The sequence below is a fragment of the Pelomonas sp. Root1237 genome (assembly GCF_001425055.1).
In the GTDB taxonomy this organism is placed as follows: Bacteria; Pseudomonadota; Gammaproteobacteria; order Burkholderiales; family Burkholderiaceae_C; genus Pelomonas.
The window spans coordinates 230686-286723 of record NZ_LMDK01000018.1 but is presented as its reverse complement, the minus strand read 5'-3'; the positions used below and the strand labels follow the sequence as shown (position 1 = coordinate 286723).

General features: G+C 67.5%; 55 protein-coding genes (2 of these 55 running past the window's edge). 27 read left to right on the top strand and 28 right to left on the bottom strand.

Annotated features, from left to right (window positions below; genetic code table 11):
- Positions 1-304 carry the 3' portion of a bifunctional riboflavin kinase/FAD synthetase gene (locus ASC91_RS21995; protein WP_056201961.1) on the top strand. Its footprint begins 713 nt before the window's first position, so 304 of the gene's 1017 nt are visible here — the last part of the coding sequence; the start codon falls outside the window, past its left edge; its stop codon occupies positions 302-304.
- A 73-nt stretch (positions 305-377) separates the two neighbouring features.
- Entirely contained in the window at positions 378-3200 is a 2823-nt protein-coding gene (ileS, locus tag ASC91_RS21990; protein WP_056202503.1) for an isoleucine--tRNA ligase, read from the top strand.
- Between the two features lie 124 nt (positions 3201-3324).
- Here the strand turns inward: ileS and ASC91_RS21985 are convergent, their stop codons facing one another.
- Positions 3325-3831: a hypothetical protein gene (locus ASC91_RS21985; RefSeq protein ID WP_056201958.1), complete on the bottom strand. Its 507-nt coding sequence runs from the start codon at positions 3829-3831 to the stop codon at positions 3325-3327.
- Positions 3832-3944: 113 nt separating this feature from the next.
- On the opposite strand from ASC91_RS21985, the gene lspA reads away from it, so the two are divergent.
- Together lspA and ASC91_RS21975 are read left to right on the top strand one after the other, a co-directional pair.
- A complete protein-coding gene (gene lspA / locus ASC91_RS21980; RefSeq protein WP_056201954.1) occupies positions 3945-4439 on the top strand; it encodes a signal peptidase II in 495 nt (164 codons plus the stop codon).
- An 83-nt stretch (positions 4440-4522) separates the two neighbouring features.
- The gene (locus ASC91_RS21975) at positions 4523-5992 is read left to right on the top strand and encodes an ATP-binding protein (RefSeq protein WP_056201951.1); all 1470 of its coding nucleotides are present in this window, start codon (positions 4523-4525) and stop codon (positions 5990-5992) included.
- A 4-nt stretch (positions 5993-5996) separates the two neighbouring features.
- Here the strand turns inward: ASC91_RS21975 and ASC91_RS21970 are convergent, their stop codons facing one another.
- The gene (locus ASC91_RS21970) at positions 5997-6986 is read right to left on the bottom strand and encodes a quinone oxidoreductase (protein WP_056201948.1); all 990 of its coding nucleotides are present in this window, start codon (positions 6984-6986) and stop codon (positions 5997-5999) included.
- Between the two features lie 63 nt (positions 6987-7049).
- Here ASC91_RS21970 and ASC91_RS21965 point away from each other — a divergent pair, with 63 nt between their 5' ends.
- From ASC91_RS21965 to ASC91_RS21940, 6 genes are all read left to right on the top strand, one after another.
- Positions 7050-7952 (top strand): DMT family transporter, encoded by a 903-nt coding sequence (locus tag ASC91_RS21965; protein ID WP_056201946.1) that lies wholly within the window; start codon positions 7050-7052, stop codon positions 7950-7952.
- On the top strand, positions 7952-8542 hold the full coding sequence (locus ASC91_RS21960; RefSeq protein ID WP_056201943.1) for a pseudouridine synthase: 591 nt from the start codon (positions 7952-7954) through the stop codon (positions 8540-8542). The genes ASC91_RS21965 and ASC91_RS21960 overlap by 1 nt, the downstream gene beginning before the upstream one ends.
- A gap of 2 nt (positions 8543-8544) precedes the next feature.
- On the top strand, positions 8545-9249 hold the full coding sequence (locus tag ASC91_RS21955) for an SDR family NAD(P)-dependent oxidoreductase (protein ID WP_056201941.1): 705 nt from the start codon (positions 8545-8547) through the stop codon (positions 9247-9249).
- Between the two features lie 57 nt (positions 9250-9306).
- Positions 9307-10155 carry a Tim44 domain-containing protein gene (locus ASC91_RS21950; protein WP_056201938.1) on the top strand — a complete coding sequence of 283 codons (849 nt, stop codon included), beginning with the start codon at positions 9307-9309 and terminating at the stop codon, positions 10153-10155.
- An 82-nt stretch (positions 10156-10237) separates the two neighbouring features.
- On the top strand, positions 10238-12256 hold the full coding sequence (locus tag ASC91_RS21945; RefSeq protein ID WP_082532906.1) for a prolyl oligopeptidase family serine peptidase: 2019 nt from the start codon (positions 10238-10240) through the stop codon (positions 12254-12256).
- An 8-nt stretch (positions 12257-12264) separates the two neighbouring features.
- Positions 12265-13464: an acyltransferase gene (locus ASC91_RS21940; protein WP_056201936.1), complete on the top strand. Its 1200-nt coding sequence runs from the start codon at positions 12265-12267 to the stop codon at positions 13462-13464.
- Here ASC91_RS21940 and ASC91_RS21935 read toward each other — a convergent pair.
- The 9 genes from ASC91_RS21935 to rpsP form a co-directional block, all read right to left on the bottom strand.
- A complete protein-coding gene (locus tag ASC91_RS21935; protein ID WP_235532059.1) occupies positions 13434-13949 on the bottom strand; it encodes a histidine phosphatase family protein in 516 nt (171 codons plus the stop codon). The genes ASC91_RS21940 and ASC91_RS21935 overlap by 31 nt on opposite strands.
- Before the next feature lie 5 nt (positions 13950-13954).
- Entirely contained in the window at positions 13955-14716 is a 762-nt protein-coding gene (gene cobS, locus ASC91_RS21930; protein WP_056201933.1) for an adenosylcobinamide-GDP ribazoletransferase, read from the bottom strand.
- A 4-nt stretch (positions 14717-14720) separates the two neighbouring features.
- Positions 14721-15746 carry a nicotinate-nucleotide--dimethylbenzimidazole phosphoribosyltransferase gene (gene cobT, locus ASC91_RS21925; RefSeq protein WP_056201930.1) on the bottom strand — a complete coding sequence of 342 codons (1026 nt, stop codon included), beginning with the start codon at positions 15744-15746 and terminating at the stop codon, positions 14721-14723.
- A gap of 168 nt (positions 15747-15914) precedes the next feature.
- The gene (locus tag ASC91_RS21920; RefSeq protein WP_056201928.1) at positions 15915-16904 is read right to left on the bottom strand and encodes a CobD/CbiB family protein; all 990 of its coding nucleotides are present in this window, start codon (positions 16902-16904) and stop codon (positions 15915-15917) included.
- A gap of 23 nt (positions 16905-16927) precedes the next feature.
- A complete protein-coding gene (locus tag ASC91_RS21915) occupies positions 16928-17611 on the bottom strand; it encodes a CoA pyrophosphatase (protein WP_056201925.1) in 684 nt (227 codons plus the stop codon).
- Between the two features lie 66 nt (positions 17612-17677).
- Positions 17678-18031, bottom strand: coding sequence for a 50S ribosomal protein L19 (gene rplS / locus ASC91_RS21910; RefSeq protein ID WP_056201923.1), 354 nt, complete (start codon positions 18029-18031; stop codon positions 17678-17680).
- A 133-nt stretch (positions 18032-18164) separates the two neighbouring features.
- Positions 18165-18905, bottom strand: coding sequence for a tRNA (guanosine(37)-N1)-methyltransferase TrmD (gene trmD, locus ASC91_RS21905; RefSeq protein ID WP_056201920.1), 741 nt, complete (start codon positions 18903-18905; stop codon positions 18165-18167).
- Positions 18906-18913: 8 nt separating this feature from the next.
- The gene (gene rimM / locus ASC91_RS21900) at positions 18914-19429 is read right to left on the bottom strand and encodes a ribosome maturation factor RimM (protein ID WP_235532058.1); all 516 of its coding nucleotides are present in this window, start codon (positions 19427-19429) and stop codon (positions 18914-18916) included.
- Between the two features lie 81 nt (positions 19430-19510).
- Positions 19511-19768, bottom strand: coding sequence for a 30S ribosomal protein S16 (gene rpsP, locus ASC91_RS21895; protein ID WP_056201913.1), 258 nt, complete (start codon positions 19766-19768; stop codon positions 19511-19513).
- Positions 19769-19951: 183 nt separating this feature from the next.
- Here rpsP and ASC91_RS21890 point away from each other — a divergent pair, with 183 nt between their 5' ends.
- Both ASC91_RS21890 and ASC91_RS21885 read left to right on the top strand, forming a co-directional pair.
- Positions 19952-20500, top strand: coding sequence for a GNAT family N-acetyltransferase (locus ASC91_RS21890; protein ID WP_235532057.1), 549 nt, complete (start codon positions 19952-19954; stop codon positions 20498-20500).
- Entirely contained in the window at positions 20497-20925 is a 429-nt protein-coding gene (locus ASC91_RS21885; RefSeq protein WP_056201911.1) for a hypothetical protein, read from the top strand. The genes ASC91_RS21890 and ASC91_RS21885 overlap by 4 nt, the downstream gene beginning before the upstream one ends.
- On the opposite strand, the gene ASC91_RS21880 is transcribed toward ASC91_RS21885, so the two are convergent.
- The 10 genes from ASC91_RS21880 to murJ form a co-directional block, all read right to left on the bottom strand.
- Positions 20919-21929 carry an inorganic phosphate transporter gene (locus tag ASC91_RS21880; protein ID WP_056201908.1) on the bottom strand — a complete coding sequence of 337 codons (1011 nt, stop codon included), beginning with the start codon at positions 21927-21929 and terminating at the stop codon, positions 20919-20921. The genes ASC91_RS21885 and ASC91_RS21880 overlap by 7 nt on opposite strands.
- A 90-nt stretch (positions 21930-22019) precedes the next feature.
- Positions 22020-22667 carry a DUF47 domain-containing protein gene (locus tag ASC91_RS21875; RefSeq protein WP_056201905.1) on the bottom strand — a complete coding sequence of 216 codons (648 nt, stop codon included), beginning with the start codon at positions 22665-22667 and terminating at the stop codon, positions 22020-22022.
- 58 nt (positions 22668-22725) lie between these two features.
- Complete coding sequence (locus tag ASC91_RS21870) at positions 22726-23082, bottom strand: DMT family protein (protein ID WP_056201903.1); 357 nt, start codon at positions 23080-23082, stop codon at positions 22726-22728.
- A 15-nt stretch (positions 23083-23097) separates the two neighbouring features.
- Positions 23098-23574 carry a 2-amino-4-hydroxy-6-hydroxymethyldihydropteridine diphosphokinase gene (gene folK, locus ASC91_RS21865; RefSeq protein ID WP_056201900.1) on the bottom strand — a complete coding sequence of 159 codons (477 nt, stop codon included), beginning with the start codon at positions 23572-23574 and terminating at the stop codon, positions 23098-23100.
- The gene (gene pcnB, locus ASC91_RS21860; RefSeq protein WP_056201898.1) at positions 23571-25106 is read right to left on the bottom strand and encodes a polynucleotide adenylyltransferase PcnB; all 1536 of its coding nucleotides are present in this window, start codon (positions 25104-25106) and stop codon (positions 23571-23573) included. The genes folK and pcnB overlap by 4 nt, the downstream gene beginning before the upstream one ends.
- Positions 25103-25771, bottom strand: coding sequence for an HAD family phosphatase (locus tag ASC91_RS21855; protein ID WP_056201894.1), 669 nt, complete (start codon positions 25769-25771; stop codon positions 25103-25105). The genes pcnB and ASC91_RS21855 overlap by 4 nt, the downstream gene beginning before the upstream one ends.
- The gene (gene hda, locus ASC91_RS21850) at positions 25768-26466 is read right to left on the bottom strand and encodes a DnaA regulatory inactivator Hda (protein WP_056201891.1); all 699 of its coding nucleotides are present in this window, start codon (positions 26464-26466) and stop codon (positions 25768-25770) included. Before hda ends, ASC91_RS21855 begins: the two co-directional genes overlap by 4 nt.
- 7 nt (positions 26467-26473) lie before the next feature.
- Complete coding sequence (locus tag ASC91_RS21845) at positions 26474-27535, bottom strand: AI-2E family transporter (RefSeq protein WP_327082893.1); 1062 nt, start codon at positions 27533-27535, stop codon at positions 26474-26476.
- A gap of 26 nt (positions 27536-27561) precedes the next feature.
- A complete protein-coding gene (locus ASC91_RS21840; protein WP_056201888.1) occupies positions 27562-28419 on the bottom strand; it encodes a SirB1 family protein in 858 nt (285 codons plus the stop codon).
- Positions 28419-29981, bottom strand: a complete 1563-nt coding sequence (gene murJ, locus ASC91_RS21835) for a murein biosynthesis integral membrane protein MurJ (RefSeq protein ID WP_056201885.1) — start codon at positions 29979-29981, stop codon at positions 28419-28421. The genes ASC91_RS21840 and murJ overlap by 1 nt, the downstream gene beginning before the upstream one ends.
- Before the next feature lie 120 nt (positions 29982-30101).
- On the opposite strand from murJ, the gene rpsT reads away from it, so the two are divergent.
- On the top strand, positions 30102-30398 hold the full coding sequence (gene rpsT / locus ASC91_RS21830; protein WP_056201882.1) for a 30S ribosomal protein S20: 297 nt from the start codon (positions 30102-30104) through the stop codon (positions 30396-30398).
- A gap of 88 nt (positions 30399-30486) precedes the next feature.
- Here the strand turns inward: rpsT and ASC91_RS21825 are convergent, their stop codons facing one another.
- Together ASC91_RS21825 and ASC91_RS21820 are read right to left on the bottom strand one after the other, a co-directional pair.
- A complete protein-coding gene (locus ASC91_RS21825) occupies positions 30487-31362 on the bottom strand; it encodes an alpha/beta fold hydrolase (RefSeq protein ID WP_056201879.1) in 876 nt (291 codons plus the stop codon).
- 76 nt (positions 31363-31438) lie between these two features.
- Positions 31439-31777: a DUF3579 domain-containing protein gene (locus ASC91_RS21820; protein WP_056202489.1), complete on the bottom strand. Its 339-nt coding sequence runs from the start codon at positions 31775-31777 to the stop codon at positions 31439-31441.
- A 150-nt stretch (positions 31778-31927) separates the two neighbouring features.
- Here ASC91_RS21820 and ASC91_RS21815 point away from each other — a divergent pair, with 150 nt between their 5' ends.
- Both ASC91_RS21815 and argF read left to right on the top strand, forming a co-directional pair.
- Positions 31928-33133: an aspartate aminotransferase family protein gene (locus ASC91_RS21815; RefSeq protein WP_056201876.1), complete on the top strand. Its 1206-nt coding sequence runs from the start codon at positions 31928-31930 to the stop codon at positions 33131-33133.
- Positions 33130-34092 carry an ornithine carbamoyltransferase gene (gene argF / locus ASC91_RS21810; RefSeq protein ID WP_056201873.1) on the top strand — a complete coding sequence of 321 codons (963 nt, stop codon included), beginning with the start codon at positions 33130-33132 and terminating at the stop codon, positions 34090-34092. The genes ASC91_RS21815 and argF overlap by 4 nt, the downstream gene beginning before the upstream one ends.
- Positions 34093-34314: 222 nt before the next feature.
- Here the strand turns inward: argF and ASC91_RS21805 are convergent, their stop codons facing one another.
- Positions 34315-34884 carry a PEP-CTERM sorting domain-containing protein gene (locus ASC91_RS21805; protein WP_056201870.1) on the bottom strand — a complete coding sequence of 190 codons (570 nt, stop codon included), beginning with the start codon at positions 34882-34884 and terminating at the stop codon, positions 34315-34317.
- A gap of 160 nt (positions 34885-35044) precedes the next feature.
- On the opposite strand from ASC91_RS21805, the gene ASC91_RS21800 reads away from it, so the two are divergent.
- The 9 genes from ASC91_RS21800 (at position 35045) to atpE (ending at position 45562) form a co-directional block, all read left to right on the top strand.
- On the top strand, positions 35045-35500 hold the full coding sequence (locus ASC91_RS21800) for a copper chaperone PCu(A)C (protein WP_056201867.1): 456 nt from the start codon (positions 35045-35047) through the stop codon (positions 35498-35500).
- A gap of 103 nt (positions 35501-35603) precedes the next feature.
- On the top strand, positions 35604-37886 hold the full coding sequence (locus ASC91_RS21795; protein WP_056201865.1) for a hypothetical protein: 2283 nt from the start codon (positions 35604-35606) through the stop codon (positions 37884-37886).
- A 180-nt stretch (positions 37887-38066) separates the two neighbouring features.
- Positions 38067-38906, top strand: a complete 840-nt coding sequence (locus tag ASC91_RS21790; protein WP_235532056.1) for a peptidyl-prolyl cis-trans isomerase — start codon at positions 38067-38069, stop codon at positions 38904-38906.
- Complete coding sequence (locus ASC91_RS21785; protein WP_056201859.1) at positions 38903-39862, top strand: HupE/UreJ family protein; 960 nt, start codon at positions 38903-38905, stop codon at positions 39860-39862. Before ASC91_RS21790 ends, ASC91_RS21785 begins: the two co-directional genes overlap by 4 nt.
- Positions 39859-40485, top strand: a complete 627-nt coding sequence (locus ASC91_RS21780; protein ID WP_056201857.1) for a TIGR02466 family protein — start codon at positions 39859-39861, stop codon at positions 40483-40485. The genes ASC91_RS21785 and ASC91_RS21780 overlap by 4 nt, the downstream gene beginning before the upstream one ends.
- Positions 40482-42911, top strand: a complete 2430-nt coding sequence (locus tag ASC91_RS21775) for a fused MFS/spermidine synthase (protein WP_235532055.1) — start codon at positions 40482-40484, stop codon at positions 42909-42911. The genes ASC91_RS21780 and ASC91_RS21775 overlap by 4 nt, the downstream gene beginning before the upstream one ends.
- Before the next feature lie 45 nt (positions 42912-42956).
- On the top strand, positions 42957-43733 hold the full coding sequence (locus ASC91_RS21770) for a metallophosphoesterase (RefSeq protein ID WP_056201854.1): 777 nt from the start codon (positions 42957-42959) through the stop codon (positions 43731-43733).
- Complete coding sequence (locus ASC91_RS21765; protein ID WP_056201851.1) at positions 43733-45193, top strand: bifunctional serine/threonine-protein kinase/universal stress protein; 1461 nt, start codon at positions 43733-43735, stop codon at positions 45191-45193. The genes ASC91_RS21770 and ASC91_RS21765 overlap by 1 nt, the downstream gene beginning before the upstream one ends.
- Before the next feature lie 126 nt (positions 45194-45319).
- Positions 45320-45562, top strand: a complete 243-nt coding sequence (gene atpE, locus ASC91_RS21760) for a F0F1 ATP synthase subunit C (protein ID WP_056201848.1) — start codon at positions 45320-45322, stop codon at positions 45560-45562.
- Between the two features lie 8 nt (positions 45563-45570).
- Here the strand turns inward: atpE and ASC91_RS21755 are convergent, their stop codons facing one another.
- Positions 45571-46242, bottom strand: a complete 672-nt coding sequence (locus ASC91_RS21755; protein WP_056201846.1) for a hypothetical protein — start codon at positions 46240-46242, stop codon at positions 45571-45573.
- A gap of 58 nt (positions 46243-46300) precedes the next feature.
- On the opposite strand from ASC91_RS21755, the gene ASC91_RS21750 reads away from it, so the two are divergent.
- A complete protein-coding gene (locus tag ASC91_RS21750; protein ID WP_056201843.1) occupies positions 46301-46627 on the top strand; it encodes a YkgJ family cysteine cluster protein in 327 nt (108 codons plus the stop codon).
- A gap of 6 nt (positions 46628-46633) precedes the next feature.
- Here the strand turns inward: ASC91_RS21750 and ASC91_RS21745 are convergent, their stop codons facing one another.
- A complete protein-coding gene (locus ASC91_RS21745; protein WP_056201840.1) occupies positions 46634-47851 on the bottom strand; it encodes a tetratricopeptide repeat protein in 1218 nt (405 codons plus the stop codon).
- A gap of 290 nt (positions 47852-48141) precedes the next feature.
- On the opposite strand from ASC91_RS21745, the gene ASC91_RS21740 reads away from it, so the two are divergent.
- Positions 48142-51720, top strand: a complete 3579-nt coding sequence (locus ASC91_RS21740) for an alpha-1,6-glucosidase domain-containing protein (protein ID WP_082532902.1) — start codon at positions 48142-48144, stop codon at positions 51718-51720.
- 11 nt (positions 51721-51731) lie between these two features.
- Entirely contained in the window at positions 51732-52283 is a 552-nt protein-coding gene (locus ASC91_RS21735; protein WP_056201838.1) for a PEP-CTERM sorting domain-containing protein, read from the top strand.
- 42 nt (positions 52284-52325) lie between these two features.
- On the opposite strand, the gene ASC91_RS21730 is transcribed toward ASC91_RS21735, so the two are convergent.
- Both ASC91_RS21730 and ASC91_RS21725 read right to left on the bottom strand, forming a co-directional pair.
- A complete protein-coding gene (locus ASC91_RS21730; RefSeq protein WP_056201836.1) occupies positions 52326-53474 on the bottom strand; it encodes a GGDEF domain-containing protein in 1149 nt (382 codons plus the stop codon).
- Between the two features lie 147 nt (positions 53475-53621).
- A protein-coding gene (locus ASC91_RS21725) for an alpha-1,6-glucosidase domain-containing protein (RefSeq protein WP_157281934.1) crosses the window boundary here: on the bottom strand, positions 53622-56038 show its 3' portion. 292 nt of this gene lie beyond the right edge of the window; 2417 of the gene's 2709 nt are visible here — the last part of the coding sequence; its start codon lies off the right edge, out of view; the stop codon is at positions 53622-53624.

The following is a 56038-nucleotide window of genomic DNA, read 5'->3' as shown; positions in this document are numbered from 1 at the left end:
GGTGCTGGTGCATGGCCTGACGCCCGAGCCGCTGCCGGGCGTCGCCAGCCTGGGCCGGCGGCCCACCGTCGAAGATGCCGGCCGCGTGCTGCTGGAGGTGCATTGCCTGCGGTGGCCCCTCGGCCCCGAGGGGGGCTACGGTAAACTCGCCCGCGTGGAACTGCTGCACAAACTTCGCGACGAAGCCAGGTACGACGGGCTTGAAGCGCTCACGGCTGCCATCGCAGCCGACACGGCGGCGGCGCGCGCCTTCCTGGCCACCCACGCCGCCCAGCGACGCCAGACCACGCGCGACCGAATTTGAAGCGGCTCCCCGCCGCTCTTCGCTCCGCCCTCCCCGCTTCTTGATCGCCAGGCACGCCGCCTGGCCGCATGCCATGACCACCCCGGACTACCGCTCCACGCTCAACCTGCCCGACACGCCCTTCCCGATGCGCGGCGACCTGCCCAAGCGCGAACCGGGCTGGGTCAAGGCCTGGGACGAGCAAGGCCTGTACAAGCGCCTGCGCGACGCCCGCTGCGGCGCGCCGAAGTTCGTGCTGCACGACGGCCCGCCTTATGCCAATGGCCAGATCCACATCGGCCACGCGGCCAACAAGATCCTCAAGGACATGATCGTCAAGGCGCGCCAGCTGGCGGGCTTCGACGCGGCTTACATCCCAGGCTGGGACTGCCACGGCCTGCCGATCGAGAACCAGATCGAGAAGACCTTCGGTCGCGGCTTGCCGCGCGACGAGGTGCAGGCCAAGAGCCGCGCCTACGCCACCGAGCAGATCGACGGCCAGCGCACGGACTTCAAGCGCCTGGGCGTGCTGGGCGAATGGGACAACCCGTACAAGACGATGAACTACGCCAACGAGGCCGGCGAGATCCGCGTGCTGAAGCGGATGTTCGAGCGCGGTTTCGTCTACCGCGGCTTGAAGCCTGTGTACTGGTGCTTCGACTGCGGCTCGTCCCTGGCCGAGTTCGAGATCGAGTACGCGGACAAGCAGTCGCCGGCCGTCGATGTGGCCTTCCTGTCGGCCGAGCCCGAGAAGCTGGCCGCCGCGTTTGGCGTGGCGCCGCTGACGAAGGACGCCTTCACCGTCATCTGGACGACCACGCCCTGGACCATCCCCGCCAACCAGGCGCTCAACCTGAACCCCGAGCTGCCCTACGCGCTGGTCGACACGGCCAAGGGCTACTTCGTCGTCGCAGAGGCGCTGGTGGAGAAGTGCCTGGCGCGCTGGCAGCTCGAAGGCAGCGTCGTCGCCGTGGTGCCAGGCCGCAAGCTGGAGCTGCAGAAGTTCAAGCATCCGCTGGCCCACGTCGACCCCGGCTATGACCGCGAAAGCCCGGTCTACCTGGCCGACTACGCGACTGCCGAAGACGGCACCGGCGTCGTCCACTCCGCACCCGCCTATGGCCTGGACGACTTCCAGTCCTGCGTCGCCCACGGACTGGCCTTCGACGACATCCTCAACCCCGTGCAGGGCAACGGCGCCTACGCCGCCGACCTGCCGCTGTTCGGCGGCCAGCACATCTGGAAGGCCAACCCCGTCATCGCCCAGGCGCTGCAGGACGCCGGCCGCCTGATGGCGCAAAGCAAGCTGACCCACAGCTACCCACACTGCTGGCGGCACAAGACGCCGGTCATCTACCGTGCGGCGGCGCAGTGGTTCGTGCGCATGGATGAGGGCGACGGCTTGTTCACGACGAACAAGGCGCCCGACAGCCTGCGCAAGACCGCGCTGGCCGCTATCGAAGCCACCAGCTTCTACCCCGAGAACGGCCGCGCCCGCCTGCACGACATGATCGCCGGCCGTCCCGACTGGTGCATCTCCCGCCAGCGCAGCTGGGGCGTGCCGCTGCCTATCTTCCTGCACAAGGACACGGGCGAGGCGCATCCGAAGACGCTGGAGTTCATCGAGCGCGCGGCCCAGCTGGTGGAGCAGAACGGCATCGAGGCCTGGTCCAAGCTCGACGCCGTCGAGTGGCTGGGTGCTGAGGCGGCCCAGTACACCAAGGGCAACGACATCCTCGACGTCTGGTTTGACTCCGGCTCCACCTTCGAGCATGTGCTCAAGGGCAGCCACCAGGGAGCGGGCCACGACAGCGGCCCCGAGGCCGACCTTTATCTCGAAGGCCACGACCAGCACCGCGGCTGGTTCCATTCGTCGCTGCTGATCGCCTGCGCCCTCTATGGCCGCGCGCCCTACCGGGGGCTGCTGACGCACGGCTTCGTCGTTGACGGCCAGGGCCGCAAGATGAGCAAGTCCATGGGCAACGTCGTCGCGCCGCAAGCCGTGTCGGACAAGTTCGGCGCCGAGATCCTGCGCCTGTGGACGGCCGCAACCGACTACTCGGGCGACCTCGGCCTGGACGAAAAGATCCTGGCCCGCGTCGTCGACAGCTACCGCCGCATCCGCAACACGCTGCGCTTCCTGCTCGCCAACGTCAGCGACTTCGACCCGGCAACGGACACGGTCGCACCCGGCGATCTGCTGGAAGTCGACCGCTACGCGTTGGCTCGTGCCGCCGAATTGCAGGCCGACATCCTGAGCCACTTCGAGCGCTACGAGTTCCACCCGGTGGTGTCGAAACTCCAGGTCTACTGCTCCGAGGACCTCGGCGCCTTCTACCTGGACGTGCTGAAGGACCGCCTCTACACGACCGCGCCCAAGAGCCTGGCCCGCCGATCCGCACAGACGGCGCTGTGGCAGATCACGCACGCCATGCTGCGCTGGATGGCGCCTTTCCTCAGCTTCACGGCCGAGGAGGCTTGGACGATCTTCGGCAAGGGCGAGAGCATCTTCACGGAGACCTATTGGGACTTCGGCAAGACGGATTTAGCGCTGCTGGCCAAATGGCATCGCATCCACGAGATCCGCGATGAGGTCAACAAGGCCATCGAGGCGGTGCGCACGACGGGTGCTGTCGGCGCCTCGCTGCAGGCCGAACTGGTGCTCAAGGTAAACGAGCAGGACCAGATGCTGTTGGCCAGCCTGGGTGACGACCTGCGCTTCGTCTTCATCACGTCGGCCGTGCGCTTGGCATCAGCAGGCGAACTGGGCGTCGTCGTCACGCCCAGCGCCCATGCCAAGTGTGAGCGCTGCTGGCACTACCGCGCCGACGTCGGCAGCATTGCGGCTCACCCGACGCTCTGCGGGCGCTGCGACAGCAACCTCTACGGCGCGGGCGAGACCCGCACCGTCGCGTAAGCACGCGCTGGTTTTTGACGCGGACCGACGCCGGGCCGTCCCAAGTCGGCCCGCAGGCGATGTGCATGCGGCTCAATGCCGCATGCATCGCCGTCCCCTCGGGGGCTGAGGCCGGACGAGGGGCTCACGGGAACGCAGGCACGTTCGGCTCCATCCCCTCGAAGTGCGCTTCGGGGTGGGTGCGAGCCAGCAGTTCCTCGATCTCGGTGATGCGCGAGCGAGGCACGTCGACGATGAGCAGGTATTGGCCTTGCTCGATGGCCGCCTCGAAGCGTTTCAAGCGCCGGCTCGGCGTGGAGCTGCCGATCATGCTGGACGACCAGGTGCCCAGCATGGCGCCTACGGCCGCCAGGCCGATGACGACCGCCGCCGGAGAGGCCGCGCTGATCGCCAGGGCCGCCGCAACGCCGCCCGCGGCGCCGAGGCCGGAGCCGATCAGCGCGCCGTTCTGGGCCGCCTCGACCAGGTCAGAGGTCTGCAGCACATTGGCCGCGTGAAGACCGTCCATCGCGGCACCTTCGGCGGCGACGAAATGGATGTGGTGTTCGGTGATGCGGGCGAGCAACAGCTCGTCCATCGTGCGCCGCGCGCTGCTCAGGTGGGGCAGCAACCAGTAGATGCGCTTTCGCATGGGATCCTCCAGCGAGCAGGGAGAGTTCCGCTTCTACGCCGCTTCTCCTGCGCCTACAAGCCCCGGCTCGGCGGCAAGTTACATTGGCGGCCCTCGCCTCGCGACCCCATTCCATGCCTTCTCGCTCGTCGTCCTCGTCCTCCGGCCTGACTTCCTGGCTGCTGATTGCCGCCCTCATCATCCTGGCCGACCAGCTCACCAAGGTGCTCATCCTGCGCACCTTCCAGCTCGGTGACGTGCACCCAGTCACCAGCTTCTTCGACGTCGTGCGCGCCCACAACTTCGGCGCCGCTTTCAGCTTCCTGCATGGCGCCTCCGGCTGGCAACGCTGGTTCTTCCTCGGCCTGGGCCTGGCCGCGGCCGGCTTCATCATCTGGATGCTGCGCCGCCACGGCCACCAGAAGCTGTTCGCTTGGGCGTTGACGCTGATTCTGGGTGGCGCGCTAGGCAATGTCATCGACCGCGCCATCCACGGCTACGTCGTCGACTTCATCCAGGTTCACGCTCGAAGCTGGTATTTCCCTGCTTTCAACGTCGCCGACAGCGCCATCACCGTCGGCGCCATCCTGCTGATCCTGGACGAATTGCGCCGAGTGCGCCGCGGTTGAACCTGCGCGGCGCGGCCGCGCAGTAGTTCACGGGCGACAGATGTGACGAGCGGTGACAATCGCGCGCCTCTCAACGCGCCCACATGCTCCTCGACTTCGCCAGCCTGAGCCATTACGACTGGCTCGACGTTCCTCTGTGGGTCTTCGACCCCGAACAACAGCGCAACCTCTGGGCCAATGCCGCAGCCCTGCGCTTCTGGCATGCCGACAGCGCCGAGGAATTCCTGTCGCGCGACTTTTCCGAGCATGGCGATGCCGTGCGCGAGCGCCTGGCCGTCACGGCGGCCGACCATGCGCAGGGCAAGATCGTCCGCGAGCAGTGGACTCTCTATCCCAAGGGCGAGCCGACGACGGTCATGCTGGTGTCGCGCGGCATGCGCACGCCGGAACGCCGTCAGGTCATGCTGTTCGCGGCCGATTCGCTGGGCGGTGGTGCCGATCTCGCCATGCTGCGCGGCGTTGAGGCTGTGCAACACACCTCGGTGCGCATCGCCGTTTTCGGCCTCGGCCAGGGCGAACTGCTGATGCGCAACCCGGCCGCGGCCCTGACGTTCGGTGATACGCCGCCCGGCCCCGACCAGACCGAGTTCACCCGCCTGTTTGCTCACATTGGCGATGCCGCCAGCATCCTGGGCCGCGTGGAGCGCGGCCAGACCTGCCACCAGGACGTCGAGTTGCAGACGCTGGCCGGCCTGCGTTGGCATGCACTGGACGCGCGGCCCATGCGCGACCCGGTCACTGGCGACACGGTCATGCTCTTCAATGCCCACGACATCGCCGATCTCAAGGCCAGCCAGGCGGCCCTGGTCGCCGCACGCGAGGCCGCCGAGACTGCCAGCCAGGCCAAGAGCAGCTTCCTGGCCAATATGAGCCACGAGATCCGCACGCCGATGAATGGCGTGCTCGGCCTGACCGAACTGGTGCTGCAGACCGAACTCAACGAGCGCCAGCGCCGCTTCATCGGCATGGCCCACCAGTCGGCCAAGGGGCTGATGACCATCATCAACGACCTGCTGGACGTGGCCAAGATCGAGGCCGGCCGCATCGTCATCGACGAGCAGCCCTTCAGCCTGCACGACTGCCTCGGCGAATCCCTGCAGCCTCTGCTGCTACAGGCGCATGACAAGGGCATCCAGCTGCACGCCCGCGTACAGCCCGGCGTGCCGTCGTGGCTGGTCGGCGACGCGCTGCGGCTGCGTCAGGTGCTGATCAACCTGATTGGCAACGCATTGAAGTTCACCGAGCGCGGCGAAGTGCGCATCGAAATCGCCCTGGCCGACGCGCGCGACGGTGACGGCCCCGACCGCCTGCGGCTGCGCGTGGCCGTCACCGACACCGGCATCGGCATGACGCGCGACCAGATCGGCCAGATCTTCGACCCCTTCACCCAGGCCGATGGCAGCATCACGCGCCGCTACGGTGGCACGGGCCTGGGGCTGACCATCGTGCAGCGACTCGTCAGTCTGATGAGTGGCGAGATCACCGTCGAGAGCGAGCCCGGCGTCGGCTCCTCCTTCAGCTTCGAGCTGCAACTCGGCCGGGCGCCGGCTTAAAGTTTCAGGGCAGCAGCACGGCGCTGCCCACCAACTGGCGGGCTTCCAGATCGCGGTGGGACTGGGCCGCGTCCGCCAATGCATAGCGCTTGTCGATGCGGATCTTGACCTGGCTGCTGGCCACCATCTCGAACAGCTCGTCGCCCATGGCCTGCGTGGCCTCGCGCGTGGCGATGTGCGTGAACAGCGTCGGCCGTGTCACATAGACGGAGCCCTTGGCCGCCAGCGTGCTCACGCTGAAGGGCGGCACGGGGCCCGAGGCGCCGCCGAAGCTGGCCAGCAGGCCGAAGGGCGCCAGGCTGTTCAACGAGCCCTCCCAGGTGTCGGCGCCGACCGAGTCGTAGACCACCTTCACGCCGCGCCCGCCGGTGATCTCGCGCACCTTGGCGGCGAAGTCCGTATCACGGCGGTAGTTGATGGCATGTGCCGCGCCGTTGTCCAACGCCAGCTGGCATTTCTCGTCGCTGCCTGCGGTGCCGATGAGCTGCAGGCCCAGTGCGCGCGCCCACTGGCAGGCAATCAGCCCGACACCGCCGGCCGCCGCGTGAAAGAGCACAAAGTCGCCCGGCTGCAGGCCACCCTGGGGCAGGGTCTTGCGCAGCAGGTATTGCACCGTCAGACCCTTGAGCATCATGGCCGCGGCGGTCTCGAAATCGATGGCGTCAGGCAGTTTGAGCACGCATTTGGCGGGCATCACACGAGCGGTCGCGTATGCCCCCGGTGGATTGCTGGCATAGGCCGCGCGGTCGCCGGCCTTCAGGTGGGTGACACCCTCGCCCACCGCCTCGACAACGCCCGCGCCTTCCATGCCCAGCCGCGCCGGCAGCGGCAAGGCGTAGGTGCCGTTGCGGTGGTAGACGTCGATGTAGTTCAGCCCGCAGGCCTCGTGGCGGATGCGGATCTCGCCCGGACCTGGGGCGCCGACCTCCACGTCCATCAGCTTCAGTTGCTCGGCCCCGCCCGGAGCTTCGATGACAACGGCTTTTTCACTCATGCGGCGTCTCCTGTTCGCGAGTCCGGTATCGTGCCAGCCCTTTGGCCCACGCGGCGGCGCCTGATGAAACTGACCCCACGCCTTGCTCTGCTGTTGACGCTGCCACCACTGCTGTGGGCCGGCAACGCCGTCATCGGCCGCATGGTGCGCAACGACATCCCGCCGATGGCGCTGAACGCGTTGCGCTGGCTGCTCGCCTTCGTGCTGCTGGCTCCGCTGGCCCGCCGCCTGCTGGCCGACCCGCGGGAGGCCTTGAAGCGCTGGCGTGGTCTGGCCTGGCTGGGCTTTCTTGGCATGGGTTGCTACAACTCGCTGCAATACTTGGCGCTGCACACCTCGTCGCCGCTGAACGTCACGCTGATCACCGCCAGCATGCCGGTCTGGATGCTCGGCGTGGGTGCCGTCTTCTACGGCGTGAAGCCGACTCGCCGCCAGCTGGCCGGCGCAGCCCTGTCGCTGCTCGGCGTGGCCGTCGTCATCGCACGCGGCGACCCCGCCGCCCTGCTGGCCGTGCAATTTGTACCCGGCGACCTGTTGATGCTCCTGGCCCTCTTCACCTGGGCCATCTACTCCTGGATGCTGGCGCGGCCGGTGCGCGGGCTGCGCCCAGGCGAACGGCCGGACTGGAACTGGGCCGAGATGCTGATGGCCCAGCTGATGTTCGGCGTGGTGTTCTCGGGCGTGGCGGCGGGCGTGGAACAGGGCGTTGCACCGGCCGCCATCCACTGGAGCCCGACCCTGGTCGCCGTGCTCGCCTATGTCGCCATCGGTCCGTCGCTGATTGCCTACCGCTGCTGGGGCCTGGGCGTGGCCGAGGCCGGGCCGGCGTTGGCCGGCTTCTTCGTCAATCTCACGCCGGTGTTTGCCGCCGTCATCTCGGCGGCGCTGCTGGGCGTCGCGCCGGCCTGGTATCACGGAGTCGCCTTCGCGCTGATCGCAGCAGGCATCCTCGTCTCTTCACGTTGATGCGGGTGCTGCACGCCGACGACCGCCTGGTCGTCATCGACAAGCCCGCCGGCCTGCTCAGCGTACCGGGCCGCAGCGAGCCCGATTGCGCCAGCGCACGCGTGCAAATGCTCTACCCCGACGCGTTGGTCGTGCATCGCCTCGACCAGGCCACTTCGGGCCTGCTGCTGTTCGCCCGCGGCCTCGACGCCCAACGCGATCTCAGCGCCGACTTCGCCGGGCGCCGCATCGACAAGCTCTACGTCGCCGTCGTCGCCGGCCATCTCGAGGGCGAAGGCCTCATCGACCTGCCGGTCGGCGCCGACTGGCCCAACCGGCCGCGCCAGCAGGTCAACTTCGAACACGGCAAGCCCTCGCAGACGCGTTGGCGCGTGCTCGGCCATGAAGGCGATCACACGCGCGTGGCCCTCGAGCCCCTGACCGGTCGCACCCATCAATTGCGCGTGCATCTCGCCGCCATCGGGCATGCCATGCTGGGCGACACGCTCTATGCCGCGCCCGACATCGCTGCCGCCAGCCCACGCCTGCTGCTGCATGCCAGCGAACTGCGAATCGGCGACCATCACTTCATCTGCCCACCGGAGTTCTGAGCATGCATCTCTACATCGTCACCGGCAGTTCACGCGGCCTGGGCGCGGCACTGGTTCAACAGCTCACGCAAGCCGAGAACACGGTGATCGGCATCGCTCGCAAGACCAACCCGGCGCTGCAAGCGGAGCAATGGGCGCTTGATCTGGCGGACCCGATTGCTGCTGCGGAACACCTGCAGGCCTGGTTGCGCGCCAACAAGCGCTGGGAAAGTGCAACGCTGGTCAACAACGCCGCCCTGCTCAGCGAGCCCGGCCCGCTGGCGGCCTCCGACCTCACCAGCCTGTCGGCTGCGCTGCGCGTCGGCCTGGAGGCGCCGACGCTGCTGAGTCGTGTCTTCCTGGCCGAAACGGTGGGCGTGCCGACGCGACGCATCCTGAACATTTCATCGGGCCTGGGCCGTCGCGCCATGGCCGGCAGCGCGGCCTATTGCGCCATCAAGGCCGGGCTGGACCATCTCAGCCGCGCCCTGGCCCTGGAAGAGCCTGGCGTCGGCGTCGTCTCACTGGCGCCGGGCGTCATCGACACCGACATGCAGGTGCAATTGCGCGGCGCCGACCCCACCCGCTTCCCGGAGCAAACCCGCTTCCAGGGCCTGAAAGATGGCGGCCAACTGCAGACGGCGGCCGACACGGCTGCGGCGATTGTTCGCTTTCTCATGCGGCCAGACTTCGGAAAAACCGTGGTTTCCGATATCAGAGACGCTTGAAAATCCTGATCCGGACCTGCATCTGCCGGCTCGTTTCCAAGCTTCTGGAGAACTCGCTTGAACCGCATCTTTGCTGTGACCCTCGCCACCCTGCTGGCCGTCACGCTGCCCGCCCATGACGCAGAGGCCAAGCGCCTCTCCAGTGGTGGCCTGAAGCGCAGCGTGCCTACCCAGACCGCGCCACAAACGCCGCCGGCCCAGCAGCCTGCGCCCCAGCAGGCCGCTCCCGGCAAACAGGCTGCCGCAACACCCGCGGCCGCTCCCGCTGCGGCGCCCAAACGCTCCTGGCTTGGCCCCATTGCCGGCCTGGCCGCAGGCCTGGGCCTGGCCGCGCTGGCCAGCCACTTCGGTTTTGGCGGCGAACTGGCCAGCATCATGACGATGGTGCTGCTCGGCCTGGTGGCGGTCTTCGTGATTCGCTTTCTGGTGCGCCGCTTCGCCGCGCCGAAGCCGCAGCTCGCCGGCGCCAACAGCGCCAGCCTCCGGGCGGCCGAGCCGGCGTGGAATCCGGCAGCGGCCACGGTTTCCGGCGCTGCCGCCGCCCCCGCAGGCTTCGACGCCGCAGGCTTCGAGAAGCTCGCCAAGCAGGTCTTCATCCGCCTGCAGGCCGCCAACGACGCCGGCGACCAGGCCGACCTGCGCCGCTTCACGACGCCGCAGATGTACGCCAGCATCCAGCACGACCTGCTGGAGCGCGGCGCACAGGCTCAGCGCACCGAAGTGCTGCAGCTCGATGCCAGCGTCGTCGACGTCGCGACGGAGACCGGGGAACAGATCGTCTCCGTGCGCTTCTCGGGCCTGGTGCGCGAGAAGAGCGAACAGGCCGCGGAGAACTTCGACGAGATCTGGCATCTGGTCAAGGCCGGTGACGGCTGGCTGATTGCCGGCATCCAGCAGACCGCATGACCCAAGGCATAGCGGGTTAGACCCGAGTCCGGGCCAGTCGAGAATGGGCGCTTCGAGCGCCCATTTCCTTTTGAGGCCCCACATGATTCGTTTGCGTCTTTCTCTTTGCGCACTCGGCACGGCTGTGCTGGCCGCCTGCGCCTCTTCTCCTGCGCCGGCACCGGTCTCCACGGCCGTCGTTGCGCCCAATGCGAACCTGGTCATCCAGGGCATCCCGCCCGTGCCCCAGAGCCTGGCTGACGCCATCGGCCGCTACAACGACTTCCGCGGCCATGCCTTCGCCGACTGGCACCCGACCCAGCGCGAGATGCTGGTCAGCCACCGCAAGGCCGATGCCAACACGGCGCAGATCTTTCGCGTGACGACGCCGCTGACCGATGGCGAGCAGCTCACCGACGGCATCGACCCGGTCGTGCGCGCGACCTACGAACCGCGCAACGGTCGGTACATCGTCTTCGAGCGCGCCACCGGTGGCAACGAAGTCGCGCAGCTCTATCGCCTGCCGCTGAACCAGGCTGGCGCTCAGCCAGTGCTGCTGACCAACCCCGACGAGCGCCACTCCATCAACACCTGGCTGCGCAGGAGCGGCCGGCTCGTCTACTCCTCGGTGCCCATCGACCGCACCGCCCAGGGCGGCACGCGTACCAAGATCACCACCACGCTGTGGCTGATGGACCCCGACAAGCCCGAAGCGCGGCGCAAGCTGGCCGAGCTGGACGGCGGCGGCTGGTTTGCCGGCCGCCCCTCGCCCGACGAGCGTCTGGTGTCCTTGACGCGCTATCTGTCGGCCAATGAATCGCAGATCTGGATGCTGGACCTCGCTAGCGGCGTTGCCAAGCAGGTCGCACCGGCCGTTGACAGCCAGGAGGCCAAGGCCACCTACTCGCCCGCCGGCTGGGCGCCCGATGGCCGCTCGCTGTGGATTGCCAGCGACCGCGCCGGCGAGTTCCGCGAGCTGATGAAGCTGGATCTCGCCAGCGGCCGCATCGACCGTGTCAGCAGCCACATCCCTTGGGACGTCAGCGGTGTCACGCTGACCGAGGACGGTGCCAGGCTGGCGGCCCAGTTCAATGTGGATGGCCGCGACGAGTTGCATTTCTTCGATGCGGCGACTGCCAAGGAAGTACCGGCCGCCGCCCTGCCGAAACTGCCCGAGGGCAATGTCGGCGCCGCTTCCTACCACCACGGTCGCGGTGAGCTCGCTTTCTCAATCAGCAATGCCCAGGGCCCGAGCCAGATCTACTCGCTGGGCACGGACGGCAAGGTCCAGCAATGGACGCGCGCCACAGCCGCGCCTGGTGTCGACACTGCCGCTTTCAGCGAGCAGAAGATCGTGCGCTGGAAGAGCTTTGACGGCACGATGATCTCGGGCCTGCTCACCGCCCCACCGAAGAAGTTCTCCGGCAAGCGCCCGGTGCTGATTTCCATCCATGGTGGCCCCGAGTCCCAGGCCAGTTTCGGCTTCCTGGGCCGCAACGCCTACTACGTGCAGGAGCTCGGCATGGCACTGATCCAGCCCAATGTGCGAGGCTCCAGCGGCTACGGCAAGAGCTTCCTGGCGATGGACAACGGCTTCAAGCGCGAGGACTCGGTCAAGGACATTGGCGCCCTGCTTGACTGGATCGCCACCCAACCCGACCTCGACGCCTCGCGCGTGCTCGTCACCGGCGGCAGCTACGGCGGCTACATGACGCTGGCCGTGTCGACGAACTACGCCGACCGCATCGCCGGCTCCATCGACGTCGTCGGCATCTCGCACTTCGTGACCTTCCTGAACAACACCGAGAGCTACCGCCGCGACCTGCGCCGGGTTGAATACGGCGATGAGCGCGACCCGGCGATGAAGGCCCACCTGGACAAGATCTCGCCGCTGACCAACGCGGTCCGGATCAAGAAGCCCCTCTTCGTCATCCAGGGCAAGAACGACCCGCGCGTGCCCTACACCGAGGCCGAGCAGATCGTCGCGACCGTGCGCCAGGGTGGCACGCCGGTCTGGTATCTGCGCGCCGAAAACGAAGGCCATGGCTTCCAGAAGAAGGACAACCAGGACTTCCAGTTCTACGCGACCGTGCTGTTCATGCAGCAGACGGTGCTGAAGTAGGCCCGGCTTTGGACCTGCTCGGCCCGGTCAGCCCGCTGCCTGCGGTTGCGGCGCTGCTGCTGGCTTTTGCCACGGCGGCGCTGCTGCAGCGGCGCGTCGGTGCGCCGCCCGCACCAGGCCGCTTCGCGAGCATCGACGGCTTGCGCGGCTATCTGGCCCTGGGCGTCTTCCTGCATCACGGCTGCATCTGGTACTTCTATCAGCACAGCGGTGAGTGGAAGCTGCCACCGTCGCGGCTCTACACCCATCTGGGTCACAGCAGCGTCGCCCTGTTCTTCATGATCACGGGCTTCCTGTTCTTCTCCAAGCTGATCGCCGCCCGCCAGCGGCCGCTGGACTGGCTGCAGCTCGTCGTGTCGCGCGTGCTGCGCCTCGTGCCGCTGTATCTCTTCGTCATGCTGCTGCTGTTCACGACGGTCGCCGTGCTGTCAGGCGGCGAGTTGCATGAGCCGGCCCGCACCGTCACCAAGCAGGCCCTGCGCTGGCTGGGCTTCACGATGTACGGCAACCCACCGATCAACCAGATCGAGGTGACCAAGATCGTTGTCGCCGGCGTGACCTGGTCCCTGCCCTATGAGTGGTTCTTCTACGGCGCCCTGCCGCTGCTCGCGCTGACGGTCGGCGTGCTGCCGCGCTGGCCCTATCTGCTGTTGGGCCTGGTGTCTGTCACCGCCCTGCTGAACTGGCCCGCGCAACCTGTGTACCTGTGGGCGTTTGCCGGCGGCATTGCGGCCGCGGCGGGCTGCCGCTCGGCACGGCTGTGCCGCTGGGCCGCCAGCCGCTTGGCCAGCGTGTTGATCCTGGCATGCCTGGCAGCGGCGGTCACGCTGTTCCCCCTGGGTACGGACTATGGTGCGCTTGCGCTGATGGCGCTGGCCTTCGTGCTGATCGCCTGCGGCAACAGCCTCTTCGGCCTGCTGCTGCACCCGGTCTCGCGCCTGCTGGGTGAGTCGGCCTACAGCATCTATCTGCTGCACGGCTTTTTGCTGTTCAGCCTCTTCCATTTCGTGCTGGGGGCGGATCAGCCGGGAGCCGCCTTGCCTGCGGCCGTGCACTGGGGTTGGGTGCTGGCACTGGCGCCGGTCCTCGTGCTGGTCAGCCATGCCAGCTATCGCTTCATCGAGGCCCCGGCGATGCGGGCCACGCCTGCCGTCACGGCGGCCTTGCGCCGCCGGTTTCAGAAATCGCCGGACCGGCTGGCTGCATAGGCCAACGGCTTGGGCCACCGGGCCGGCGTGGGCGGATCGCCGCGCCACGCCCGGGCATTGATCCAGCCGCCATGGCCCACGGCCAGGGCACATGGGGGCTGCCAGGCGGCCGCGCGCAGCAGCAGCGCATTGAGCGACTCGCCACCGTCGAACTCGAAGCCGCAGAAGTCGCGCGTCCAGCGCTCGAATTCCGCCGCGGAGATGGCGCTCCAGGGCTGGCCGTCCCAGCGGCCGAAGTCCATCTCCGCCAAGGCTGGGTCGACGCACCACAGGAAGCCCCATCGCTTCAGCCAATGCCCCACCGACGCGGCGCGCGCGAGCGGCGACGTGACGACCTCGCGCGGCAGCCCCTGCAGGCGTGCATGCGTGCGAATGCGATGGGCCAGGCGCTTGGCTTTGCGCGGGTCGACGGGAAGGTCGGTGCGGCCACCGATGCAGCGACTCGCAGCACCGATGGGCTTGGGGTGGCGCCAGATCGTGAACACAGGCTTCAGAACGAGGCCGTGAAGGCCAGCAGCACGGCGATCTCGGCCAGTTGCTCGGTCGCGCCCAGCCCATCGCCGGTGTAGCCGCCGAGGCGGCGCTTCAGCCATTGGTGCATCAGTACTGCGGCAACCGCTGCTGCGCCTGCGGTGGCCAGCAAGCGCGGCAGATCAACGCCTCCGGCGGCGAGCGCCAGCAACAGCAAGCCGCACCAGCCCAGCGCGATGGCGAAATTGCGGGGCGCCACGGCCATTGCCAGTGGCTTGGCCTTGGCATGCTCCGCATCGCCGCCGTAGGGCAGGCTGACCATCACGCCCACGGCCGCCGCGCGAGCAAAGGCGTGGCTGGCCAGCAAGGCGGCCACGGCACCCAGCAGCGGCCGCGTCGCCAATACGGCCAACAGCGCGGCGCGTAGCAACAAGCTCAGGCCCAGCGCCAAAGCGCCATAGCTGCCGATGCGCGAGTCCTTCATGATCGCCAGCGCCTTGTCGCGGCTGACCACGCCGCCCAAGGCATCGAAGGTGTCGGCCAGGCCATCCTCGTGAAACCCGCCGGTCAACGCGACGGTGGCCGCCAGTGCCAGCACCGCGGCCACCCAGGCCGGCCACAAATGACCGGCCCCCGCCAGCACCACTGCGCCGACGCCGCCGACCAGCGCGCCCACCAGCGGGAAGTGCCGCACGCAATCGTTCAGCCAGGCCGGCTCGAAGCCCTCCAGCCGCACCGGCAGCCGCGTCAGGAACTGCAATGCAACAAGGAAAAGCCGCACAGGGCTACTCGCGGTTGCTGACGCCGGCGCTGTCGAAGCTGGCCATGTCGGCCAGCAGCGCACAGGCGGCCGTCAGCAGTGGCCAGGCCAGCGCCGCACCACTGCCCTCGCCCAGGCGCAGGTCCAGGTCCAGCAGCGGGCGCACACCCAGTTGTTGCAGCCAGCGCGCATGGGGCCCCTCGGCCGAGCGATGGGCGAACACGCAGGCCGCCAACAAGCCGGGGCGCAGCGCCTCGGCCAGCGCGACGGCAGCCGTCGTGATGAAGCCATCGACGACGATGACTCGGCGCTGCGCGGCGGCGGCCATGACGCTGCCGGCCATGGTGAGGATTTCGAAACCGCCGAGAGCCGCGGCGAGCTGCAACGGGGTCTCGGCGTCAGTGTTGGCCGCGAGCGCCTCTGCAAGCACGCCAAGCTTGCGGCCCAGGCCGGCGTCATCCAGACCGGTGCCGCGCCCCACACATTCGGCCAGCGGCAAACCCGTCAGGCGCTGCATCAAGAGGCTGGCCGACGAAGTGTTGCCGATCCCCATCTCACCCAGCAGCAGCGCATTGCCGGGCAAGCGCTCGACGAGGGCCATGCCATTGCGCAGCGCACGCTCGGCTTGTTCGGCCGTCATCGCCGGCCCGACGCTCGCGTCGGCCGTGCCCGCAGCAATGCGCAGGTCGACGGCCCCGTCGGCCAGCGGCGCATCGACGCCACAGTCGGCGATCGTCAGCGCCAGACCTTGTTGACGCGCCAGCACGGACACGGCCGCACCGCCGGCCAGCATGTTGGCCACCATTTGCGGGGTGACCTCACGCGGGTAGGCCGATACGCCGCGCCGGGACAGGCCATGGTCGGCCGCGTAGACGACAAGCTGCGGCTCGCGCAGCGCGGGCCGCTCCACACCCTGGATCAGCGAGAGCTGCAGGGCCAGGGCCTCGATGCGGCCGAGGGCGCCCAGAGGCTTGGTCTTGTGGTCGATGGCGTGCTGCACGCGCGCAGCAAGTCCGGGCTCGGCCAGCGCCGGCAGGTCAGGGAAGTTCATTTCAATTGCTTTGCTTGATATCGACGGGCCGAGCGCTGGGCCGCTCCCGAGCCGGCCCGCTCAGGCGATGTGCTTGCCGGTCAAACCGGCAAGCATCGCCGTCCCCTTGGGGGACCGGCCGGGCTCGCCCGCGTTCAGCGCGGCGAGACTGGACGAGGGGCACCATGACTAGCCGACGAGGTTGGCCAGGGTCAGCAACGCGAGCAGCAGCATCCACAGCACGACGGAACGCCAGACTAGGCCGACGACGCTTTGCAGATGACCGAGCTGCGGCGGTGCGCCGGCCGTGGAGCCGGCGGCGCCGGTGAACTCGGGTTCGGTACCGGCATCGAAGGTCTTGCTGCGATCCGGCGTGACGCCAGGCGCCGCAGCGCCGCCGAGCTGCAGGCCCACAGCGCCAGCGGCCGACGCGAGGATGATGCCCTCGTTGGAATGCAGCCAGAGGCTGGCGTCGCGGCGCCAGCCATTCACAGCCTCTTCGAAGTTGCCTACGATGGCAAAGCCGGTGGCTGTCAGCCGGGCGGGCAGGTGGTCAATCCAGGTGAAAGCCTGACGCGACAAGGCCAACAGGCGGGTGTTGGTCGGTGCGTCCAGCGTGCGGCTCTTGAAGGCCCAGTAGCGGCCAGCGAACTCGGCCATGCGGTAGACCACCGCGCCTGCCGGCCCCAGGCCGATGGTCGAGCAGACGATGAACCAGAAGAACACGCCAAAGACGTGGCGATGCGCGGCGAGCAGCGAATGCTCGATGACATGTCGGATCAGCTCGGTGCGCGGCAACTCGCTGGCATCCAGGTGGCGCCATTCGGCCAGCAACTGGCGCGCGGTGGCGTCGTCGCCGCGCTCGAGGGCATCACGGATGTCGGTGTAGTAGTGGCTGAACTGCCGGAAGCCCAGCGTCAGATACAGGATGAGGACGTCCAGCCCTAGGGCGAGCAGCACGCTGAAATGGCGCAGCGCCCAGTAGATCAGCGCAACGGCCAGGCCCGGCACCAGAACCGTGATGGCCCAGACGACGGCAGCATGGTGCTCGTCGCCAGCGTCGAAGTTGCGGCCCGTCCAGCGCACCCAGCCGATGACCGACTGGTGCACGCGGTTGCCATGCCTCAGGGGCTTGAGTTGCTCACACAACAGGGCCAGCAGCACCGCGAAGAAATTCATGGGCCGGGATGATAGTGGCGCGCTCAGGCGCCGCTGAGAAGACGGTAGAAGTTGCGCAACATCGCGGCGGTCGCGCCCCAGATGAAGTACTCGCGTTCGGGCCCTTGCCAGGGCATGGACAGAAAGCGCCGCTCGGCGCCCGCGAACTCGAAACGGTGATGGCGGTGGTGGGCCGGATCCATCAGGAAGGCCAGTGGCACCTCGAAGGCTTCGGCGACCTCGAAATCATCCAGCGTCAGCGTGAAGCCGGGTTCGACAAGAGCTACCACCGGCGTCACCTGAAAGGCCGTCACTGTCGAATAGACCGGCAACTGGCCAATGATCTCGATGTGCTGGCGCGACAGGCCGATCTCCTCCTCGGTCTCCCGCAGCGCGGTCGCGACGGGACCATCGTCCTCGGGCTCGACACGGCCGCCGGGGAAGCTGATCTGGCCGGCGTGATCGCGCAGATGGTCGGTACGCCGGGTCAGCAGCAGGTTCAAGCCTGCCTCTCGCTGCACCAGCGGGATGAGCACAGCGGCACCAGACGGCTCGCGATTGGCGAAGAGCCCACCGTCGCCGACGAACTCAGGCGTCCAGGCCGCTACCTCCGCCAGGCGCGCCCGTATGGCCGAAGCCGTCAGCGCCAAGTCTGGCACCGCAGGAAGATGATCGTCGATGCTCGTGACCGGCACGAGTTGGGGCTGGGTGATGGCGGGGCGGGTCATGCGACAAAAAAACAAAAGCCGCCGAGAGCGTACGCCCTGGCGGCTTTGGCGGTAGGAACCGGCTGATTAAGCCAGCTTCTCTTTGATTCGAGCCGACTTGCCCGAACGCTGGCGCAGGTAGTACAGCTTGGCGCGACGGACGTCACCGCGGCGCTTGACTTCGATCGTGGCGATCAGCGGGCTGTAGAGCTGGAAGGTCCGCTCGACGCCTTCGCCGCTGGAGATCTTGCGGACGATGAAGCTGCTGTTCAGGCCGCGATTGCGCTTGGCAATCACGACGCCTTCGTAGGCCTGCACGCGCTTGCGGGTGCCTTCAACGACGTTGACGCTGACGATCACCGTGTCGCCAGGGGCGAAGGGCGGGATGGTCTTGTTCAGGCGAGCAATTTCTTCTTGCTCAAGGGTTTGGATCAGGTTCATCTGTACTCCTGGAGATCTTGGCGGGACGCTATTTATCGGGATGTTTGCAGCTGGCTCCAGCAAAGGAACTCAGCCACTCGACCCGCCAGAGGATCGGACAGCCCGCTAGTGTAGCCTGGACTGCGGGTTTAGCCTAGAGTTTGGCCAGGAAGGATTCATCGGCCTTGCTGAGGCGGCCGGCGGCGCGGGCGGCAGCAATCAGGTCGGGCCGGCGCGCCGCCGTCAGCGCCAGCGACTGCTCGCGGCGCCAGCGCCGGATGTCGGCGTGGTGGCCCGACAGCAGCACGGGCGGCACGCCGCGACCATCGGCCAGGACTTCGGGGCGGCTGTAGTGCGGGCAGTCCAGCAGGCCATCAGAGAAGCTGTCCTGCTCATGGGATTTGGCGTCGCCAAGGACCCCCTCCTGCAGCCGTGCGACGGCGTCCAGGAGAGCGAGCGCCGGCAGTTCGCCGCCCGAAAGCACGAAGTCGCCCAGGCTGAGTTCCAAGGTCACATGACGGTCCAGCACGCGCTGGTCGATGCCCTCGTAGCGGCCGCAAAGCAGGACGGCACCCGGGCTCCCAGCAAGACCTTGCACGCGGGCCTGATCGATTCGCGCGCCGGTCGGGGTGAAGTGGATGACGACGGGCGCCGCCTCGCCACGATCCGCCTTGACGGCGGTGAGTGCCTTTTCAAGCGGCTCGGCCAGCATGACCATGCCAGGGCCGCCGCCATAGGTGCGGTCGTCAACGCGGCGGTAGTTGTCCTCGGCGAAATCGCGCAGCGGCCACAGCCGCACGTCGACCTGACCGCTCTCGAAGGCGCGCCGCGTGACGCCATGCGTCAGATGCGGCGCGAACAGCTCCGGGAAGATCGTCAGGACATCGAAGCGCATGGCTTCGGTCAGAAGTCCAGGCCCCAGTCGACGCGGATACGCCGGTCTTCCAGGCTGACGTCGTCGATGAAACGCCCGACGAAGGGGATCAAGCGCTCCTGGTCCGGCTTGGCGGGCTCTTCCACTCCTGGCGGCAGGATGCGCAGCACGGCATGCGGGCCGGTGTCGATCAGGCCGATCACTCGGCCCAAAGCCTCAGACTCGCGATTGATGACGTCCAGGCCGATCAGGTCAACCCAGTAGTACTCGCCGTCGGGTGTGCGCGGGAAGTCACTGCGGGGAATGTAGATCTCGTGGCCACGCAGCGCTTCGGCGGCATTGCGGTCGTCCACCCCTTCGGCGACGGCGACGATGCCCTCGCCCTGCTCGCGCACCGATTTCACGGCCAACACCAGTTGGCTGGGCTTGGGGCCGGTCGACTTCAGATACCAGCGCTTGGCGCTGAACAACGCGTCCGCGTCGGCCGAGTAGGCCTGCACCTTCAGGCCACCTTTGATGCCCCAGGCATCAAGGATGCGGCCCACCGGCAGCAGATCTTCGGGCCAGGAAGCAAAAGACGGCGCCGAGGCGCCGTCTTGCTGAGGCTTGTTGCCTGCCACGCCTGCTTAGGCGGCGACAGCAGCCGTCTTGGCATCGCCAACCAGGCGGGCCACCGTGGGCGACAGCTGGGCGCCGACACCGATCCAGTAGCTCACGCGGTCCTGCTCGACGCGCAGCTTCTCGGCGGAACCGGAAGCGACGGGGTTGTAGAAGCCGACGCGCTCGATGAAGCGGCCGTCACGGCGCTGGCGGCTGTTGGCGACGACGATGTTGTAGAAGGGGCGCTTCTTGGAGCCGCCGCGGGCCAGACGAATCACAACCATGATGTTTCCTAAAAATTGGGTGACCACCGCACGAGGAGACACTCAAGTAGCGACAAGTCGAATGGCAGGAACCCCTGCCGGGGTAGGCTCTGTAGATACGCCGCAGCCATCTGCGACCAGAGCCGAAAACCCAGCATTATAAACTCGATCAAGCTCCTCTTGCGCAGTCCCCAAAACCGACAAATGTCACAGCCCGCCCCCATCACCCTGCCCCTGACGATCCGCCCCAGCACTGACGCCGACTTGGCCGCCATCCAGGCCATTTACGCCCACGCCGTGCTGGAAGGCACCGGCACCTTCGAAACCGAGGTGCCCGGAGTCGACGAGATGGGCCGCCGCCGCGCCGAGGTGCTGAGCCGCAATCTACCCTGGCTGGTGGCCGAGCGCGGCGGCGAAGTGCTGGGCTATGCCTATGCCAACTACTTCCGCCCCCGCCTGGCGTATCGTTTCTGTGTCGAAGACTCGATCTACCTGTCGCCCGCCGCACAGGGCCAGGGCATGGGCCGGCTGCTGCTGGCCGAACTGATGGCCCGCTGCGAAGCGGCCGGTGCGCGCCAGATGCTGGCCGTCATCGGCGACGCGGCCAATGCCGGCTCCGTCGGCGTGCACAAGGCGCTGGGCTTCGAACACACCGGTGTGCTGAAAAGCGCAGGCTGGAAGTTCGGCCGCTGGCTGGACGTCGTGTTGATGCAGCACACCTTGGGCCTGGGTGACAGCGCCGCCGCCGAATGAGCGGCGTCACCAAACACAAGGCCGTTGCGACCTGGCTGGCCTTGCTGGTCGGTGTCTTCGGCCTGCACCGCTTCTATCTGTATGGGCTCAAGGACCGCTGGGCTTGGCTGTTCCCCGTGCCGACGCTGCTCGGTCTGCTCGGCGTACAGCGCATGGACACCCTCGGCCAGGACGATCGCCTGGCGTGGCTGCTGATTCCGCTGCTGGGCGCCAGCCTCGTCGCCGCCCTGCTCGGCGGCATCGTCTACGGGCTGATGCCGGATGAGCGCTGGAACGCCCGCTTCAATGCCGGCCGGCCGGCCAGCACGGGCGGCTGGGCCGCCGTCATCGGCGTCGTGCTCTGCCTGCTGTTCGGCGGCACGGCGCTGATGGCGACCATCGCCTTCAGCGCCCAGCGCTATTTCGAATCGCAGGCCGGTCAGTAGAGAATGAAACTGACCCAGTAGCAGATGCCGGCCATCAGCGCCGCGGCCGGGATCGTGAAGATCCAGGCCCAGACGATGCTGCCGGCCACGCCCCAGCGCACGGCCGACGGACGCTGCACCGAGCCCACGCCGACGATGGCGCCGGTGATGGTGTGCGTCGTCGACACCGGGATGCCCAGAGCCGTCGCCAGGAACAGCGTGATGGCCCCGCCCGTCTCGGCGCAGAAGCCGCCCACCGGTTTGAGCTTGGTGATGCGCTGCCCCATCGTCTGCACGATGCGCCAGCCGCCAAACATCGTGCCCATGCCGATGGCGATGTAGCAGGCGACGATGACCCAGCTGGGCGGCGCCTTGTCGCCGACGCTGACCATGCCGGCGGCGATCAGCAGCATCCAGATCAGGCCGATGGTCTTCTGCGCGTCGTTGCCACCGTGGCCCAGGCTGTACAGGCCAGCCGACACGAGCTGCAGCCGCCGGAACCAGCGGTCGATGCGTATCGGTGACTTGTGCCGGCAAACCCAGGCCACGATGACCATCATCAGTGAACCCAGTAGATAGCCCAGCAAAGGCGACACGATGATGAAGGCGACGGTCTTCCAGATGCCACCAGCGACAAGGGCCGACGGCCCCGCCTTGGCGACGACGGCGCCGGCAATGCCACCGATCAGCGCATGCGAGGAACTGGACGGGATGCCCCACCACCAGGTGATGAAGTTCCAGGCGATGGCGCCGATCAGCGCTCCAAAGACGACGTGGTGATCCACCACGCCCGGCTCGACGATGCCCTTGCCCACGGTGGCCGCCACCTTGAGCTGGAAGATGGCGATCGCGACGACGTTGAAGAAGGCGGCGAACAGCACGGCCTGCTGCGGCTTCAGCACGCCAGTGGATACCACCGTGGCGATGGAGTTGGCCGCGTCGTGGAAGCCGTTCATGAAGTCGAACAGCAGGGCCAGCACGACCAGCAGGGCCACCACCCAAAAGGCGATCTCAGCGGATGCCATGTCAGCGGCGCGCGGCCGTCCGAAGGCGCTGACACGCCCCCTCGGGGGGCAACGAACGAAGTGAGTGTGGGGGTCGATTCATCTCGGCGGTCAGGAGTTCTCGAGGACGATGCCCTCGATCAGATTGGCGACGTCTTCGCAGCGATCGGAAATGGATTCGAGCTGCTCGTAGATCGCCTTGAGCTTGATCAGCTCGCGCACGTCCTCCTGCTCGCGAAACAGACGAGACATCGCCGAGCGCATGACACGGTCGGCATCGGACTCCAGGCGGTCGATCTCCTCGCAGGTCTTGAGGGCTGCTTCGGTCGTGGCAGGTTTGCTGAGGTGCGGCAGCAGCGTCACGGCATGCTGCACGCGCTCGCAACAGCGCACCGACAGCGTGCACAACTGCAGAACCTGCTCGGGCACGGCGCGCACATCGTAGAGCGACAGCGTCTCGGATGAATCCTGCAGCAGATCGACGATGTCGTCCATCGCGTTGATCAGGCCGTGGATCTGCTCGCGATCAATGGGCGTGATGAACGTGCGGTGCAGCAGCCGGTTCACCTCGGCGGTGACGCGGTCGGCGGCATGCTCGGCCTTGTCGACCTCGTCGGCGTACTGCGCGCGCAGCGCTGGGTCGGCATAGTTTTCAATCATTTTCTGGAAGGCGCGCGCACCTTCCAGGATGAAGCCACCGTGCTCATTGAACAGCTCAAAAAAATTGCCCTCACGGGGCAGCAGCTTGCCAAACAGCATGGGCGTCCTTGATCTCTCGAAGGGTCGGAGTTTACCGGGCGCCGTCACCGAACCGTCATCAAGCCGACCTGAAGATGAAGTAGACAGCGCCCATCAGACACAAACCCGCCCAGAGGAAATCCAGCTTCAGCGGTTCACCCATGTAGTACAGGCTGAAGGGCACGAAGACGGCAAGCGTGATGACTTCTTGCGTGATCTTCAGCTGGGCCAAGCTGAAGCCGGCGCCATGGCCGATGCGGTTGGCCGGCACCTGAAGCAAGTACTCAAACAGCGCGATACCCCAGCTGATGAGGGCGGCTATCCACCAAGGCTTGGTCGCCAGGCCCTTGAGATGGCCATACCAGGCGAAAGTCATGAAGACGTTGGACAGCAGCAGCAAGCCGACGGTCTGCCAGCCGGCGAGGGTCGAGAACATCTTCGTATCTCCAGGTCAGAGGGACAGCGGGCCGAGCCGCTCGACGCGCTGGGTCTGCCAGCCCTTCCCAGCCGCCAAATGCACCAGCTCCGGCGCTATCTCCAGCAGCGGGCGCAACACGAAGGCGCGTTCGCCAAGGCGCGGGTGGGGCAGCGTCAGCCGTGGCGTGTCGAGGGTCAGCTCGCCATAGAGCAACAAGTCGAGATCCAGCGTGCGCGGCGCATTGCGGTAGGGCCGCTCCCGGCCGTGCGCCAGTTCGATGGCCTGCAGCGCGTCCAATAGTTCAATGGGTAGAAGCGTCGTGTCCAGTGCCACGACGGCGTTCAGGAAGTCCGGACCGCCAGCATCCACCGGCGCGCTGCGCCAGACGCTGGACAGCGCCGCGACATGGCTGCCCGGCAGCGCCGCAAGGCGCAACGCTGCCTGCGTCAACGTGGCAGAAGGGTCGGCGCCCAGGTTGGCGCCCAGTCCGACGTAGGCGCGCGAGCTCACTCGGCGGCAGTTGCGGGCGCTGCGGCGCCCTCCCCGCCACCCGGCTTGCGGCGGCGACGGCGGCGTTTCTTGGCCGGCGCGTCATCGGCCGCCGGCTCGGTTTCTTCACCGGCCGGCGCCTCGGGACGCGGTGCACGCACAACGCGGGGCTGCTTCTGCTGGGTCGCACGGGCGTCGGCCAGCAGGGCCTGACGGTCGTCATCGCTGCCCAGCGCAAAGTCCTCCCACCAGTCGGCCAGGGCCGGGTCGATCTCGCCGACGTCGGCGCGCAGGCGCAGGAAGTCGAAGCCGGCACGGTAGCGCGGCTGCTCGATGAGGCTGAACACACCCGAGCCGGTACGGCGCTCGAAGCGGGTCTGCATCATCCAGATTTCGCGCATGTCGGCCGCCAGCTTGCCGCGGCCGGAGATGTCGCCGATGCGGGCATCGAAGACGGCGTCGATCGCCTGGGCCAGTGCCGGCACGGGCGGTTCGCCGCCGTTGCGGATCTTGGTCCAGCGGTCCAGCACTTCATGCCAGAGCATGCAGGCGAGCATGAAGCTGGGGCTGACGCCGCGGCCTTCCTGCACGCGCCGGTCGGTGTCCTCGAAGGCCTGCCGCACAAAGTTGCCGCGAATGCCCTCGTGCAGGTCACCGGTTTCGGTCAGCATGGCGTCCAGCATTGCGAACACGCCGCGGCCCAGACCCAGCTTCTTCAACTGCGCGATGCTGGCCAGGGAATGGCCGGTCTGCAACAGCTTGATCATCTCGTCGAAGAGGCGCGAGGCCGGCACATTGGCCAGCAGCGCCGACGAGGCTTTCACCGGCGCCAGCGTCTTGGGCTCGAGCGTGAAGCCCAGCTTGGCGGCGAAGCGCACGGCGCGGATGATGCGGACCGGGTCCTCGCGGTAGCGGGTTTCGGGATCGCCGATCATGCGCAGCAGCTTGGCCTTGGCGTCGGCGAGGCCACCGTGGTAGTCCACCACCAGTTGGCGCTGCGGGTCGTAATACATCGCGTTGACCGTGTAGTCGCGACGGGCAGCATCCTCGATCTGCGGGCCCCAGACGTTGTCGCGCAGCACGCGGCCGCTTGCGTCCACGGCGTGATGCTTGCCATCCAGCTCGGCTTTGCCCGTCTTCTCGTTGCCGGCGATGGCTTCTGATTCCGTCGGCAGCGCGCGGAAGGTCGAGACCTCGATCACTTCGTGCTCACGACCGCGGCCGTAGACAACGTGAACGATGCGAAAGCGCCGGCCGATGATGAAAGCACGGCGAAACAGCCCCTTGACCTGTTCGGGCGTCGCATTGGTCGCGACGTCGAAGTCCTTGGGCCGCATGTTCAGCAGCAGGTCGCGCACGGCGCCGCCGACGATATAGGCCTCGAAACCCGCATCGGTCAACGTCTTGACGACCTTGACGGCGCGCTCGTCGAGCAGATCCGGGTTGATGCCGTGAACCTCGGCCGTCACCTCCACCCGTTTGCCCAGCGGGCTGGTCTTCTTGGGGGCTGCGGCGGGTTTGCCAAGCAGTTTGTCGATGAACTTTTTGATCATGCGAAGAGGTGCAACTGGGGCCAGCCCCGTTCGGCGGCGATCGCAGCGAGGGTCGGGCTGGGATTGGTCGCCACAGGGTGGCTGACGCGTTCAAGCAGGGGCAGATCGTTGGTCGAGTCGCTGAAGAAGTTCACACGCTCGAAATCGCGCCATTGTGCCCCCAGGCCCTGCAACCAGCCCTCGACGCGCGCGATCTTGCCCTCGCGGAAGCTCGGGATGCCGCGAATGGCTCCGGTGTAGCGCTGCTCGGCGTCGCGTTCCAGCTCGACGGCGATCAGGTGCGCGATGCCAAAGGCCGCTGCAATCGGCGCTGTGACGAATTCATTGGTCGCCGTGACCAGGGCGATGAGGTCGCCCGCTGCACGGTGCTTCTCGACCAGCGCAACGGCCTCGGGCCGCAGCGCCGGGCGCATGACCTCGGCCATGAAGCGCTCCCGCATGGCCAGCGCCTCGGCCAGCGGGCGGGAGCGCCAGGCGGACGTTGCGAAGTCGATATACGCCGGCAGGTCCAACGTTCCCGCGTTGTACTGGGCAAAGAACTCGTCGTTCTTCGCACCCCAGACCACGCCGTCCACCCAGCCCACCTCCACCATGAAACCACCGAAGGCATGGTCGGAATCCATGGGGATCAGCGTCCCATCCAGGTCAAACAGCGTGAGATTCATAAATTAGGGTCAGAGTCGAATTTTTCTTCAACGGCCTCGTCGGCCAGCATGGCCTTCAGCAGCGGCAGTGTCAGCGCGCGCTTGGCTGACATCGCGAATTCATCCAGCCGCTCGAGCAGGGCCATCAGCCCCTTGAGATTGCGCTCGAAGCGGGTCAGCAGATAGGACAGCACCTCGTCGCCGAGCAGCAGGCCGCGGCGATCGGCCTCGCGGCGCAGCACGGCACGCATTTCGGCCTCGCGCAGCGGTTCAAGCGCAAAGCTCGGGCCCCAGCCCAGGCGCGTACGCAGGTCTTCGCGCACGGCCAGGTCGACGGCTGGCGCATCGGCCGTTGCAACGACGGTATAGCCCTGCCCCGCCGTCGCTACAAAAAGGGCAAAAGCGGCATGCTGCTGGCCGGCGTCAAAGCGCTGGCAATCGTCCAGCAGCAACAGGCTCTCGTGGGCCGGCAGCTCCCAGGGCAAGGCCGTCTCGGCGTCGTACCAGGCGACGCGCTGGCCGGCCGCCTGCCAGCGCTCGGCCAATGCCTGCAGCAGATGGCTCTTGCCCGAGCCGGTCGGGCCCCAGAGCAGCGCGGGTGGATCGCCCGGCTGCAGGCCCAGCAGGTAGGCCAGAGCCTCGGCATTGGCGCCGGGCAGGAAGTTGTCGAAGCTGTGCGCGGGCGGCGCCAGCAGCGCAAGCGGGATCTGCCTCATTGAACGGCTAACGGAACAGCGAACTCTCGAGATAGGCGCGATGCAGGCGCTTGACCGCGACTGCCGCCACAGCCGACAGCGGCAGCGCAATCAGCACGCCGACAAAGCCGAGCAGATGACCGAAGGCCAGCAGCGCGAAGATGACCATCAGCGGGCTCATGCCGATGCGCTCGCCGACGAAGCGCGGCGTCAGCACGAAGCTTTCCAGCAGTTGGCCGATGCCAAAGACGATGGCGACGGCGAGAACGCCATAAAGATTTGCGAATTGCAGCAAGCCTGCCAGCAGCGCCAGCACCAGGCCCAGGCCAAAGCCCAGATAGGGAATGAAAACCGCCAAGCCGGTGAAGACGCCGATGGGCAAGGCCAGATCGAAGCGCGCCAGCGCCAGGCCGACGCTGTAGAAGATGGCCAGAGCCCCCATGACGAGCAATTGACCGCGCAGGTACTGGCCCAGCGTCTCATGGCATTCGTCGAGGAAGCTGCCAACCGAATCGCGCGCCGCTGGCGGCACGAGAGCGCGCATGCGCTCGACCAGGCCCGGCCAGTCGTCCAGCAGATAGAAAAGCACGACGGGCAGCAGCACCGCATTGCCGATGAAGGCGAGCAGGAAGCTGCCGCCGATGCGGGCCGAGCTCAGCGCCGTCGCCAGCCACTCTTCGAAATTGGCATCCAGGTACTTCAGCACGAAGGCCTTGATGCTGGCCGGGTCGAGCTGCATGTAGATGCCGTGCTCCGCCAGCCAGGGTGAAAGCTTGTCATTGGCCAGTTTCGCCAATGCAGGAATCTGCTCGCGCAGCGCCGGCAGCTCTTTGCTGAGGATGGGAAGCACCAGCAGCACCAAAGCCAGCAGGGCCATCGCAAACAGCAGCTCGACCATCAGCACCGCCAGCGACCGCGGCACGCGCCGGTTCACCAGGGCCTGCACCGCGGGCGCCAACGCGTACGCCAGCACCAGGGCCGCGATGAAGGGCGCCAGCACGGGCGACAGCAGCCACAGCAGAAGAATGACGCCCAGGGCGACACCGCCCCAGGCCAGGGCGGTGCGTTGGTGCTTGCTGAGCTTCATCATGGTGGTGGGCGGGCGGGCGCGGATTGTCACTGAAGCGGCGGCCGGGCCTGGTCAAGCAGCATCGCCAGGCGGGTTCGCAATCCCGCGGCGTCGGGTGCATCGCCCCGCTCGGCAAGATAGAAGGCCAGATCGTCGGCGGCAGCAGCAAACGCGCCCAGCGTCGCCAGCACCAGGCCGCGATCGCGGCGCTCCACCGGGTCGCCCGGCAGCAGGATGACGAGGCGCTGTTGCACGGCCAGCAGCCGCGGCCAGTCCTCGGCGGCGCGGTGAACTTCCTTCAGATTGCGCAGCATGCGTGCCAGGATCTGGCGCTTGGATGCAGCGCGCAGGAAGAACTCCAGCGGCAACTCCAGGTCGGCGGGCAGCTCGCTGCCATGGCGGTAGACGGCCAGGCGCTCGTCCAGCCGCGTGGCTGACAGCGATTCGCCCGTGAAGGGGTCGATAACGACCTCGCCAAGCCCGACGCGGCATTTGACGAGGAAATGCCCCGGGAAAGCGACGCCCGCAGCGCGCAGGCCCGCCTGCTCGGCAAGCTCCAACAGCAGCACGGCCAGCGTGATGGGAATGCCACGCCGCGTCTCCAGCACGCGATGCACGAAGCTGTTCTCGGCCGCGTAGTAATTGTTCAGATTGCCGGCAAAGCCGAGTTCGCCGTGGAAGAAACGTGTCAGCTGGTGCAGCCGCTCGGCCGGCACAGTCTCCGACGTGATGCGCTCACGCAGGCGGCGCGCCAGCGCATCCACCTTGGACAGCGCAGCCTGGACATCAAGCTGGGGATATTCGTCCTGGGCCAGGCTGATGGCGGCCTCGAGCAGATTGAGGCTCTCATCCTCCGCCACCAGCGTGGCGAAGTAGTCCAGCGGAGTCGGCGCTGCGTACTTCATCAGCTCGGGCGCCCGAGCGCACGGGGCCGCATGCCAACCAGCAGCAGCACCGCGAAATAGACGAGGGCGCTGCCCGCCAGGCTGGCCGCCATGACGAGACCGCGCCGGATCTCGTGCGCGCCCAGGCCGAGCCAGTCCAGCCTGCTGGCCAACTGCCATTGCAACAGGCCCATGGCTGCACAAGCCAGCACCACACGCAGGCCGAAGGCCAGCCAGCCAGGCTCGGGGCGGTAGCTACCCAGCTTCTTCAGCCCCCAGAACAGCCAGCCCGCATTGACCAGCGCGCCCAGGCCGATGGACAGGGCCAGGCCCGCGACACCGATCCAGGGCACGAAGACAAGGTTGAATCCTTGCGTCAGCACCAGCACGGCGACGGCGATCTTGGCCGGCGTGCCGGTGTCCTGGCGGGCGAAGAAGCCGGGCGCCAGCACCTTCACCGCGATCAGGCCCAGCAGGCCAACACCCCAGCCCATGACCGACTGCGCTGTGTGGGCCACGTCGGTCGCCGTGAAGGCGCCGCGGTGGTAGAGCACGGCCGTCAACGGTTCGGCGAAGACCAGCAGGGCGACGGCGCAGGGCAACGCGAACAGCATCACCATGCGCAGGCCCCAGTCGAGCAGGCGGCTGTAGCGCTCGCTCTCGCCCGAAGCCTGGGCAGCGGACAACTGCGGGGTCAGGACCGCGCTGAGCGCCACGCCGAGCAGGCCGATGGGGAATTCCATCAGGCGGTCGGCATAGTTCAGCCAGGAGGTCGCGCCCTCGCCGAGGCGGCTGGAGATCTGCGTGTTGATCATCAGCGACAGCTGGGACACACCGACACCCAGCAGCGCCGGCCCCATGCCCAGCATGACGCGGCTGACACCCGGATTGGCACGTGCCTCCCGGAAGCCTTGCCAGCTGAACCGCATGCGCGGCGTCACGCCGATGGCCCGCAGCGCCGGCCACTGCGCCAGCAATTGCAGCACGCCGCCGAGCATGACACCGAAGGCCATCGCATAGATACCCGGATAGCCCGCGCGCTCAAGCGGCCCGACCAAGGCCCAGCCGACGGCGACGACGCTGAGGTTGAGCAGCACCGGCGTTGCCGCCGGCACGACAAAGCGTCGCCAGGTGTTCAGGATGCCCGCCGACAGGGCCACCAGCGACATGCAGCCGATATAGGGGAACATGAAGCGCGTCATGACGACGGATGCGTCGAACGCCGGCTCCGGCAGCCCGCCGCCGAGCAGCCAGACCAAGAGGGGCGCTGCGACCACACCAATCACCGAGGTCGCCATCAGCGCCCATAACAGCACGGTCGCGACGGCGTCGATGAGGCGCTTCGTTGCCGCTTCGCCCTCGGTGGCCCGCGTCGCCGCCAGCAGCGGCACGAAGGCCTGCGAAAATGCGCCCTCAGCAAACAGACGTCGCAGCAGGTTCGGGATCCGGAACGCGACGAGAAACGCATCGGTCATTCCGGTGGCGCCGAAAAGGCCCGCCACCATGGTTTCGCGGACAAGGCCGGTGATGCGCGAGGTCAGGGTCAGCAGGGAAATGGTCGACGCAGCGCGCAGCAGATTCATGGCGGCGGATTATCTGTGTCGTGAATGGCGCCTTCTTCGATACTCGTCCCAGGCACTTGGCTTTAACCCTGATTTCGGGCTATACTCGTCGTCTTTGCACCAACTGGGTATAGATACAGCATGGCTACCAGCTCCAAAGCCAAGAAGAAGACGGTTCGCCTGGCGTCGGGTCTCAAGCGCGTCCGCCAGGACGCCAAGCTCAACGCCGCGAATACTGCGCTTCGCTCCAAATACCGTACGGTCGTCAAGAACGTGCAAAAGGCTGTGACCGCGGGCGACAAGTCCAAGGCCGCTGACCTGTTCAAGGCTGCCCAAGCCGTCATCGACTCTGTCGCCGACAAGGGCATCTTCCACAAGAACAAGGCTGCTCGTCACAAGAGCCGCCTGTCCGCCAAGATCAAGGCGCTCGCCGCCTAAGAAGCAATCCAGCTCTGGTGCAAGCAAAGAGGCCCGCGCAAGCGGGCCTCTTTGCATCTGCGGCCCGCACCTGCGGGCCGCTTGCATTTCAATGCCACTCGCCTGGCACGACGCCCTGGATGCTGCGGTCGCGCAGCCACTCGGCGACGGCCCGGGCCACCCACTGCGGGTCATCCAGCGGCAGATCGTGGCCGGCCTTGGTGTGCAGGCGCAGCGGCGCTCCCCAGGCACGGCTGATGGCCTGCGAGCAACGCCAGTCGACGAGCCCATCCGCTTTGCTGCACAACAGCAGCATGGGCGCAGCCGGGCGAGTGCGGCTGGCGCGATAGCGCATGCTGGCGAGCAACTGGCGGGCCGTGTTGCGAACACCGAGCGGGTGCTGGCGCTGCAACTCCACCCAGCGGTCGATGATGGCCGGAGTCGGCGTCAACCGCGTCGTCAGGCTGAGCACCCTCTCCTCCCGCATGCGGGCGCTGAAGCGGCTGAGGGACAGCAGCAACAGGCCAAGATAGTTCAGCGGATGCGGCTTGCGAAACAACTCGCTGAAAGGCCGCAGGCTGGGGTTGATCAGCACGCCGGCCTCAACCTCGCTGGGATAGCGGCTCGCCCATTCGCTCAGCACCGCGCCGCCCAGCGACATGCCGACCAGCGACACCGGCCCATTGACGCCGAGGCGTTGCAACTGTTCACGGCAAGCATCAACGATGGCCAACACCTGGGTAGGACTGGCCTGGCGGCGCAGCGCACCCGTACCGGGCAGATCCAGCAGCAGCAGCCGGGACGCCGGTTGCAACGCACGCAATTCGCGCAGCAGATGTTCGGGGAAAACCCCCCAATGCCCGCTGGCGCGTGACAGGCCGCGCAACAGCACCCAGACCGGCGTCAGCGTGCGCTCCGCCGCCACGGCCGGCGCGGTGGGGAGCGGATCTGCGGCGATGGTGGCGGCGCTGTCGTTTATCGGCATGTTTCCAAACATTGCCGGCGAGGATAACGGCGCCCCGCCCAGGTGCGTCCTGGGACTCTTGCTAGGAGAGACGAAATCAAGCGCCCGATTTACCGCCTGGGCCGTCGGGCAGCAGGCAGGCGTCGGCAACTTGCAGGTTGTTGTCGCGCGCGAAGTTCATGACGAAGTCCCAGGCCATGGGTTCGAGGCGCTTGAGCTCTTCGTTGACGACAACGCACTTCACGCCGTTGATGACGGTGGGGACACACAGCGGCGAATAGCCGATGTAGGCACCAATGCCGCCGCGCGCGCCGCCGGGTCGAAAGCAGGACATTGCGCCCGCCAGCCGCTCGGCCCAGTCGCTCGGTCGGAAGGTTTTTCCATCCAGAGTGACACCTTGGATGAAGACTTCGCGCGGCGGGGGGGCAACGGTCATGGACAGAGGGGCTTCGCGGTACAGCGGGGCGCCGCTGCCAAAGACCGGTATTGTGCCTCGACGCCAAGCCATCTGCTGCGGCGCAGCAATTGCTGCGGCATCAACCTTAGAATCAAAAGTTCCTTTTTTCTCGACTCATCAGGAGACCCGATGAACGCTGTCCCTCCCTCGTCCGAGCCCCATGTCATGCCGACCTATGGCCGCCTGCCCGTTGCGCTTTCGCACGGCCAGGGCTGCTGGGTCTGGGACACGGAAGGCCGACGACTGCTGGATGGACTGGGCGGTATCGCGGTCAACACGCTGGGCCACAACCACCCGCGCCTGGTGCCGGCGTTGCAAGATCAGCTCTCCAAGCTGATCCACACCAGCAACTACTACCGCGTGCCGCTGCAGGAGCAACTGGCCGCCAAGCTCTGCGAGGTTTCGGGCCTGGCCAATGTCTTCTTCTGCAATAGCGGACTCGAGGCCAACGAGGCGGCGTTGAAGATCGCCCGCAAGTTCGGCCATGACCGCGGCAATACCTCGCCCGAGGTGCTGGTCTTCGAGGGCGCCTTCCACGGCCGCTCGATCGCGACGCTGTCGGCCACGGCCAATCCCAAGATCCAGGCCGGCTTCGGGCCGCTGGTGCCGGGCTTCGTGCGCGTGCCGCTCAACGACATTGCCGCCCTCGAGGCCGCCCTGGCCACTCACCCCAACATCACGGCCATCTTCCTGGAGACCATCCAGGGCGAAGGCGGCATCAACCCGGCCCGCGTCGAGTTCCTGCAGGCACTGCGCCGCGTCTGCGACGAGCGCGACCTGCTGCTGATGCTGGACGAGGTGCAATGCGGCATCGGCCGCACCGGCAAGTGGTTCGCCCACCAGTGGGCCGGCATCAAGCCGGACGTCATGCCGCTGGCCAAGGGCCTGGGCTCGGGCGTGCCCATCGGCGCCGTCGTCTGCGGGCCGCGCGCCGCCGGCGTGCTGAAGGCCGGCAACCACGGCACGACCTTTGGCGGCAACCCGCTGGCCATGCGCGCCGGCGTCGAGACGTTGAAGATCATGGAAGAGGACGGCCTGCTGGCCAATGCCGAAGCCGTGGGCGCCACGCTGCGCGGCGCCCTCGCCGAGGGCCTGGCTGGCGAGTCGGGCCTGGTCGAGATCCGCGGCCAGGGCCTGATGCTGGGCATCGAGTTGGATCGCCCGGCCGGCCCGCTGCTGGGTCAAGCCCTGGATGCCGGCCTGCTGATCAGCGTGACGGCCGACCGCGTGGTGCGCCTGCTGCCACCGCTGATCCTGACGCACGACGAAGCGCGCGAAATCGCTGCCCGCCTCGTGCCGCTGATCAAAGCGCTGCTTGCGCAGCCCAAGCCATGAAGCCGGGGGATGCACTGATGCGTCACTATCTGCAGTTCAAAGACCTGCGCGCCGAGGAATACGCCCACCTGTTCGACCGCGCCGGCATCATCAAGCGCCGCTTCAAGAACTACGAAAAATACCAGCCGCTGCAGGACCGCACGCTGGCCATGATCTTCGAGAAGGCCAGCACGCGCACGCGCGTCAGCTTCGAGGCGGGCATGTACCAGATGGGCGGCTCCGTTGTGCACCTGACGACGGGCGACAGCCAGCTCGGCCGAGCCGAGCCGGTGGAGGACTCGGCGCGCGTCATCAGCCGCATGGTCGACATCGTCATGATCCGCACCTTCGAGCAGAGCAAGCTCGAGGCGTTTGCGGCGCATTCGCGCGTGCCGGTCATCAACGGCCTGACCAACGAGTACCACCCCTGCCAGATCCTGGCCGACCTGTTCACCTTCATCGAGAACCGCGGCATGGACCGGCGCGGCGCCATCGACATGGACTGCCTGAAGGGCCGTGTCGTCGCCTGGGTGGGGGACGGCAACAACATGGCCAACACCTGGCTGCAGGCGGCCGAGATCCTTGGCTTCAAGGTCCATGTCAGCACACCGAGCGGCTATGGTGTGGACCCGGCAGTGGCCGGTATCAAGGACGCGAGCTGCTACCGCGTGTTCAACGACCCGCGCGAGGCCTGCGACGGCGCCGACCTGGTGACGACCGACGTCTGGACCAGCATGGGCTACGAAGCCGAGAACGAGGCTCGCAAGGCTGCGTTCGCGGATTGGTGCGTGGACACGCAGATGATGGCTCGCGCCAAGCCGGACGCCCTTTTCATGCACTGCCTGCCGGCCCATCGCGGCGAGGAAGTGGCGGCGGACGTCATCGATGGGCCGCAATCCGTCGTATGGGACGAGGCGGAGAATCGCATGCACGTGCAAAAGGCACTCATGGAGTACCTTTTGCTCGGCCGGATCGGCTGACGGCCGAGACGGTGGCCCGCCAGGGCCAGCATGCGATTCGGGGTGCACTCACTTTGCGCAGCAAAGTGAAGCCGCGGTCGCGGCGGGTGCACACCAAAACAGAATGCACGTGCAGAAGGCACTCATGGAGTACCTGCTGCTCGGACGCATTGGCTGACACGCCTCATCTCGAAAGCAAAAAGCCGGCTGCGAACAGCCGGCTTTTTCTTTGGCGCTCGCTGATCAGGCGCGACGGCGGCGGGCCAGCACCAGGGCGCCACCGGCGAGCAGCAGTGCGATGCTGCTCGGCTCGGGGACGGCGGAGATGTTGTCCAGCGCGGCAACGCCGTTCGTGCCAGTCAGGTCGAAGGACAGTGCCGTGCCGCTGTAGCTCAGGATCTTCTGGGACCAGGTCGAGTAGTCACCGGTCGCGGTCAGCGTGATGGTGCCCAGAAGCGAGCCTGAACCGTTCAGGCCCGAATAGGCGCTGATGGTGGCCGTGTCGGTGCCGGCGTAGTAGAAGCTCAGCCCACCGGCAACGCCAGCGGCGACATTCATGTAGGCAGCCGTATTGACGACCCCATCGAGCTGCACGAAGGCCACGCCGAGCGGCGACGGTGCATTGCCGAAGTAGCTGAAGTTGGCGTCGTTGGACAGCCCCAGCACATTGGTGAAGGTCACGCCGTCGGCCGCGTAGGTGTTGGCCACCTCGTCGCCATAGGACCAGTTCTTTTCAAAGTCCACGGACAGCGGAGCGGCCGCGAAAGCCGGCGAGGCCAGGCCAAGGGCCAGGGCGAGAGTGGCGAGCTTCATTGAAAACTCCAGAGCTTGAAGGTTGAGGCGGCAAATGGAAGAACGCCGCTGCGTTTGAATCGGGCCGGAGTGTGGTGGTCAAAGACGACAGGCGCGTGACGCCCGAGAGTCATCGCCTTCGTCACAGCGCCGTCACCTGCGCCTGCGATGGTTGCCGCCCATGCCCGCCTCTCCCCTGCCCCGCCGCCGCCTGCTGCTCGCCGCCAGCGCTGCCTACCTGGGCTTGGCCCGCCCGGCACGGGCCTGCGAGTTCTTCAGCAGCCATCTGCGCATCTGGCACCCCTGGACTCGCACCGCCCGCGTCGACGCCGACACGGCTGTGCTGTGCATGCGCTTCGATGAGGTGCAGCGCGCGGATCGCTTGATCGGCGTCGAAACGCCGGTGGCTGCTGGAGCACGCCTGGCCGGGCCCGGCGCACCCGCCAAGGCGCAAGACTTGTCCCTGCCGATCCAACCAGGCCAGACGCTGGAGCTGACCGAGGACGGCCTGCACATCGAGCTGCTCGATCTGCAGCAGCCGCTGCAGATCGGCCGCAGCTATCCCCTGCGGCTCATCTTCGAGTCTGCCGAGCCCGTCAACGCCACGCTCAACGTCGACTTCGCCGGCTTGCCCTGAACGCGTCTCAGCAGCGTCGCGATGCCGTCACGCCAGGGTCACGGCCGCTTCCTAGCATCCGCCCCGTTCCACGCCTCCCCTATTCCCTTTCGGAGCCGCTTCCATGCCCCACTATTTCACCAAGAGCCAGATCGCCTTGGCCGCCGTGGCTGCCCTCAGCAGCATCGTCGTCATCGTGCCGACCGTCGCCACCGCCGCAGGCAAGACGCCGGGCAAATACGTCTCCGGTGACTTCCACAACCACACCACCTGCTCGGACGGCTCGATCTCGATGCAGAAGCTGGTGAAGAAGGTCACCGACAAGTCCGAGACGCCATGGGGCCTGGACTGGTTCGTGCAGGCCGGCCACGGCGGCAATGGCAACCGCAATTGCACATTGGTCGAGGACGCTTCGCTGTCCACGCCGGCCTTCCCCTATGTCGCCGGCCAGGGCCCGACGACGACCTGGGCCAACAGCATCGGCGCGGCCAACCTCAAGGGCAACGGCGGCGGCGTCGGCGGCACGGGCAACATGTGGCGCTGGCAGTCGCTGCAGGAGTACCAGTACCCCGTCATCGAGTACCTCGCGGCCCAGAAGAACCTGCCGCTGTTCCTCGGCCTGGAGTCCGTCGTCGCCGGCCATGAGCACAGCTCGATGTCGGTGATCACTGGCCAGATGCCGGCCTCCGTCGACTCCGTCACGCTGCCCACCGCCCCCGGCTATTCGCCGCTCGGCAACGCCAACGCGCTGGCCCAGTGGTCCTACTGCTTCGACCGCAACGACACCGATACCAGTCGCGGCAACGTGACCGGCTCGAGCACGGGCAACAACTGGACTTGCGCCAACCCGAACAGCGCCGATTCCACCTCCGCCACCCTGGGCTGGAGCGCCACCGGCCAGAAGCTCATTCCCGCCACCGGCACCGGCGTCGGCACGCGCGGCCACCTCAAGACCGTCGAAGCCATGAAGTGGATGGCGAACTTCCACGGCAATGCCAGCTACTACGTGCCCGCCCACCTGGAGCGCGCCGGCCCGTTCAACCCGAACGGCAACAACGGCTACAACATCGAGCACCTGCGCAACTTCAACAACGCCGCGCCCAACGTCGCCTTCGGCTTCGAGTCGCAGCCGGGCCACGGCGCGTCTGACAACCGCGGTGAGTACCAGGTCAAGCGCAACAATATCGGCGGCGTGCTGACCGACTCCGTCGGCGGCACCACCTACGGCGGCACCGGCGTCTATGCAGGCCAGGTCGGCGGCGTCTGGGACGCCCTGCTCGGCGAAGGCCGCGGCTTCTGGTTCTTCGCCAGCTCCGACTGGCACAACCGCGGCCAATTCGGCCCGGATGACCGCCGCTCGTCGCAGGACTTCTACCCCGGCGAATACCAGCGCACACACGTGCTGGTCCGCAACGGTGCCGACAAGCTGCGCCCGCAGACCATCGTCGACGGACTGCGCACCGGCAACGCCTGGGCGGCCTCCGGCCAGCTGATCGACCGCCTGGCGTTCGTGGCCTGCGCTTCGTACCCGGGCATCGCCGCCCGGACGAACGCCTCCGTCGAGGCGATTGCCGTCGCCGCGGCGACCAACGCCACCGACATCGACAAGACCGGCTGCGCCACCATGGGCGAGAAGCTCGCGGTCCGCCCTGGTGCCGAGATCGTCGTGGCCGTCGTGCTGCGCGACCCGGACGGTGCGAACTTCGCCCCCTACTCGTTCCCGAACCCATCGCTGCTGCAGGTCGGCATCAACCAGCCGATCAACAAGCCGGTGCTGGACCACGTCGACGTCGTCCGTGGCCTCGTGACCGGCTACAGGACGCCCGGCTCGGCCGACTACGCCGGCGAATGGCCGCGTAACACCGACTGGCTGCGCGCCGACGGCAGCACCGCAGGCCTGTCGGCCGTGCCGGCCGCCGCCAAGAACACGTCGGCCGCCATCCTGAAGACCTTCAGCGGCAACGGCGGCTCGGCCTGGACTCAAGTGTCGTCAGGCGTGGACAACAGCGTCTTCCTGAAGATGAGCTTGCGCATCCCGGCGGTCCAGGCCTCGCAGTACGTGCGCCTGCGCGGCACCAACATGCCGGCTGCCGTGCCCTACGAGACGGACGCCAACGGCAACCCGCTGGCCGACCTGTTCACCAACGCCAACGACACGACGATGCTTCGCATCCCCTGTACGACGGTAGCCACCAACCTGCCGGCCGCTGGCGCAACCTGGACGCAGGCCAACGGCACCATCAACGGCTGCCCGGCTCACCTGGCCACGGCCACCGGCGCGGGCAACCCGATCGTGGGCCAGAAGGCGGTGTCCTACGACGTCGCGGCCTGGGCCGACCTCTGGTTCTACAGCAACCCGATCTACGTCGAAGTGGCCAATTCGGTCGCCGTCGCAGGCGTCAAGTAAAGGAGCCGGGAGCCCTGCTCCCGACAACACTTGCCAGGGCGCCGCAGCGATGCGGCGCCCTTTTTTTCGTCGCGCGTGCGCGTCCCCAGCGGCCACGCTTGTCGTCAATTTGTCTTGCAGCGTCGATAGCATCCGCCGCCTGTGCCCCGCCCCCAGAGACCGATGTCCGCCCAGCTTTCCTTGACCCCCACCGCCAAGGCGCCGCCCCGCCTATCCGGCCTGCCGAACTGGACCCGCGAACCGCTGTTGCACTTCCTGCTGCTGGGCGCTGCCCTGTTCGGCGCCGACCGCCTGCTCAACCGCGACACCGCGGGGTCCAACGAGATCGTCATCAGCGCCGAAGTCGATCGCGAGGCCCGCGAGCTGTTCAAAGCCAAGCGCGGCCATGAGCCCAACGCCGAAGAGACCGCCGCGCTGCGCAAGGTCTGGCTCGACAACGAGGTGCTCTACCGCGAAGGCCTGGCGCTGCAGCTCGACAAAGGCGACACCGCGATCCGAGAACGCGTCATCTTCAAGGCGCTCAGCGTGGTCGACGGCGGCACCCAGCTGCCGCCGGTCAAGGAGCCGGTGCTGCGCGACTGGTTCGAGAAACACCGCGCCCGCTACGACGAGCCGGCTCGGTTCGACTTCCAGGAGGCCGTGCTGGGCGGCGAGGCGAACGAGGCGACCGTGCGCGCTTTCGTCGACCTGCTGAACAACGGCGTGCCGGGCGACACCAAGGCCGGGTTGCGCGTCTTCAAGGGGAGGCCGCACAGCAACCTTTTACAGAGCTATGGCGAGGACTTCGCGAAGGCACTGGAAGGAGCCACCGCGGGCCAATGGCTGGCGCTCCAGTCGCGCGAGGGCTGGCACGCCGTGCGGCTGGACGCCAGCAGCGGCGCCAGACCGGCCAGCTTCGAGGCGCTGCGCGGCGTGGTGCTGCAGGACTGGACGGACGCGACCCTGGCCGCCCAACGCAGCGCCGCAGTGGCAGCCCTCGCCAGGAAATACACCGTCAAGGTGGAGGCGACTGCCCCATGAAGCGCGGGTGGATCTGGCTGCGTGCCATGCTGTGGCTCGCCGTTGCGGCCGCCGCCCTGCCCGCCTCGGCACACGAGATGAGCATGGCCGAGTTGCAGTTGCGCGAAACGCAGCGCGGCGAATTCGTCTGGCAGTGGTCGGCGGGCGAAAAGCGCCCGGTGGGACAGGATCTGACGCCCGTATGGCCCCAAGGCTGCGCGGCCCAGGCCAATGCGCTGCGCTGCGGCGAGCAAGGCCTGGCCGGCACGATGTCGGTCAAGGGCGTCGGCGAACGCTACTCCGCGGCCGTCGTCAAGGTCGTCTGGATGAACGGCGACACCCGCGTCTACACGCTGACCAAGGCCCAGCCCACGGTGCAGCTCTACGGTGCCGCCAACGACCCGCGCGGCATGGGCGAGATCGCCAGCGCCTACACGCTGCTGGGCGTCGAGCACATCCTCGGCGGCATCGACCACCTGCTCTTCGTCATTGGCCTGCTGTTCCTCGTCGGCTTTCGCCGCCGCCTGGTCTGGACTATCACCGCCTTCACGGCCGCCCACAGCCTGACGCTGGCGAGCAGCGCCCTGGGGCTGCTGACGCTGCGCTCGGCACCGGTGGAGGCCAGCATCGCGCTATCCATCGTTCTGGTGGCTGGCGAGGCGCTGCACAAGCGCGACACCCTGGCGGGGCGCTGGCCAGCCCTGGTCGCCTTCCTGTTCGGCCTCGTGCACGGCCTGGGCTTTGCCGGCGCGCTGAAGGAAATCGGCCTGCCCGAGAACCATCTGCTGGTCGCGCTGCTGACCTTCAACGTCGGCGTCGAACTGGGCCAGCTGATGACTGTCGGCTTCTGCTGGTGCCTGTGGCGCCTCAGCGCCCGCTGGCCGGCCACGCAGCGGCTGCGCACGGTGCTGCTCTACATGATCGGCAGCGCCGCGGCTTACTGGTCGTGGCTGCGCATCGCGGCAGTTCTGGCATGACAGACGAAGTCATCGGCCTTTTCCCGGTGCCGCTGCTGCGCGCGCCGGGCGTGCTGCCCGTGCCCCTCGTCAATGCGCTGATCGACCACTTCAGCACTCGCGCGCTGCAGGCCAACAATAGCTCGGGAGCCCTGTCGCACACCCAGATGCTGCAGCCCGGCGATAGCCCGTTGCTTGTGCAGGCCGCGGCGCTGATCACACCCAAGATCGCCGAGTTCGGCCGCCACCTCTTCGGCGAGACCCTGGGCTGGGCCATCAAGGAGATGTGGGTCAACGTGCTGGACGCCGGCGGGCGCCAGGCCATGCACAACCACGCCAACAGTTTTGCCTCCGGTGTGGTCTACCTGACCGCGACCGACGACTCGGCCCGCACCGTCTTCATGAAGTCGCCCGGCGGCCATGACTTCGCGCTGAAGAACGACCACGCCGGCGTGACGACGGGCCCCTACAACGCCGAGAAATGGGTCGGCCCCGCGCCCAGCCCGGGCGACATGGTGCTGTTCCCCAGCTATCTGATGCACGCCGTGCCGCCCAATGCTGGCGGGCGGCGCATCAGCCTGGCCTTCAACGCCATCCCGACACGGTTGGAGAGCTGGGGCTACACGCTGAGCTTCAACTCTTGAAGCATCTGGCTTTACTGCTGATGGCCGCGTCCGGCTTTGCCGGGCTGGGCTACCAGATCGTCTGGACGCAGCAGCTCGGCCTCGTGCTGGGCCATGAATCGGCCGCCGTGCTCGCTGTCGTCGCCGCTTTCTTTGGCGGGCTGTCGCTGGGGTCATTGCTGCTGGGCCGCCGCATCGAGGCCAGCGCGAGGCCGCTGCGTTGGTACGCCGCCTGCGAGGCGCTGATCGGCATCTGGGGTGCCGTGCTGATGGCTGCCATGCCCATGGCCAGCAATGCAGCGCTCGCGCTGATCGGCCCCGACGCCGCGCCGCTGTGGCAATGGAGCGTTGCCTTTGCAGCAAGCTTTCTCCTGCTGCTGCCGGCCACCGCCGCGATGGGCGCCACGCTGCCGGCCATGGCGCGCATCGGTACTGCCGGCGTCGCGCCGCTGTACGCCGCGAACACACTGGGCGCCGTCGCCGGCGTGCTGGCCACCGCCTTCTGGTTGATCCCGGATTGGGGGCTGACCCGCAGCGCCGGCCTGTGCGTGGCGCTCAACCTGGGCTGCGCCCTGCTGGCCCGCGTCGCTCTGCAAGCCCGCCCGGCGCCATCCTTGTCCAGGCCAACGTCACGTCGACCGTTGGCGATGCTTGCGCTGACTGGCCTGCTGGGCATCGCCTACGAAGTGCTGGCCGTGCGCGTGCTCAGCCAGGTGGCCGAGGACACCGTCTACACCTTCGCGCTGCTGCTGGCCGTCTATCTCGCTGGCAGCGCGCTGGGCGCCGCAGCCCATGCACGCTGGCCAGCGCTGCGCAACGCGCCGCGCCTGCTGCAGGCCCTGGCCGTGAGCATCCTCCTCGGCATGGCCACGCTGTGGAGCGCCGACGCGATCAAGTCATGGTTGCAGCCTGAGACGCTGGCCGCAGCACTGGCCACCGAGGCTGTGCTCGCCGTCGCCGTGTTCGCGCTGCCGACGCTGCTGATGGGCGCGCTGTTCTGCCAGCTCAGCGCCGACGCGTCCGCGGCCGGCATCGCGTTCAGCCGCGCACTCGGCGTCAACACGCTGGGCGCCACGCTGGCCGCGCCGCTGTTCGGCGTGCTCATCGCGCCCGCCCTCGGCCCCAAACTCGCCTTGATCCTCGTCGCAGTGGGCTATCTGCTGCTCCTGCCTGCGTGGCGCAGCTTCGGCTGGTCGCTGCCTGCCGCCGCCACCGCAGCGCTTGCCGTACTGGCGCCGCCGCTGGCCTTCGTCGACCAGCCCGAAGGCGGCCGCATCCTCAGCTACCGCGAGGGCGCGATGGCCGCCGTCAGCGTCGTCGAGGACGCCACGGGCGTGGCGCGGCTGCGCATCAACAACCGCCAGCAGGAAGGCAGCAGCGCGACGCTGCATGTCGATGGCCGCCAGGCATTGCTGCCGCTGCTGCTGCATCCGGCGCCGCAGCGCGCCCTCTTCCTCGGCCTGGGCTCGGGCATCACGGCCGGCGTGGCCGCGCGGCTGCCTGGCGTGCAGGTGGAGGCCGTCGAACTGCTGCCCGAAGTCATCGAAGCCTCCGCGCTGTTCCGCCCCGCGCTGGGCGAAGGCCCCAGCCCGCGCCTGCGTGCCGCCGATGCGCGCCGCTTCGTACGCACCACCGCGCACCACTACGACGTCATCGTCTCCGACAACTTCCATCCCGCCCGCAGCGGCTCGGGTGCTCTCTACACGGTCGAACATTTCCGCGCCGTGCGCGAGCGGCTTGCGCCGCAAGGCCTGTTCTGCCAATGGCTGCCGCTGCACCAGCTCGACCTGGAAACGCTGCGCAGCATCACGGCGGCCTTCCTGCAAGCTTTCCCCGACGGCGCCGCCGTCCTCGCCAGCAACAGCCTGGACACGCCCACGCTGGGCCTTGTCGGGCGAACCGGCGGTACCCGCTTTGCGCCGAGGGTTGCGCCGGCGCTGGCGGGTCATTTCGGCCTTGGCGACAGCTTCGCCGTGCTCGGCAGCTTCATCGCCGATGCCCCAGCGCTGCGCCGCCTCGCCGCGGACGCGCCGCTGAACACCGACGACCGCCCCTGGGTGGCCTACCGCGCACCCCGCGTCACCTATGCGCCCGACTCCGCACCGCGCGACCGCCTGCTGGCGCTGCTTGGCGAGGTGAGTGTCGACATGGGCACGCTGCTCGCCCAGCCGGATGCCGCAGCGGCCGCGCGCCTCTCGGCCTACACCCAGGCCCGCCGCGACTACCTGGACCTGGGCCGCCGCACCACACCCAGCGCAGACCCGGCCGTCATGCTGGCCCGCGTCGGCCCGCCGCTGCTGGCCGTACTGCGCCGAAGCCCCGACTTCCAGCCCGCTGCCGAACCGCTGCGCCGAATCGCGCAAGCGCTGGCCCCGCGCGACCCGGCAACCGCGCAACGCCTGCTCGCATCCCTGGCCGATATCCGCCCCGATCTCGCTTCCCCCTGACCCGGTGTTGGGCCGGCGTCAGCCCTTCGTGGCAAGCTGCGGCCCATGCGTTGGGCTTTCATCACAGACATTCATGCCAATAAACAGGCCCTGCAAGCCGTCCTGGCGGACGCGCGGGCCCAGGGCGCCACGCGCTATGCGCTGCTGGGCGACTTCGTCGGCTACGGCGCCGACCCGGCCTGGGTGGTCGATCAGGTCATGGCCCTGGTCACCGATGGCGCCATCGCCGTGCAGGGCAACCACGATGAAGCCGTGGTCCATGGCGGCACCCCGGGCATGCACCCCGATGCCCGCGCGGTCATCGACTGGACGCGCGCCCAGCTGAGCGAAGACCAGTTGCGCTTTCTCGCGCGGCTGCCGTTGCAGGCTCACGGCGAGCCGGGCCATTGCCTGTTCGTGCATGCCAATGCCTTCGATCCCAATGGCTGGGAATACGTGCAAGGCCGCGCCGAGGCCGTGAAGAGCCTGCACGCCAGCGCGGCGCGCATCCAGGTCTGCGGCCATATGCACGAGCCCATGCTCTTCCACCTCTCCGGCACCGGCAAGGCGGGCGACTTCCGGCCGGTGGCCGGCGTGCCCATGCCGCTGCCGGCGCACCGCCAGTGGCTGGTCATTCCCGGCTCCTGCGGCCAGCCGCGTGACGGCAACCCGGCGGCCTGCTACGCGTTGCTCGACCCCGGCAAGTCCGATCTGGACGATGCCCGCATCACCTTCCAGCGTGTGGCCTACGACGTTGACGCGGCCGTCGCGGCCCTGCGCGCAACCGACCTGCCGCCGCTGATAGCTGAGCGTCTCGCCGGCCGCCTCACCCGCGGAGAGTGATGAGCACGACAGCCCCTGCCTCACCCGCCCCGCCAGCTCCGCTAGAAGCGGGCCAGGTGCTGGACGATTTCCGGCTGGAGGCTCGCCTGCACCAGGGCGGCATGGCCAACCTGTGGCGGGTCAGCCGCGTGGAAGGCAGTGACAGCGGGGCCGATGACGGCATCGAACTGCTGATGAAGGTGCCGCGCATCAAGGGCGGCGAGGATCCGGCCACCATCGTCGGCTTCGAAGTCGAGCAGATGCTGATGCCACAGCTCAGCGGCCCGCATGTGCCACGGTTCGTCGCCCGCGGCGACTGGACACGCCAGGCCTTCATCGTCATGGAGCACATTCCTGGCGACACGCTGCGCCCGCGGCTGGACGATGCGCCGCTGCCGCCCGAGGAAGTGGCCGACATCGGCGCCCGCGTCGCCACGGCCCTGGCCGCGCTGCACCGCCAGCATGTCGTGCACCTGGACATCAAGCCGAGCAACATCATGTTCCGCGCCGACGGCACGGCCGTGCTGGTCGACTTCGGCCTGAGCCGGCACGAGCAGCTGCCCGATCTGCTCGAAGAGGAGTTCACGCTGCCCATGGGCACGGGGCCCTATATGAGCCCGGAGCAGGTGCAGTTCGTGCGCAACGACCCGCGCAGCGACCTGTTCGCCCTGGGCGTCATGCTCTATCACCTGGCCACCGGCGAGCGCCCCTTCGGCCAGCCGGACTCGGTGCGCGGCCTGCGCCGGCGCCTCTTCGTCGAGCCCGTACCGCCGCGCGCCATCCGCCCCGAATTGCCGCCCTGGCTGCAGGAAGTCATCCTGCATTGCCTGGAGGTCAAGCCCGAGCGCCGCTACCAGAGCGCCGCCCAGCTCGCGCTGGACCTGCGCGAACCCGCCGGCGTGGCGTTGACCGCGCGCGCCGAGAAGCTGCAAGTCAGCGGCAGCATGAGCCGGCTCAGGCGCTGGTTCCTCGCGCTGGGCGCCGAACCCGCGCCCGCGGCGCCGGCCGGCCAGCAACTGGCGCGCAGCCCCATCGTCATGGCGGCGGTGGACGTGGACAACGCCACGCCCGAGCTGCTGGCCCAGCTCTGCGAGACGGTGCGCCGCATCGTGCAGACCGAGGCCGGCGCACGGTTGGCCTGCGTGTCCGTGATGCGCGTGAACCGCATCGGCATTGATGAGCTGACCGACCAGCATGGCCAGAGCCTGCATGTGAAGCAGCTCATCGCGCTCAAGCACTGGGCGCGGCCCATCAGCAAGGCGCTCAGCCTCGAAGACGGGCGGCTGACCTTCCACGTGCTGGAGGCGCCCGACGCAGCCGGCGCCATCATCGACTTCGCCCACCGCAACGGCGTGGACCACATCGTCATGGGCGCACGCGGCGCGTCGGCGCTGCGGCGCTACCTGGGCAGCGTGTCGGGCCAGGTCGTGGCCGAGTCGGACTGCACGGTCACCGTCGTGCGCGAGCCGGCAGGCGGCTGACAAAAAGGAAGAAGGAAGCCTCCAGTTGACCTGAACCGGCGACTGAACTCAATGACTTCCGAGGTCATCGACGCGCCGCAGTGACGCGGCCAGACTCCTTCTCGCCAACACAAAGGAGTAATCAAGATGCCTGCCTTCGATGTCCTGCCCCTCGCCGTCGCGCTGCTGATCGGCATTCCCGCCTTCGGTTCCTGCCTGGGCATCGGCCTGGCCAGCATGAAGCTGCTGGAGGGCATCGCTCGCCAGCCCGAGATCGCGCCCGAGCTGCAGACCAAGTTCTTCCTGGCGGTCGGCGTGACCGATGGCGCCTTCATCATCGCCACCGGCATCGGCCTGTGGTTCGCGACCGCAAACCCCTTTGCCCACTGAGCCTCGGTTCAGCCGCCGAAATAAGGATCGCCCGCGGGCCGCTTCTTGCGCGCCGGAGCAATCTGCGTGGTGATCGTCACCGCGCTGCCGGTGGCGGCGATCTTCACGTCCGTCGGCGAACCTTCGACGAGCTGGTCGGGGTGCCAGATGCGCACCCGGGCCGGGCCTTCCGGCAGCCCCTGCAGCACAGCCTTGCCGTCCTCGCCGCCGAGCTTGGCCCAGGGCGTGTCGGCCACGTAGATGTGGCCGCGCATGGAGCCGTGGATGTGGCAACCCAGCAGATAGGCGCCGGGCTGGCTCAGCACCTTGCTGTCAGAGGCCGGTGGCTTGTTGCCAACGCGGCCGGCGAGTCGGAACTGGGTGTTCTGGCCCGGGTCGACGTAGACACCGCCGGCGCCCATCAGCCCGAGGATGACGTGATGGTCCCAGGTGTCCAGGTTGCTGAAGCTGACCTTGGCGCCCAGGCCGACGACGCTGACCGTGGGCACGAAGCGCAGCTTCTCCTGCACGACGGTCGCCTCCATCACCGTGGTGGGCCGCAGGCCCTGCACCGCACTGTCGACCAGCACGACGGCGTCTGCCAGCGGCTTGCCGTTGCGATCCATCACGGTGACGGTCAGATCCGCGGCCTGGGCTGCGCCGGCGGCCAGCAGCAGGAGGGTGCCAAGGAATGCGCGCATGGTGGGCTGGGATGAGGTGGGAGCGATCCAGTGTCTCACCGCTGCCTACACTGGCTGGATGAGTGACAACCCCTGTTTGAGCTGCGGCGCCTGCTGCGCGAGCTTTCGGGTCGACTTCGACCGCAGCGAGCTGGAGAGCGAAGGCGGCCGCGTGCCCGATGGCCTGGCGGTGGAGCTCACCGGGCGCCTGGTGCGCATGCGCGGCACCGACCATGCCCAGCCGCGCTGCGCGGCACTCAGCGGCAAGGTGGGTGTGAAGGCCAGCTGCGGCATCCACGAGTGGCGCCCCTCGCCCTGCCGCGAGTTCGGCGAGCGCGCGCCCATGGGCATTGGCGACGAGGCTTGTGCCCGGGCCCGAGCCCGGCACGGGCTCGCTGCGATCTGATGGCGACTAGGATCCCGCCGGCCCTCGGAGCGGTATGCGCTGCTGGCGCTGCTGCTCGCGGATCTCGTTCAGCCAGGCCAGCTTGGCGCCATACATCTCACGGTCCTTGACCGTCGCGCTGTTCTCCAGCGCCTTGGCGATCTCGCCGCGCGCACCCGACACATCGCCCATGCCGTAGTTGGCCAGGCCCAGCCAGAAATGGAACTCGGGCACATAGGCTGCTCTCGCCAACTCCTTGCGGAACAGCTGGCGGGCGGCCGCGTACTCGCCCGCCCGCATGGCCGCCAAGCCTTCGTCGAAGAACTTGTAGGGCGCAATGGGCTGGATCTGGGCGAGCTGGTTGGAATAGACCAGAGCCTCCTCCCGGCGACCGGTGTCGCTGAGCACGAGAACAAGGTTGGACATCGCCTGGGTGTTGAGCGGCTCGCGATCCAGCACCAGGCGCAGCGTCGCCTCGGCGCGGTCCATCAGGCCCTTGCGGCGGTAGAGCACGGCCAGGGTGTTGTAGGCCGACAGCCAGCGCGCATCGGTGCGGATAGCCTCGCGCGCCCACCAGTAGGCGTCATCAACCTTGCCCACCGTCAGCGCCTCAGCAGCACGGTTGTTCAGGAACATCGCCAGGATGGTGGACTCGTCGACGACCCGGCCGCGATGGCCACGCACCTGGTCGGGCGGCAGGAAGTCGATGGTCAGCAGCTCCGGGTCACCGAAGACGGTTGTGCGGCCGACGGCCAGCGGCCGGGCCAGGCTGATGTTGACGTGGCCGGCAACGAAGAAGATGCCGTTGGAACGGGTCCAGCTCTCTTCCAGGAAGACGCTGTTGAAGCGCACCGGCATGTTCAGGTGGCGGGCGAAGGCCGCCGTCATCAGCACCAGCGACATGCAGTTGCCACGCTTGGCCTCGAAGGCCTCGGCCGCCGTGCGGGTGTTCTCGGCGTCGTAGTCCAGCTGCAGCCGGCCCTTGGTGTAGAGGGCGTCGATGAGGCCATCGCGCAGACCCTTGTTGCGGATCTCGCTGGCCATCTCCGTCTCGGCGAAGCGCTTCATCGCCGGGCTCAGAGCCAGCGCCTCCTGCGCATCGATGTGGACGCTGGGCGGCTTGAACGCGGAATCGACGAAAACGTCGGTGGTCGGCGGTGGCCTGGTTTCGACGGCGCAGCCACTCAGGCCGACCGCCGTGGCGATCACGGCCAGGGCGGCGCTCAAGGTACGGATCTTGTTCATGGCAGTCCCCTGCTCTCGCTGCAGTCTCCTGGTTGAAGCTTAGTCCTGCGCTGCCCGCATGTCGTGAGTCATCCTCACGATTTCCTCAGTCGTCACATCTTTCGTTTCCTTCCAGACGCAAGGCATCATGATTGAAATAAAACTACACATAGATCAAATAGATCCATGAGCCTTCTGGGCGAATCTCTCTATACGTAGTGGAAATTCATGAACTTCCCCTCGGGATTTCACCAGCTTCCATATGTAGTTTTGCTTCAATAGCATCCGCGCACTTCCAAGGAGTGCACGACATGAAGGCATGGGCAGGCTGGGCGCTGCAGGCGCGACAGGCGATCACGGGCTTGGCAATCGGCGCGCTGGCGCTGCTGGGGGCCTGTGGCGGCGGGAGCGTCGAACCACAGGCCACCATGAGCAGCGTCAGCAGCGCGGCAGCCGAAGACAGCAGCGGCGTTGAGCTGCTGGCCGGCGTGCCAGTCGCCCAGCAGGCGCCACGCGCCAAGATTGCCGCCGTGGCTACGCCCGGTGCACCCGCCACCTCGCTGCGCGTGCACTACCGCCGCTCGGGCGGCGACTACGCCGGCTGGCAGATCCACACCTGGAACGCCGCCCAAAGCCCGAACTGGAACGGCGGCTGGAACGCGGCCGGCAGCGACGACTTCGGCGTCTATTACGACGTGCCCCTGGCCGCGGGCAGCGGCACCGTCGGCTTCCTGCTGCACAACGGCGACAACAAGGACAACGGCGGCGCCGACCAGAGCTATGCGCTCCAGGCCGGCGCCAACGAGATCTGGCGCTTGGCAGGCGACAGCACCAGCTACGCCAGCAACCCGCTGCTGCTGCCCGCGCCCGACATCAAGACCCTGCGCGTGCACTACAAGCGCTTCGACAGCGGCTACAGCGCCTGGGGCCTGCATCTGTGGAACGGCAGCGGCCTGAACGCTCCGGCACTGCCCTCAGGCGTCAACATCGAGAACTGGGGCCAGCCCGTGCCGCTGAACGCCATGCCCGGCTACGCGGCTGGCGACGGCGAAGTCGTGTTCGACATCCCCGTGCTGAACCCGCAGGGCGACGTGAACCGCAAGGCCCTGGAATTCATCATCCATGGCATGCCGCCCAACGAGAACGACAAGGATGGCCGCAACGACAACATCCATGTCGAGTACGCCGCGCTGAACATCCAGAACCAGGTCGGCCAGATCTGGCTGGTGGAGCGCGACGCCACCGTCTACTTCGCGCCGCCGGACCTGCGCCAGGTCTCCAGCACCGATGCCCGCGCCGTGTGGCTGAACAAGACGCTGGTGAAGTGGCCGCGCATCGCCACCAGCAGCCCGGTTCGCCTCTATTACTCGGCCACTGGCCAGATCAGCGTCGGCCTCGAAGCGCCGGTGCAAGGCGCTGACGGCTACATCACGCTGGACGCCTTCACCGGCACCGTGCCCGCCGCTGACGCGCTGCGCTTCAAGTACGTGGCCAGCGGCACCGTCTTCAACGTGCGTGCAGCCGACGTGGTTCGCCTGCCCAGCCTGCACCAGCAGCAACTCGTGCTCGTGCAGGAAGACGCCAACGGCAAGGTGCAGAACGCCACCACCGCCCAGATCGCCGGCGCGCTGGACGACCTCTATGCCGCCGCCAACAACGTGCCCGACCTCGGCGCCGTCGCCAGCAATGGCAGCACCAGCTTCAAGCTGTGGGCACCCACCGCGCAGAACGTATCGCTGGTGCTGACGACGGCCCTGGGCAACTCGGGCCTGACCCGCACCACTACCGAGCCGATGGCGCGCGACGCTGCCACCGGCGTCTGGAGCCTCAGCAAGCAAGGCCATCTGCAAGGCGCCACCTACCGCTACCAGGTGCAGGTCTTCGTCAAGGGCACGGGCCTGGTGAAGAACCTCGTCACAGACCCCTATTCCCTCGGCCTGACCCTGGGCAGCCAGCAGAGCGTTGTCATGGACCTGCAGGCCCAGGCCACCAAGCCCAATGGCTGGGACCAGAGCGCGCCGCCCACCACCGTGGCCGCGCCGTCGGACCTGAGCATCTACGAGCTGCATGTCCGCGACTTCTCGATCAACGACGCCACCGTGCCCGCTACCAAGCGTGGCAAATACCTGGCCTTCACCGAAAGCCAGTCCAATGGCATGAAGCACCTGACGGCACTGGCCGCAGCCGGCCTGACCGACGTGCACCTGCTGCCGGTCTTCGACATCGCCAGCGTCAACGAAAAGAGCTGCGTGACGCCCGTCCCAAGCGGCGCGCCCGACAGCGACTCGCAGCAGGCCACGGTCGCGGCTACTGCCGGCACCGACTGCTTCAACTGGGGCTATGACCCACTGCAGTTCAGCACGCCCGAAGGCAGCTACTCCAGCAATGCCAACGACCCGCTGACCCGCGTCGTCGAGTTCCGCCGCATGGTGCAGGCACTGAACGCCGCCGGCCTGCGCGTGGGCATGGACGTGGTGTTCAACCACACCACCTCGTCGGGCCAGAACGCCAGCTCGGTGCTCGACAAGGTCGTGCCCGGCTACTACTACCGCCTCAGCGCGACCGGCGGCATCGAGCGCTCGACCTGCTGCGAGAACACCGCGGCCGAGAACCTGATGATGGCCAAGCTGATGATCGACTCGGCCGTCACCTGGACGCGCGACTACCGCATCAGCTCGCTGCGCTTCGACATCATGGGCCACCACCCACGCTCGGTCATCGAGGCGCTGAAGGCCCGCGTCAAGCTCGCCACCGGCCGCGAGGTGCAGATCGTCGGCGAGGGCTGGAACTTCGGTGAAGTGGCCAACGGCGCGCGCTTCGTGCAGGCCGAGATGCTGTCGCTCAACGGCTCGGGCATCGGCAGCTTCAACCCGCTGATCCGCGACGCGGTGCGCGGCGGCGGCTGCTGCGACTCCGGCAACGCGCTGGTCAGCGAGCAGGGCTACGTCAACGGCTACTTCTACGACTCCAACGCCAGTGCTTCGGGCCAGAACCGCGGCACGCTGATGTGGCAGGCCGACCGCCTCAAGGCCTCGCTGGCCGGCTCCATCCGCAGCTTCCAGATGCAGACGAGCTGGGACGCCAACCTGCGCCTGGACCAGATCGACGTCGGCGGCATTCCGGCCGGCTGGGTGCTGGAGCCCGGCGAAGTCGTCAACTACGTGGAGAACCACGACAACCTGACGCTGTTCGACAACAACGCCTTCCGCCTGCCCACCGGCACCAGCAAGGAGGACCGCGCCCGCGTGCAGATCCTGGCCAGCGCCATCAATGCCTTCAGCCAGGGCGTGGCCTATTTCCACGCCGGCGTGGACACGCTGCGCAGCAAGAGCCTGGACCGCAACAGCTACGACAGCGGCGACTGGTTCAACCGCCTGGACTGGAGCTATGCCGACAACAACTTCGGCGTCGGCCTGCCGCCCTCGCGCGACAACGGCGACAACTGGAACCTCGCCCGCCCGCTGCTGACCAACCCGTTGCTCAAGCCCCACCCCAACGACATCGCCTGGACGCGCGACGCCTTCCGCGACCTGCTGCGCATCCGCAAGAGCAGCACGCTGCTGCGCCTGCGCACGGCCGAGGACATCAAGGCGCGGTTGAGCTTCCTGAACACCGGCTCCAACCAGGAGGCCACCGTGCTGGTCGGCCGCCTGAACGGCGTGGGCTACCCGGGCGCCAACTTTGATGAACTCGTCTACCTGATCAACGTCGACAAGACCGCCAAGCAACTCACGCTGCCCACGCTCGCCGGCCACGCGCTGGAACTGCACCCGGCGCACACCGCCGACCAGCACGCTCGCGCAGCCACGTTCGACCGCACCACCGGCGCCTTCAACGTGCCGGCCCGCACGGCCGTCGTCTTCGTCGCTCGCCCCGCGGCATCCAACTGAGAACCCAAGGCATGAACAAGCAACTCCAACGCCTGGCCACTGCGGCGACCCTGGCTTTCGCCGGACTCACCGCCCAGGCCGCGCCCGTCGTCGTCGACGTGAGCGGCGCGCAGAGCATCAACCTGCTGGGCGAAGCGGGCAACACTGTCTGGCTCATCGACATCGGCGCCAACGCGGTACTGAACTCGCTGGCCTGGACGCTGGACCTGAACGCTTTCGCGCCCAGCGTGTTGTCGGAGATGCAGCTCAGCTTCGGCAACTCCAGCGGTCTGGACTTGTTCACCTTCGCGCCGGGCGCCCTGGACAGCACCAGCGGCAGCGGCAGCTACGCCGGCTCGCTTGACCTGACGCTCCTGGGCGTCAGCGCTGGCGCCGACGGCCAGCTGCGCATCGAGTTCAGCGAGGGCTTCAAGGACTTCGCGCTGAACGTCGCCGAGGGCCAGTGGGTCAGCGGCAATCTCAGCTTCGACGTCAGCACCGTGCCCGAGCCGGCTACTGCGGCGCTGGTGCTCCTGGGCCTCGGCCTGATCGGCGCGCATGGGCACCGCACCCGGCGCGGCTGAGTCGCGCACCATTCAAATCAAAGGCCCTGGCTGCCGCGCGTTTCAGCGTTTCGCATATTCGACGCGGTTACGGCCGGAATTCTTGGCACGGTAAAGCGCCTGGTCTGCGCGCGAGATCGATTCCGATATGTCTTCCACCGGCCGATACTCGGTCAGCCCCATCGACACCGTGACCTTGAAGTCATCTCCAAATCCGGGGAATCTGATGGCTTCGATCAGCCGACGGATTCTCTCTGCGCAGGCCTTTGCGCCATCTGCACCCGCCTGCCCCAGGATCATCATGAACTCCTCTCCGCCAAAGCGCGCTGAAAAATCGCAGCCACGCAAAGTCTTTTGCAGTGCGTTGGCCACCTCCTTGAGCACCTCATCTCCTTTGAGATGCCCAAAGCTGTCGTTGACCAGTTTGAAATGATCAATATCGACAACCACGATTGAGAATAGCTGGCCGGTGCGGTCGGCGCGATTCTTCTCGACGGACAGCACATCCATCAAATGGCGCCGATTGAACAGGCCCGTCAATTCGTCATGAATCGACATATCGTGCACCATCTTCAATGCCTTTTCCAGTTCGGCATTGAGCTGGTGCGCAGCGTCCCGGCTTTGTTCAGCAGCGCTTTTCGCCGCCTTCACCTCGGATCTTTGACGGGCATACTGGTCGGAAAGATTGCAGATAAAAAGGGCGGCGGGGAGAAAACAGAGTGCGTAGAAAATCTCGACACCCAGTGATCCAGGCTGCTTCAGATGAACGATTGCAACATATGAGCCGGCCATCTGCAGCAATGTCGCGCTGGCAGTAACGATGAGGGACTGGATCAGGTTTGCGTTCGACAAGAGAAACGACAGCGCCATCAGGGCGCAAAACAGCGCAGCGCCGCGTACTTCCCTGAGAACGAGAAACCAGGCCGAATACATGACGAGCCAGACGGCAAACTGGCCGAAGAAGACGAAGTTGGCGAATTTCTTGGTAGCTACATTCTTCAGCCTGATCCACAGCAGGAATATCGCCGTAACACCTAGCGATATCGACGCAAGGAGCAAGACCTCAGGAAGCCTGACCGAAGAAATTCCTGCAAGGTAGGCCCCCAGAGTCGCAATCTGTGTGATGGCATACGCGACAAAAACAAGCGTCGTATATTTGAGAAGGATCTTCTTTCTGCGGACGTTCTTGTCGAAATCTTGCGCAGCTTGCATGGTTGACGTCGCCTGACCTCTGTTGACCCATTCCTTGAATCCTCAACCGGCAAGCCCGCGCACCAGCGTGTCGTCGCGTCTCACCGGAAGCCGTTGGCGGAATATCGTTGCTTGTTCGCGCCGCTGCAAATCCCGCCAACGGCGCCCTCAATCCAGCACGAACACGGCCGCACTGCGGGCCGGCACATCGAAGACACCGCGAACCGCCTTGGCCTCGCGCGCCACGCGCCGATCCGCCGCCTGTGAATGGCGCTGCGCCGGGTGCAGGCGCCAGACGGCAGAGGCCTCCTCGGGGAGGTTCAGCGTCTGCGCCGTCGGCGCGACGTTGATCAGCGTCATCACGGCTTTGAAGCCAGCGCCCGGCAGGCCCTTTCCGTCGATTCGCGTCGCCACCAGCACCGGGTTCTGGCTTGGGCCGCTGCCGGGGAAGCTCAACCGCTTCTTGATCTCGGCGGCGCTGCTCAACCGCAGCAGCGGCGTGCTGGCGCGGATCTGCAGCAGGTCGCGAAAGACGTCGCGGGCCCAGGCGATCTCGGCCGGGCCGGGGGAAATGGCCCCATCGGTCAGCCGCTCGCGGGCCAGCGCCCAGTCGCGGCCGTCCTTGCCGAAGTTGTCCTGCCTGGGCGGCAGGCCGGTGCCGAAGTGGTTGCTCTTGTAGCTCCAGTCCAGCCGGTTGAACCAGTCGCCGCTGTCGTAGCTGTTGCGGTCCATGCTCTTGCTGCGCAGGATGTCCTGGCCGGCATGGAAGTAGGCAATGCCCTGGCTGAAAGCCACCACCGCAGCGCCCAGCATCTGCACGCGGGCGCGGTCCGCGCGGCTGGTCGCCAGCGGCAGCTTCAACGTGTTGACGTCGAACAGCGTCTGGTTGTCGTGGTTCTCTACGTAGTTGACGACCTCGCCCGGCTCGGACGCGAAGCCGGCCGGCTGGTCGCCGCCGTAGAGGATGGCATCGAGGCGCTTGGTCTCGCCACGCCAGGTCGTCAGCTCATAGCCGCGCAGCGAGCCGGCCAGGCCGACACGGATCATGTCGGCGGCGGCCAGCAGCTCTTCCGGCTTCGCGTTCGACAAGGCATTGGGCGCGTACACCAGGCCATTGAGCCAGCCCTGGTTGCGCACGCTGTCGTCGCCGCCCTCGCCTGCGCTGCCACCTCGTGCGGCATCCCGGCCGCGGTCGCTGAACGAGCCGATGCCGCTGCCGTTCAGGCTCAGCTGCGAGGCCTGCACAAAGCGTGCGCCGTTGCCCACCTCGCCGAAGTTCCAGCCCTCGCCCAGCAGTTGCACCGGCCGGCCGGCTTCGGCATTGACACGCTTTTGCAGCCTCTCCATCGCCTCGCGCGGCTGGTGGCCCATCAGGTCGAAGCGCATCGAGTCGATCTTGTAATCGCGCACCCACAGCGCCGCCGAGTCGATCATCAGCTTGGCCATCATGCGGTGCTCGGTGGCCGTGTTGTCGCAGCAGGTCGAGCGCTCGATCTCGCCCTTGGCGTTGAGCCGCTGGTAGTAGCCGGGCACGAGGCGGTCCAGCACCGACTTGCGGGCCTGGCCGGCGGCCGACATGTGGTTGTAGACCATGTCCATGCCGACCCGCAGCCCCGCCCCGTGCAGGGCCATGACCATCCGCCGGAACTCGACGACTCGTTTCAGCGGATCGGTCGCATAGCTCCCCTCGGGCGCATTGAAGTGCCAGGGGTCGTAGCCCCAGTTGAAGCAGTCGCCGGCCGCCACGGCCATGACGGCGGCCTGCTGGGCCTCGCCGTCGGCGGGCGCGTCGGGCACCGTCGGCGTCATACAGCCGCGCTCCGGCACGCTGGCGAGGTCGAAGACCGGCAGCAGGTGCACGTCGGTCAGGCCGGCCTTGGAAAGCGCCTTGAGGTGCTTCATGCCGTTGGACTCACCTTGCGTGAAAGCCAGGTATTTGCCGCGCCATTCGGGCCGCACAGTCGTGTCGCTGACCGAGAAGTCGCGCACATGCAGTTCGTAGATGACCTGGTCGGTGGCGAGCCTCACGCGTGTCGGGCGCGGCGAGGCGTCCCAGCCACGCGGCTTGAGCGCGGGGGCAGCAAGGTCGGCGACGACGCTGAGCCGCGAGTCGGCCGTCAGCGCAACCGAATAGGGGTCGGTGACGAGGTTGCGTACGCGACCGTGCGTGGGCGTGACGACGTCGACGAGGTAACGATAAGACTGGCCGCTCAGGTCGCCGGGCAGCTCGGCGCGCCAGACACCGATGGCGGCATCGAGACGCATCGCATCGACCGCCACCGCGGGCGACTCGGGTCCGGCATGGCGACACAGCAGCACGCGCTGGGCCGTCGGGGCCCAGACGGCAAAGCGCGTCTGCGCCTTGGCGGGATGGGCGCCAAAATCCGTCACGCGCTCGGCCGCGGCATAGAGGTCGTCCAGGGCGCCGGGCAATTGCAGGCCCGTCGCGCCGATGACCCGGCCGTCGGCAGCTTCGTGCACCAGCATCAACTGCTCACGCAGCAGGGCCGCGGCATCCGCGCCGCCCGCAATGGCGAAGCGCGGCCCCTCACCGATGAAACGGAATCGCGCCGGCAGCGCCGCCG

Coding starts and splice junctions, on each gene's coding strand:
- ASC91_RS21875 (WP_056201905.1), bottom strand. CDS start 22,667: ATGCTGTTTGGCAAGCTGCTGCCCCGTGAGGGCAATTTTTTTGAGCTG.
- ASC91_RS21955 (WP_056201941.1), top strand. CDS start 8,545: ATGCATCTCTACATCGTCACCGGCAGTTCACGCGGCCTGGGCGCGGCA.
- ASC91_RS21845 (WP_327082893.1), bottom strand. CDS start 27,535: ATGATGAAGCTCAGCAAGCACCAACGCACCGCCCTGGCCTGGGGCGGT.
- ASC91_RS21985 (WP_056201958.1), bottom strand. CDS start 3,831: ATGCGAAAGCGCATCTACTGGTTGCTGCCCCACCTGAGCAGCGCGCGG.
- trmD (WP_056201920.1), bottom strand. CDS start 18,905: ATGCGCTTCGATGTCCTGACGATCTTCCCGGAGCTGTTCGCGCCGCAT.
- pcnB (WP_056201898.1), bottom strand. CDS start 25,106: ATGATCAAAAAGTTCATCGACAAACTGCTTGGCAAACCCGCCGCAGCC.
- ASC91_RS21855 (WP_056201894.1), bottom strand. CDS start 25,771: ATGAATCTCACGCTGTTTGACCTGGATGGGACGCTGATCCCCATGGAT.
- ASC91_RS21820 (WP_056202489.1), bottom strand. CDS start 31,777: ATGACCGTTGCCCCCCCGCCGCGCGAAGTCTTCATCCAAGGTGTCACT.
- ASC91_RS21730 (WP_056201836.1), bottom strand. CDS start 53,474: ATGCAAGCTGCGCAAGATTTCGACAAGAACGTCCGCAGAAAGAAGATC.
- ASC91_RS21915 (WP_056201925.1), bottom strand. CDS start 17,611: ATGACCCGCCCCGCCATCACCCAGCCCCAACTCGTGCCGGTCACGAGC.
- ASC91_RS21800 (WP_056201867.1), top strand. CDS start 35,045: ATGCCCGCCTCTCCCCTGCCCCGCCGCCGCCTGCTGCTCGCCGCCAGC.
- ASC91_RS21745 (WP_056201840.1), bottom strand. CDS start 47,851: ATGAACAAGATCCGTACCTTGAGCGCCGCCCTGGCCGTGATCGCCACG.
- ASC91_RS21870 (WP_056201903.1), bottom strand. CDS start 23,082: ATGTTCTCGACCCTCGCCGGCTGGCAGACCGTCGGCTTGCTGCTGCTG.
- rpsT (WP_056201882.1), top strand. CDS start 30,102: ATGGCTACCAGCTCCAAAGCCAAGAAGAAGACGGTTCGCCTGGCGTCG.
- ASC91_RS21945 (WP_082532906.1), top strand. CDS start 10,238: ATGATTCGTTTGCGTCTTTCTCTTTGCGCACTCGGCACGGCTGTGCTG.
- ASC91_RS21885 (WP_056201911.1), top strand. CDS start 20,497: ATGAGCGGCGTCACCAAACACAAGGCCGTTGCGACCTGGCTGGCCTTG.
- cobT (WP_056201930.1), bottom strand. CDS start 15,746: ATGAACTTCCCTGACCTGCCGGCGCTGGCCGAGCCCGGACTTGCTGCG.
- ileS (WP_056202503.1), top strand. CDS start 378: ATGACCACCCCGGACTACCGCTCCACGCTCAACCTGCCCGACACGCCC.
- hda (WP_056201891.1), bottom strand. CDS start 26,466: ATGAGGCAGATCCCGCTTGCGCTGCTGGCGCCGCCCGCGCACAGCTTC.
- rplS (WP_056201923.1), bottom strand. CDS start 18,031: ATGAACCTGATCCAAACCCTTGAGCAAGAAGAAATTGCTCGCCTGAAC.
- ASC91_RS21770 (WP_056201854.1), top strand. CDS start 42,957: ATGCGTTGGGCTTTCATCACAGACATTCATGCCAATAAACAGGCCCTG.
- ASC91_RS21785 (WP_056201859.1), top strand. CDS start 38,903: ATGAAGCGCGGGTGGATCTGGCTGCGTGCCATGCTGTGGCTCGCCGTT.
- ASC91_RS21740 (WP_082532902.1), top strand. CDS start 48,142: ATGAAGGCATGGGCAGGCTGGGCGCTGCAGGCGCGACAGGCGATCACG.
- atpE (WP_056201848.1), top strand. CDS start 45,320: ATGCCTGCCTTCGATGTCCTGCCCCTCGCCGTCGCGCTGCTGATCGGC.
- ASC91_RS21815 (WP_056201876.1), top strand. CDS start 31,928: ATGAACGCTGTCCCTCCCTCGTCCGAGCCCCATGTCATGCCGACCTAT.
- ASC91_RS21965 (WP_056201946.1), top strand. CDS start 7,050: ATGAAACTGACCCCACGCCTTGCTCTGCTGTTGACGCTGCCACCACTG.
- ASC91_RS21975 (WP_056201951.1), top strand. CDS start 4,523: ATGCTCCTCGACTTCGCCAGCCTGAGCCATTACGACTGGCTCGACGTT.
- ASC91_RS21755 (WP_056201846.1), bottom strand. CDS start 46,242: ATGCGCGCATTCCTTGGCACCCTCCTGCTGCTGGCCGCCGGCGCAGCC.
- argF (WP_056201873.1), top strand. CDS start 33,130: ATGAAGCCGGGGGATGCACTGATGCGTCACTATCTGCAGTTCAAAGAC.
- ASC91_RS21840 (WP_056201888.1), bottom strand. CDS start 28,419: ATGAAGTACGCAGCGCCGACTCCGCTGGACTACTTCGCCACGCTGGTG.
- ASC91_RS21795 (WP_056201865.1), top strand. CDS start 35,604: ATGCCCCACTATTTCACCAAGAGCCAGATCGCCTTGGCCGCCGTGGCT.
- ASC91_RS21780 (WP_056201857.1), top strand. CDS start 39,859: ATGACAGACGAAGTCATCGGCCTTTTCCCGGTGCCGCTGCTGCGCGCG.
- rpsP (WP_056201913.1), bottom strand. CDS start 19,768: ATGGTTGTGATTCGTCTGGCCCGCGGCGGCTCCAAGAAGCGCCCCTTC.
- lspA (WP_056201954.1), top strand. CDS start 3,945: ATGCCTTCTCGCTCGTCGTCCTCGTCCTCCGGCCTGACTTCCTGGCTG.
- murJ (WP_056201885.1), bottom strand. CDS start 29,981: ATGAATCTGCTGCGCGCTGCGTCGACCATTTCCCTGCTGACCCTGACC.
- ASC91_RS21970 (WP_056201948.1), bottom strand. CDS start 6,986: ATGAGTGAAAAAGCCGTTGTCATCGAAGCTCCGGGCGGGGCCGAGCAA.
- ASC91_RS21960 (WP_056201943.1), top strand. CDS start 7,952: ATGCGGGTGCTGCACGCCGACGACCGCCTGGTCGTCATCGACAAGCCC.
- ASC91_RS21735 (WP_056201838.1), top strand. CDS start 51,732: ATGAACAAGCAACTCCAACGCCTGGCCACTGCGGCGACCCTGGCTTTC.
- ASC91_RS21890 (WP_235532057.1), top strand. CDS start 19,952: ATGTCACAGCCCGCCCCCATCACCCTGCCCCTGACGATCCGCCCCAGC.
- ASC91_RS21825 (WP_056201879.1), bottom strand. CDS start 31,362: ATGCCGATAAACGACAGCGCCGCCACCATCGCCGCAGATCCGCTCCCC.
- ASC91_RS21880 (WP_056201908.1), bottom strand. CDS start 21,929: ATGGCATCCGCTGAGATCGCCTTTTGGGTGGTGGCCCTGCTGGTCGTG.
- ASC91_RS21805 (WP_056201870.1), bottom strand. CDS start 34,884: ATGAAGCTCGCCACTCTCGCCCTGGCCCTTGGCCTGGCCTCGCCGGCT.
- ASC91_RS21920 (WP_056201928.1), bottom strand. CDS start 16,904: ATGAATTTCTTCGCGGTGCTGCTGGCCCTGTTGTGTGAGCAACTCAAG.
- ASC91_RS21750 (WP_056201843.1), top strand. CDS start 46,301: ATGAGTGACAACCCCTGTTTGAGCTGCGGCGCCTGCTGCGCGAGCTTT.
- ASC91_RS21765 (WP_056201851.1), top strand. CDS start 43,733: ATGAGCACGACAGCCCCTGCCTCACCCGCCCCGCCAGCTCCGCTAGAA.